Origin of the sequence: Natronospira bacteriovora, from assembly GCF_030848495.1 — a bacterium.
GTDB lineage: Bacteria > Pseudomonadota > Gammaproteobacteria > Natronospirales > Natronospiraceae > Natronospira > Natronospira bacteriovora.
Genome location: NZ_JAVDDT010000005.1, coordinates 173,015 through 227,003, shown reverse-complemented (window position 1 = coordinate 227,003; position 53,989 = coordinate 173,015). Strand labels below are relative to the sequence as shown.

General features: G+C 63.0%; 39 protein-coding genes (1 of these 39 only partly in view). 16 read left to right on the top strand and 23 right to left on the bottom strand.

What is annotated here, in order from left to right; genetic code table 11:
* Positions 1 to 623 precede the first annotated feature (623 nt).
* Positions 624 to 2,951: a hypothetical protein gene (locus RBH19_RS09480; RefSeq protein WP_306728603.1), complete on the top strand. Its 2,328-nt coding sequence runs from the start codon at positions 624 to 626 to the stop codon at positions 2,949 to 2,951.
* Between the two features lie 657 nt (positions 2,952 to 3,608).
* Here the strand turns inward: RBH19_RS09480 and RBH19_RS09475 are convergent.
* Both RBH19_RS09475 and RBH19_RS09470 read right to left on the bottom strand, forming a co-directional pair.
* On the bottom strand, positions 3,609 to 4,991 hold the full coding sequence (locus tag RBH19_RS09475) for an AmpG family muropeptide MFS transporter (RefSeq protein ID WP_306728602.1): 1,383 nt from the start codon (positions 4,989 to 4,991) through the stop codon (positions 3,609 to 3,611).
* 20 nt (positions 4,992 to 5,011) lie between these two features.
* Positions 5,012 to 5,809, bottom strand: a complete 798-nt coding sequence (locus RBH19_RS09470; protein WP_306728601.1) for an exodeoxyribonuclease III — start codon at positions 5,807 to 5,809, stop codon at positions 5,012 to 5,014.
* Positions 5,810 to 6,105: 296 nt separating this feature from the next.
* Between RBH19_RS09470 and pyrE the strand changes: the two genes are divergently transcribed.
* Together pyrE and RBH19_RS09460 are read left to right on the top strand one after the other, a co-directional pair.
* Positions 6,106 to 6,750, top strand: a complete 645-nt coding sequence (pyrE, locus tag RBH19_RS09465) for an orotate phosphoribosyltransferase (RefSeq protein WP_306728600.1) — start codon at positions 6,106 to 6,108, stop codon at positions 6,748 to 6,750.
* A 74-nt stretch (positions 6,751 to 6,824) separates the two neighbouring features.
* Complete coding sequence (locus tag RBH19_RS09460; protein WP_306728599.1) at positions 6,825 to 7,442, top strand: DUF4124 domain-containing protein; 618 nt, start codon at positions 6,825 to 6,827, stop codon at positions 7,440 to 7,442.
* A gap of 521 nt (positions 7,443 to 7,963) precedes the next feature.
* On the opposite strand, the gene dut is transcribed toward RBH19_RS09460, so the two are convergent.
* The 9 genes from dut to RBH19_RS09415 form a co-directional block, all read right to left on the bottom strand.
* Positions 7,964 to 8,419: a dUTP diphosphatase gene (gene dut, locus RBH19_RS09455; RefSeq protein ID WP_306728598.1), complete on the bottom strand. Its 456-nt coding sequence runs from the start codon at positions 8,417 to 8,419 to the stop codon at positions 7,964 to 7,966.
* 677 nt (positions 8,420 to 9,096) lie between these two features.
* The gene (gene coaBC, locus RBH19_RS09450; RefSeq protein ID WP_306728597.1) at positions 9,097 to 10,293 is read right to left on the bottom strand and encodes a bifunctional phosphopantothenoylcysteine decarboxylase/phosphopantothenate--cysteine ligase CoaBC; all 1,197 of its coding nucleotides are present in this window, start codon (positions 10,291 to 10,293) and stop codon (positions 9,097 to 9,099) included.
* A 631-nt stretch (positions 10,294 to 10,924) separates the two neighbouring features.
* Complete coding sequence (locus RBH19_RS09445) at positions 10,925 to 12,856, bottom strand: M48 family metallopeptidase (protein WP_306728596.1); 1,932 nt, start codon at positions 12,854 to 12,856, stop codon at positions 10,925 to 10,927.
* Positions 12,857 to 13,591: 735 nt separating this feature from the next.
* Entirely contained in the window at positions 13,592 to 14,179 is a 588-nt protein-coding gene (locus RBH19_RS09440; protein WP_306728595.1) for a LemA family protein, read from the bottom strand.
* Between the two features lie 736 nt (positions 14,180 to 14,915).
* Positions 14,916 to 15,950, bottom strand: coding sequence for an efflux RND transporter periplasmic adaptor subunit (locus tag RBH19_RS09435; protein ID WP_306728594.1), 1,035 nt, complete (start codon positions 15,948 to 15,950; stop codon positions 14,916 to 14,918).
* Positions 15,947 to 19,003: an efflux RND transporter permease subunit gene (locus RBH19_RS09430; protein ID WP_306728593.1), complete on the bottom strand. Its 3,057-nt coding sequence runs from the start codon at positions 19,001 to 19,003 to the stop codon at positions 15,947 to 15,949. Before RBH19_RS09430 ends, RBH19_RS09435 begins: the two co-directional genes overlap by 4 nt.
* A 603-nt stretch (positions 19,004 to 19,606) precedes the next feature.
* Complete coding sequence (locus RBH19_RS09425) at positions 19,607 to 20,800, bottom strand: efflux RND transporter periplasmic adaptor subunit (protein WP_306728592.1); 1,194 nt, start codon at positions 20,798 to 20,800, stop codon at positions 19,607 to 19,609.
* Positions 20,801 to 20,805: 5 nt separating this feature from the next.
* A complete protein-coding gene (locus RBH19_RS09420; RefSeq protein WP_306728591.1) occupies positions 20,806 to 23,169 on the bottom strand; it encodes an ABC transporter permease in 2,364 nt (787 codons plus the stop codon).
* Positions 23,166 to 23,894 (bottom strand): ABC transporter ATP-binding protein, encoded by a 729-nt coding sequence (locus tag RBH19_RS09415; protein WP_306728590.1) that lies wholly within the window; start codon positions 23,892 to 23,894, stop codon positions 23,166 to 23,168. Before RBH19_RS09415 ends, RBH19_RS09420 begins: the two co-directional genes overlap by 4 nt.
* Before the next feature lie 324 nt (positions 23,895 to 24,218).
* Here RBH19_RS09415 and radC point away from each other — a divergent pair, with 324 nt between their 5' ends.
* The 3 genes from radC to RBH19_RS09400 all read left to right on the top strand — a co-directional run bounded on the left by radC (position 24,219) and on the right by RBH19_RS09400 (position 27,227).
* Positions 24,219 to 24,893: a RadC family protein gene (gene radC, locus RBH19_RS09410; RefSeq protein WP_306728589.1), complete on the top strand. Its 675-nt coding sequence runs from the start codon at positions 24,219 to 24,221 to the stop codon at positions 24,891 to 24,893.
* 179 nt (positions 24,894 to 25,072) lie between these two features.
* A complete protein-coding gene (locus RBH19_RS09405) occupies positions 25,073 to 25,573 on the top strand; it encodes an REP-associated tyrosine transposase (protein WP_306728588.1) in 501 nt (166 codons plus the stop codon).
* A gap of 247 nt (positions 25,574 to 25,820) precedes the next feature.
* On the top strand, positions 25,821 to 27,227 hold the full coding sequence (locus tag RBH19_RS09400) for a YfcC family protein (RefSeq protein ID WP_306728587.1): 1,407 nt from the start codon (positions 25,821 to 25,823) through the stop codon (positions 27,225 to 27,227).
* A gap of 287 nt (positions 27,228 to 27,514) precedes the next feature.
* Here RBH19_RS09400 and RBH19_RS09395 read toward each other — a convergent pair whose 3' ends face one another.
* Entirely contained in the window at positions 27,515 to 28,951 is a 1,437-nt protein-coding gene (locus RBH19_RS09395) for an MFS transporter (protein WP_306728586.1), read from the bottom strand.
* Between the two features lie 149 nt (positions 28,952 to 29,100).
* Between RBH19_RS09395 and RBH19_RS09390 the strand changes: the two genes are divergently transcribed.
* Positions 29,101 to 29,604 carry a hypothetical protein gene (locus tag RBH19_RS09390; protein WP_306728585.1) on the top strand — a complete coding sequence of 168 codons (504 nt, stop codon included), beginning with the start codon at positions 29,101 to 29,103 and terminating at the stop codon, positions 29,602 to 29,604.
* 22 nt (positions 29,605 to 29,626) lie between these two features.
* The gene (locus RBH19_RS09385) at positions 29,627 to 32,254 is read left to right on the top strand and encodes a zinc-dependent metalloprotease family protein (RefSeq protein ID WP_306728584.1); all 2,628 of its coding nucleotides are present in this window, start codon (positions 29,627 to 29,629) and stop codon (positions 32,252 to 32,254) included.
* Between the two features lie 36 nt (positions 32,255 to 32,290).
* Here the strand turns inward: RBH19_RS09385 and RBH19_RS09380 are convergent, their stop codons facing one another.
* Complete coding sequence (locus tag RBH19_RS09380) at positions 32,291 to 33,751, bottom strand: serine hydrolase domain-containing protein (protein ID WP_306728583.1); 1,461 nt, start codon at positions 33,749 to 33,751, stop codon at positions 32,291 to 32,293.
* 194 nt (positions 33,752 to 33,945) lie between these two features.
* Here RBH19_RS09380 and RBH19_RS09375 point away from each other — a divergent pair, with 194 nt between their 5' ends.
* From RBH19_RS09375 to RBH19_RS09365, 3 genes are all read left to right on the top strand, one after another.
* Positions 33,946 to 34,158: a hypothetical protein gene (locus tag RBH19_RS09375; RefSeq protein ID WP_306728582.1), complete on the top strand. Its 213-nt coding sequence runs from the start codon at positions 33,946 to 33,948 to the stop codon at positions 34,156 to 34,158.
* A gap of 201 nt (positions 34,159 to 34,359) precedes the next feature.
* Positions 34,360 to 37,254: an ATP-binding protein gene (locus RBH19_RS09370; RefSeq protein ID WP_306728581.1), complete on the top strand. Its 2,895-nt coding sequence runs from the start codon at positions 34,360 to 34,362 to the stop codon at positions 37,252 to 37,254.
* A complete protein-coding gene (locus tag RBH19_RS09365; RefSeq protein WP_306728580.1) occupies positions 37,251 to 38,051 on the top strand; it encodes an SAM-dependent methyltransferase in 801 nt (266 codons plus the stop codon). Before RBH19_RS09370 ends, RBH19_RS09365 begins: the two co-directional genes overlap by 4 nt.
* Positions 38,052 to 38,057: 6 nt before the next feature.
* On the opposite strand, the gene RBH19_RS09360 is transcribed toward RBH19_RS09365, so the two are convergent.
* Positions 38,058 to 39,284 (bottom strand): LytR C-terminal domain-containing protein, encoded by a 1,227-nt coding sequence (locus RBH19_RS09360; protein WP_306728579.1) that lies wholly within the window; start codon positions 39,282 to 39,284, stop codon positions 38,058 to 38,060.
* Positions 39,285 to 39,494: 210 nt separating this feature from the next.
* Between RBH19_RS09360 and RBH19_RS09355 the strand changes: the two genes are divergently transcribed.
* Positions 39,495 to 40,040 carry a hypothetical protein gene (locus RBH19_RS09355; protein ID WP_306728578.1) on the top strand — a complete coding sequence of 182 codons (546 nt, stop codon included), beginning with the start codon at positions 39,495 to 39,497 and terminating at the stop codon, positions 40,038 to 40,040.
* A gap of 48 nt (positions 40,041 to 40,088) precedes the next feature.
* Here RBH19_RS09355 and RBH19_RS09350 read toward each other — a convergent pair whose 3' ends face one another.
* The 7 genes from RBH19_RS09350 to RBH19_RS09320 all read right to left on the bottom strand — a co-directional run bounded on the left by RBH19_RS09350 (position 40,089) and on the right by RBH19_RS09320 (position 46,252).
* Positions 40,089 to 41,039: a PDZ domain-containing protein gene (locus RBH19_RS09350; RefSeq protein WP_306728577.1), complete on the bottom strand. Its 951-nt coding sequence runs from the start codon at positions 41,037 to 41,039 to the stop codon at positions 40,089 to 40,091.
* 16 nt (positions 41,040 to 41,055) lie between these two features.
* The gene (locus tag RBH19_RS09345; protein WP_306728576.1) at positions 41,056 to 41,670 is read right to left on the bottom strand and encodes a hypothetical protein; all 615 of its coding nucleotides are present in this window, start codon (positions 41,668 to 41,670) and stop codon (positions 41,056 to 41,058) included.
* Entirely contained in the window at positions 41,646 to 42,206 is a 561-nt protein-coding gene (locus RBH19_RS09340) for an RNA polymerase sigma factor (protein ID WP_306728575.1), read from the bottom strand. The genes RBH19_RS09345 and RBH19_RS09340 overlap by 25 nt, the downstream gene beginning before the upstream one ends.
* Before the next feature lie 448 nt (positions 42,207 to 42,654).
* Complete coding sequence (locus RBH19_RS09335) at positions 42,655 to 42,858, bottom strand: SlyX family protein (RefSeq protein WP_306728574.1); 204 nt, start codon at positions 42,856 to 42,858, stop codon at positions 42,655 to 42,657.
* A gap of 77 nt (positions 42,859 to 42,935) precedes the next feature.
* On the bottom strand, positions 42,936 to 44,333 hold the full coding sequence (locus RBH19_RS09330) for a globin-coupled sensor protein (RefSeq protein ID WP_306728573.1): 1,398 nt from the start codon (positions 44,331 to 44,333) through the stop codon (positions 42,936 to 42,938).
* Between the two features lie 156 nt (positions 44,334 to 44,489).
* A complete protein-coding gene (locus RBH19_RS09325; protein WP_306728572.1) occupies positions 44,490 to 45,158 on the bottom strand; it encodes a response regulator in 669 nt (222 codons plus the stop codon).
* The gene (locus tag RBH19_RS09320; RefSeq protein WP_306728571.1) at positions 45,155 to 46,252 is read right to left on the bottom strand and encodes a PAS domain-containing sensor histidine kinase; all 1,098 of its coding nucleotides are present in this window, start codon (positions 46,250 to 46,252) and stop codon (positions 45,155 to 45,157) included. Before RBH19_RS09320 ends, RBH19_RS09325 begins: the two co-directional genes overlap by 4 nt.
* A 367-nt stretch (positions 46,253 to 46,619) precedes the next feature.
* On the opposite strand from RBH19_RS09320, the gene murB reads away from it, so the two are divergent.
* Together murB and RBH19_RS09310 are read left to right on the top strand one after the other, a co-directional pair.
* Positions 46,620 to 47,681 carry a UDP-N-acetylmuramate dehydrogenase gene (gene murB, locus RBH19_RS09315; RefSeq protein ID WP_306728570.1) on the top strand — a complete coding sequence of 354 codons (1,062 nt, stop codon included), beginning with the start codon at positions 46,620 to 46,622 and terminating at the stop codon, positions 47,679 to 47,681.
* Positions 47,682 to 47,760: 79 nt separating this feature from the next.
* A complete protein-coding gene (locus RBH19_RS09310; RefSeq protein ID WP_306728569.1) occupies positions 47,761 to 48,192 on the top strand; it encodes a DUF3617 domain-containing protein in 432 nt (143 codons plus the stop codon).
* A gap of 15 nt (positions 48,193 to 48,207) precedes the next feature.
* On the opposite strand, the gene RBH19_RS09305 is transcribed toward RBH19_RS09310, so the two are convergent.
* Positions 48,208 to 49,767, bottom strand: coding sequence for a protein adenylyltransferase SelO (locus tag RBH19_RS09305; protein ID WP_445353973.1), 1,560 nt, complete (start codon positions 49,765 to 49,767; stop codon positions 48,208 to 48,210).
* Between the two features lie 113 nt (positions 49,768 to 49,880).
* Here RBH19_RS09305 and RBH19_RS09300 point away from each other — a divergent pair, with 113 nt between their 5' ends.
* The gene (locus RBH19_RS09300; protein ID WP_306728567.1) at positions 49,881 to 51,902 is read left to right on the top strand and encodes an alpha/beta fold hydrolase; all 2,022 of its coding nucleotides are present in this window, start codon (positions 49,881 to 49,883) and stop codon (positions 51,900 to 51,902) included.
* 562 nt (positions 51,903 to 52,464) lie between these two features.
* On the top strand, positions 52,465 to 53,079 hold the full coding sequence (locus RBH19_RS09295) for an energy transducer TonB (RefSeq protein WP_306728566.1): 615 nt from the start codon (positions 52,465 to 52,467) through the stop codon (positions 53,077 to 53,079).
* Positions 53,080 to 53,308: 229 nt separating this feature from the next.
* Here the strand turns inward: RBH19_RS09295 and RBH19_RS09290 are convergent, their stop codons facing one another.
* A protein-coding gene (locus tag RBH19_RS09290; RefSeq protein ID WP_306728607.1) for a lytic murein transglycosylase crosses the window boundary here: on the bottom strand, positions 53,309 to 53,989 show its 3' portion. 558 nt of this gene lie beyond the right edge of the window; 681 of the gene's 1,239 nt are visible here — the last part of the coding sequence; its start codon lies beyond the right edge, outside the window — the gene reads right to left on this strand; its stop codon occupies positions 53,309 to 53,311.

Sequence of the window (53,989 nt, the reverse complement as noted above, 5' to 3'; positions counted from 1 at the left end):
ATACTCCCAGCGCCCCGACACCTTCTAACGCCCGCACTCAGCACTCAGCACTCAGCACTCAGCACTCAGCACTCAGCACTCAGCACTCAGCACTCAGCACTCAGCACTTCCCTCCCCCCCCATGGGGCCCCCCATTTGGTGGATTGTTGCTTCCAGGGTTTTAAGTGAAATTGAACCTGCCGAATGAAGGAAAATTTGTTCGTGGCTTTAGGCGGGTTTATCGGAAGATCCAGCGTTTTTCCGTCGCTCCCCATGGCCACGAGTAACGCTTGCGAGATTCGGAGCCCTGGGTTATCCCCCTTTTAGCGCAGGGTTCCGATGCGAAGCCCCCGAGACATACCTCGGGGGCTTTTTTGTGTCATCCCGCCGGTAAGGGGCGCCGTAATTGGGATTCCTTCCGCCCATTGCGCAACTCGACCCGCGCCTTCCGGAAGACGCCGAGATCCCATCGCTACCATCCACCACCCAATCAGGCTCGGCATTGGGAAGGAAAAACCAGCCAGCCATCCCGTGGGGGGCCCCATATGGGCGGTTGCGGCCCATGTGGTGATCTTCGAGACTGCTGGTGTATTCCTCCCTTTTCCAAAAGGGTGGACTCAATGAGAGCGTAAAGGGAGTAGAGCATGAACATGATCAGGGAGAAACGCACTTACCTCACGGTACTGGCGGGTTCGTTGGCACTGGGGCTTTCAGGCTGTCTCAGCTCTTCCAGCGACAGCGATTCGGACACCACGCCGGAACCGGATGTTTTCACCGTCGCCGGTGATCTGAGCGGTCTTGGGCCGGGAAGTCTGACACTCAGCTTCAACGGCGAGGCAATCGTCCTTGACGAAGACGGCAGTTTCACCGTCGCCGACGGCGTTGAGGAAGGGACGGACTTTGAGTTCGAAGTGTCCGAAGCGCCTGCGGATCCTTATCAGGCTTGTGACGTGAGCCCTGCCAGCGGCGTGGTGAACGACGATGTGAACGTCACTGTGACCTGCCTGACACCGGTGAAGGTATCGGGTCGCCTGTCGTTGCCGGACCCGGAAGACACCACCGTCACGTTGCACGCGGGCGATGAAAGTTTTAATGCCAACGCGGATGCGGATGGCGAATTCGTGCTGGAAGCCGACCTGGCCGATGCCTGGGGCTTCCTGCGGGTGGAAACGGCTGAGGGTGAAATCCATTTCCTCTCCGAGATCGGCACCCTGCCCGGCCTGCTGGATAATCGTGACATCCCGGTCGAGGATGACCGCAATCAGCTGGGTGAATCCGTCACCGGTCGCGTGAATCTCAACGCCCTGAATACGGCCATCTCGGGTCAGCTGTCCTGGTTCAACGACCACCAGGCCTTCGTGGAGCATGAAGAGCTGGTGGACGCCGGTCGTCGCCTTCTGTCCCAGGAAGCGGCCAATGTGGGTGGCGCCTTGCGCATGGTGGCGTATGGTGAAATTGACCTGCCCGAGTGGGCGGACAACACCCTGGATGTTGCCGTGATGCTGCCGGAGGCCCTGGAATGGCTTCAGGAAATCCGGGAGGCCGAAGAAGGGGCCTCGTCGAGCATGATCGCGTCGACGGACAAGGTGACAACGAACAAGCAGCTGGATATTCACAGCGAGCCGGGCATGCAGGCTGGTGAGCCCAAGGGCATCAAGAGCGGCAGCGGTGGCCTTGATGACAGCACGGCGTCTGCCATGGGTGAAGCCACGGTGTCGGATGGCGGCTTTACGGCTGTCCCCGAATTTCTGTTCACTTCCGGTGGGCACAGCTGGGGTCGTGGCGTGTACGCCTCCAAGCTGGATTTCCTCGCCTCGGAAGTTTGGATGCGTGAAACCAACGGCTGGACCACCAACGGGATCTATTCCCTTTCCGGGGGCGACCTGGTAATGGATTTCGCCGGATCCGATCCCATACACGTGTCCACCTACGGTTGCGAGGACGAGAACGGCGACATGCAGGTCTGTGAAATGCTGACCTACTATGAGGATGCGCGCATCGAACGCATCATGGATGGCCTGGCGGGCGATCTGGTGCGCCGCTTCGCCACCACTCGCCGCGAGTTCCCTGATGATCCGAACCGGAGCACGGAAACCGGTACCAGCGAGATCTTCGTCAGCCTCATGACTCGTGATGACAACATCGAGCTGGACGTGGACCAGGTGCCTGGCACCCTGGCCATGTCCCTGCCGCCGGAACGGTACTGGGACTCCGAGGCCACCCTCAATCCTCCGCGTCAGGTCTCCGATCTTTTGAGTCTGGCAACCGGCGGTACCGGAAGCATGCAGCTGTACGGTGATGACCTGGTCTGGGACGTGCGCAGTGATGGCCAGCTGGAAATCCGGCCCAGTGGTGCGTCCGAGCGGTTCGAGGGTTGGTTGATCGAGGGCAGCGCCGATGGTGAGGGCGTGATGATCGTGGAAAGCCGTCACGATGAGTCCGCCATGATCACGGCCGATATCGTGATGCGCAAGGACCCGAATCTGTTCATGAACCTGAGCGATATCGAGGGTCAATGGGAACTGTGGAAAGGGCAGGACCTGCACTTCGATTCCGCCTGGATTCTGGATTACAACCGGAGTAACGACCCGGACATTGCCCATCTGGGCAATGTGGTCACTTCGGATACGCCTGAAACATCATGGGCGGTCAACAACCCCTGGTCCATCGCATTCGCTGGCGACGCCGCCAACCCGGTGATCCGCCTGGCAAGCTGCCTCGAGAATACGCCTGACGGTATGCAGCGCCTGCCGATTCCTTTCCTGGATGATCCGAACAACGCCCCGGCGGACTGTGACCTGTTTGTCCGCACGCGGGAATGGCAGATCATTCGTGAGGAAGATGGGCGTCTCTACATGACCGAACAGCAGCGTTGGGTGTTGTTCCCGGATGGAAATGGCGACTGGGGTGAGTGGGAAACCATCCATGACACCATCCGTTACTACGAGTACGTGGGTGACGCCGAGTATTGATCGCCATTGGATGTAAGGAAGGATCGAGCCCCCGGCCACACGGCCGGGGGTTTTTTCATTGTCCCGCCGATCAGGCGGGACCGCTCCCGTAAGGGAGCTCTTGCTTTGTCGTAGCTTCGTGGTTTCGAGATGGATGTGGTGCATCCGAAGACACCACGCTGGCCGGCGTCTGGCTGTCTGTGGAAACCTCTCGCTTGCGCTTCCCTCGGCGCGTAGCGCTGCTACGCACCTCAGTCCAGCGCGGCGCGAGAGGCTCCCACAGCCACCCAGCCACTCGGCCTCCCACCTGATCTGCGGGACTTGGGCCCTTTTCAATCGGCCGTAGCGCTGCTACGCCTTTCAGCCCAGCCCGGCGCGAGAAACCACCTGCACCACCCAGCCATTCGGATTCCCCCCGGGTCTGAGGGCCTGGATCAGGCGGGGCGATGAATCGTGAACCGGAGGGCGGGCCGTGCTGGCTGTTGTGGGAGAGGCTTTAGCCTCGATGGGTGCTTTCGGATGGCAATGATCGAGGCTGAAGCCTCTCCCACAGCAGGTGCCACGGTTCCGTCTAACGCCGTCTTACGATTCACTCGGAAAAGCCGATTACGACTACGACTACGATTACGCTCACGACCGACGCGGCCCACTCAGCACTCAGCACTCAGCACTAAAAACCTACCCTGACATCCCTGGCCGGTTGATGCGGTCCGGGTTGGCGTAGCGTGCCAGGACGAAGGCCAGAACGATGGCGGGTGTGCCGATGCCGGCGGTGATGATGAAGAACCATACCCAGTCCACGGCTTCGGCCAGGACGCCGGTGAAGCCGGCCAGAAACTGCCCCGGCAGGGTCATGAGGGAACTGAACAGGGCGTACTGGGTGGCAGTGTAGGCCGTGTTGGTGAGGCTGGACAGGTAAGCAATGAACACGCCGATGGCCAGGCCACCGGTGATGTTGTCGGCGATGATGGCGATCACCAGGCCATAGGTCTCCGGGCCGATGGTGGCCAGCCAGGCAAAGGTCAGGTTGGTGGCCGGGGCCATGAAAGCGGTGAAGATGAGCATGCGGGTGACGCCGAAGCGGGCTACAAGAACCCCGGCCATGGCGGCGCCGGTGAGGGTCATGGCCAGACCAAAGGCCCCGGTGATGTTGCCGATCTGACTTAGGCTGAAGCCGAGGTCCCGGTAGAAAGGCTGGGCCATGACCCCCATGAAGATATCGCTGATGCGGAAGGTGGCCACGAAAATCAGAATAACCAGGGCCATGGCACCGAAGCGTTTCATGAAATCGGCGAAGGGGCAGATGACCGCGCCGATGAACCAGGCGAGGAAATCCCGCAGTGCCCCCTGGTGGCGGGTGGTGGCGAGATAGTCCGCCACCCGCTGCTCCATGGACAGGGTCATGCGGTCCACCACCACCTCCGGTTCCCGAATGATCAGGGTGGTGCTGATGCCCACGCCCATGAGCAGGGCCATGGCGCCGTAGGCAATGGTCCAGTTGGAAAAGCCGGCAATGTTCAGGGCCCCGGCAATGGCAATCAGCATGGCCACCCGGTAACCGCCCACATAGGTGGCCGCCATGGCCCCCTGGCGTTCCCGCTTCACCGCCTCCACCCGGTAGGCATCGATGGCGATGTCCTGAGTGGCGGAACCGAAGGCGGTCATGATGGCCAGACCGGCCACCAGCCAGAGATTCTCCGTGGGGTCGGTGATGGCCATGCCGAACAAGCCGATGGCAATGGTTACCTGGGCGGCCAGCATCCAGCTGCGCCGGCGCCCGAAGATCCTTGTCAGTACCGGCAGCTCCAGGCGATCCACCACCGGCGCCCACAGCACCTTGATGGAATGGGCCATCCCCACCCAGGACAGAAAACCAATGGCCGCCAGGTCCACCCCCAGATCCCGCAGCCAGGCGGTAAAGGTCGCCCCGACCAGCATCAGCGGCAGGCCGGCCGAGAAGCCGAGGAAGGCCATGCCCACCACCCTGGGATGGCCGTAGACCTTCAAAGCCTGGAAGAGATTGCGTTCGGTGCGGATCTCGTGCTGCTGGGTGTCAGCCATTGAATGTCCTGGGTGCGTGGCTAGTTGCGGGTCAAATCCCGGATGTCGGGATCGTACTCCAGAATCAGCGGGGCGTGGTCGGAGAAGTTTTCCGCCGTGTAGATTTCAGCGTCCTTGATCAATTCAGCCACCGGCGGGGTGACCACATGGTAATCAATGCGCCAGCCCACGTTCTTCTCCCGGGCCCGGCCGCGCTGTGACCACCAGGTGTATTGCTCGTCTTCCTGGTTGACCACACGAAAGCCGTCCACCCAGCCGGCGGGACCGAAGAGTTCATCCAGCCATTCCCGCTCCTCGGGCAGGAAGCCGGAATTCTTGAGATTGCCCTTCCAGTTCTTGATGTCCCTGGTGGTGTGGGCAATGTTCCAGTCGCCGCAGATGATGTACTCGCGCTTGCGCTTGCGCATCTTCTTCAACAGCGGCATGAAGCGATCCATGAAATCGAACTTTACCTGCTGGCGTTCCTCCTTGGCCGAGCCGGACTGCACATAGATGGAGGCCACGGAGAGCTTGCCGAAGGTGGCCTCGATGTAACGCCCCTCGGCGTCCACGTCCTCAAAGCCTTCCCCCAAACCGATCTGCACCTTGTCCGGTTTCTCCCGGCTGTAGATGGCCACACCGGAGTAGCCCTTCTTTTCGGCGTCGTGGAAATAGGCGTGGTAGCCCGGCGGCTGGAAAGGCTCGCCCTCCAACTGATGCACCTGGGCTTTCAGTTCCTGCACACAGACGATGTCGGGCTGGACCCGCTCCATCCAGTCGAAGAATCCCTTGCGGGCGGCGGCGCGGATGCCATTGGCGTTGAAGCTGACGATTTTCATGGGGGTTGATTCTGGGTTGGGTGGAGTCAAAGGGGGGGATGATAACTGGCTGGGCCCTCGGCTGCGAGGGCCAGGAGCAAGGAGCAAGGAAAAACCGGCTAAGGGGGGCTGTTGTGGGAGAGGCTTTAGCCTCGACTGGTGCCATCAGAAGGCACTTTTCGAGGCTAAAGCCTCTCCCACAGCAACCTGCAACTGTTTCGCCTTTTGCTCCTTGCTCCATGCTCCTGCCAGGCCCTCCCCGGCCTGATAAAATGCCCCCCAACCCAAAATCCACCCCAAAACGAACCGAATCCCCCATGTCCGACTACAAATCCGAATTCCTCCAGTTCGCCCATGACCGCGATGTACTGCGTTTCGGCGAATTCACCCTCAAATCCGGGCGGGTGAGCCCCTATTTCTTCAATGCCGGCCTGTTCAACACCGGCGCGGCGCTGCACCAGCTCGGGCAGTTCTACGCCCGGGCCGCGGTGGAATCCGGGATCGATTTCGACATGATCTTCGGCCCGGCCTACAAGGGCATCCCCCTGGCCACCGTCACCGCCGCGGCCCTGGCCGCCGAGCACGGGCGGGACGTGCCCTACTGCTTCAACCGCAAGGAAGCCAAGGCCCACGGCGAGGGCGGCAGCCTGGTGGGCGCGCCGCTGAAGGGCCGGGTACTTATCGTGGACGACGTGATTACTGCCGGCACGGCCATCCGCGAGGCGGTGGACATCATCCGCAGCGCCGGGGCCGCTCCGGTGGGCGTGGTGATCGCCCTGGATCGCCAGGAAACCGGCCCCTCCGGCGAATCGGCCATTCAGCAGGTGGAGGCCGAGTACGGCATGCAGGTGGCCTCCATCGTGACCCTGGATGACCTGATGAAATGGCTGCCGGAGACCGGCGAATGGGCCGCTCATCGGCAATCCGTACAGGCCTATCGGGAACGCTACGGAACCGCCTGAGAAGGCCTGTTGTCACTGCTACACTGGGGGCAGAAATTCCCACCTTTCCCTGTGATGTCAGGAGGCAGGCAACCATGTTTCGACGCAGCACGGCAATCCTAGTCATGGCCTGTCTGGCGGCGCCCGGCGCCGCCCTTGCCCAGCTCTACAGCTGGACGGACGAAGAAGGCAATGTGCATTACGGCGACAGCATTCCGCCGGAGTACCGCGATCAGGAGCAGCGGGTTCTGCGTGACGGCCTGGAAGTGGAGCGCATTGATCGGGCGCTGACCGAGGAAGAACGCGAAGCCATTCGCCGCCAGCAGGAAATGGAAGCGGAGGCCGAGCGGGCCGCCGCCCTGCAGGCGGAGCAGGATCAGCGCCTGCTGCGTTTGTACGGTTCGGTGGAGGAGATCGAGCGCCTGCGGGATGACCGCGTTGCCGGCCTGCAGTCACAGATCCGCCTCACCGCCAATAATCTGGAAGACCTGGAGCGCAATCTGGAGCGCGTCGAAGAGAGCATCGAGCGCTATGACGACCGTGAAGACGATGCCCCCGATCACCTGCTTCGCCGCTACGACGACCTGGCCCGCCAGATCAGCGACCATCAGCGTCACCTGATGGAGCGGGAAGACCAGATGGAACAGGTTCGCGCCCGCTTCAATGCCGAAATCGAACGCTTTACCGAGCTGCAGGAGGAGCGGCAGCGGTAAAAAAACCTTTGGCCGCGAAAAGAAAAAAGTTAGCCACAGATGGACACGGATAAACGCAGATGTGGGGTCGTGTTTGCTTAGAGGCCGTGCCGCTTCGGCACGGCCTTACTGATTGTGGGGATAGAAAAAGCGGATCACGAAATAAACACGAAATGGACACGAGATAAGGCCTGGCAGGACGGGTGCTGACAGCCCGCTGTGGGAGCGGCTTTCAGCCGCGATAACAATCAATCGGTTGGCAAGCCCGTCTGTTGAAACCCCCTGTAGGCGCGGATGAATCCGCGCCTACAGGTGACATTGGGAATTTGGCGTGCCAACCGGGTGATTGTTATCGCGGATAAATCCGCTCCCACGGTGCCAGTAGATGGGCCGTGCTATCCCCAGGCACGACCCCTCCGAAGCAGCACGGCCTTCCACCCAGCACGGCCCCACATCTGCGTCCATCCGTGTTCATCTGTGGCCAATATTCTTTCCGCCTTTATCTCGTCTCCATTTCGTGTCCATTTCGTGGTCCCAAAAACCTACCGCCGTCCGGAATGCCCGAAGCCCCCAGCCCCGCGCTGGCTTTCCTCGAAGTCTTCCACCACGTCGAAGCCGGCCTGGACCACGGGCACGAAGACCATCTGGGCGATGCGTTCGCCGGGTTCGATGGTGAAGGTAGTCTGCCCCCGGTTCCACACCGAGACAAAGACCTGGCCCTGGTAGTCGGAGTCGATCAGCCCGGTCAGGTTGCCGAGCACGATGCCGTGCTTGTGGCCCAGGCCCGAGCGGGGCAGCAGCACCGCGGCGAGATCGGCATCACCAATGTGAATCGCAAAGCCCGAGGGAATCAGCTCGGTCTGCCCGGGCTTGAGCTCGATGGGCCCGTCAATGCAGGCCCGCACATCCATGCCGGCCGAGCCTTCGGTGGCGTAGTGGGGCAGCTCGAATTCACTGCCCAGGCGCTTGTCGAGGATTTTCAACTGAATTCTGTGCATGGGTTCTCCGGGGAAAGCATTTAGCCGCGAAATGGACGCAAGATGAACGCGAAATATAAAGACAAAAAAATTTTTAGCCACAGATGAACACGGATGGACGCAGATGTGGGCCGTGCTTAGTGGGCCGCCGTGCCGCTTCGGTGGGGCCTTGCTTACTGATGGCTGAAATCAATTGGACCACGAAATGGACACAATATGGACGCAATATTAAAGGCTGGCGTGGCGGGTGCTGACGGCCCCCTGTGGGAGCGGCTTTCAGCCGCGATCAAGCCTTCTACGGCCAATTAACCATCGGTGACACGCGGCCTTTATCGAAGCCGACACAATCTCCCGCTCCGTATTCTCCGTGGATCCTCTGTGTTCCCTGTGTAAAAACAGACCGGCTCGGCTTCGGCACCTCACTTTCAGGGAACAGCCGGCGTGCCAGCCGAAAAATTGTAATCGCGGCTGAAAGCCGCTCCCACAGGGGCGCGGTCAGCACCCGCCCTGCCAGGCCTTATCTCGTGTCCATTTCGTGTTCATTTTGTGGTCAATATTCTTTCAAGCCATCTTCAGGCACGGCCCCTCCGGATCAGCACGGCGGCTCACCCAGCACGGCCCCACATCTGCGTTCATCCGTGTCCATCTGTGGCTAATAATCTTTTCAGGTTTTATCTCGTGTGCATTTCGTGGTCACGCTATTGAATCCTGTCGGCAATCACCGCCAGCAGTTTGCCGGCCAGTTCGCGTTTGCTGCCGGCGCCGAGGGGGGTGCTGCCTTTGGCATCGAGCAGGAGCAGTTCATTGTCGTCACGATCGAAGCCGCGATCGGCGCCGACCTGGTTGGCGGCGATGAGATCGAGCTGCTTCTTCTCGAGCTTCTTGCGGGCGTTGGCTTCCACGTCGTTGGTTTCGGCGGCGAAGCCCACGGTGAAGGGGCGGTCCTTTTTCATGGCTGCCACGCCGGCGAGGATGTCGGGGTTTTCCACCAGCTTCATGCCGGCCAGCTCATCGCCGCTGTCCTTCTTCAGTTTGCGCTCGGCGGTTTCGGCCGGGCGGTAGTCGGCCACGGCGGCGGCGGCGATGAAGACATCGGCGTTGGGGGCCAGCGTCATGACCGCTTCCTGCATCTGGCGGGCGGATTCCACGTCTACCCGCTCCACGCCGGGCGGGGTGGACAGACTCACCGGGCCACTCACCAGCAGCACCTTGGCCCCGGCGCGCGCGGCGGCCTCGGCAATGGCGAAGCCCATGCGCCCGGAAGAGCGGTTGCTGAGATAGCGCACCGGGTCCACTGCCTCGCGGGTGGGGCCGGCGGTGATGAGCACGGTCTTGCCGGCCAGCAGTCCCGGGCCGCCCCGGTCCAGCTCGGCAGCAATCTCGGTCGGTTCCACCAGCCGGCCGGTGCCGGATTCGTTCTCGGCCATGGCTCCGTCGGCCGGGCCGATGAAGGCCACACCACGCTCGCGCAGGGTGTTCACATTGGCCTGGGTGGCGGGGTGTCGCCACATCACCGGGTTCATGGCCGGGCAGAGGGTGATGGGGGCTTCCGTGGCGAGACAGATGGTGCTCAGCAGGTCATCGGCGCGCCCCTGGGTGAGGCGGGCGATGCAGTCGGCGGTGGCCGGGGCAATGACGATCCGGTCGGCCCAGCGGGCCAGCTCGATATGGCCCATGGTCATTTCCGCGTCCCGGTCCCAGAGGTGGGTACGCACCGGCCGATGGCTGACCGCCTCGAAGGTCAGGGGCGTGACAAAGGCCTGGGCCCCCTCGCTCATCACCACCTGCACGGTGGCGCCACGCTCACGCAGGCGCCGCACCAGATCGGGCGCCTTGTAGGCCGCGATCCCGCCGGTGACGCCGAGGAGTATGTTCTTGCCGTCCAGATGGGCCATGCCGTTTCCCGGTGTATTGATGTCTGGGACGAATTGTAGCCGCCGGGGGTGGGGGAACGCACCTGTCCCTAAAAAATCGTTGTCGTTGTCGTTGTCGTTGTCGTTGTCGTAATCGTAGTCGTAATCGGCTTTTCCGAGTGAATTGTGAATGGAAGTTCTGAGTTCTGAGTTCTGAGTGCTGAGTGCTGAGTGCTGAGTGCTGAGTGGCGGCGGTAGAGGGTGTCGGGGCGCTGGCGGTGCTGCGGCTTCGAAGGTGAGGTGTGAGGCGTAAGGCGTAAGGCGAAAACCCGAAGCCTTGCGGCTTCCGCGCTTTGCGCGTGTCAGGCCGGCCTGCGGCCGGCCGTTGGGCGCCAAAGGCGCCCCGCCTTTCACCTCACTCCTCACGCCTCACACCTCACGTTCGGAGTCGGCAAACGGGCGGTGGCACCAGCGCGGATAAGGGCACCGGTCGAGCGTTTATCGAGGCTAAAGCCTCTCCCACAGGCACGGCTCCGATCAGCGCCGACTTCCGATTCACGTTTTACGTTCACTCGGAAAAGCCGATTACGATTACGACTACGATTACGATTACGACCGGCACTGCCTACTCAGCACTCAGCACTCAGCACTCAGCACTCAGCACTCAGCACTCCTATTCCCCGCTTTCCTGCATCAACGGCAGGGGCACATGCAGACAGGCGCAGATCACTCGAAGCAACTCCGCTTCGGCGGCGACGGTTTCGCCGGCGTGCTGGACGACGGTGACCAGGGCGCGGGTGAGCAGGCCCTTGTCGCGCATGCGCAGCTTATCCAGGGTATCCAGAGCCGCGTCCAGGCGCTCGTGCCAGTTCTCGCGCAGGGCATGGGTTTCGCTGGGGGACAGGTTGAGGACTTTCATGCCGGCGCTCATGGCGGCCACGGCCTGCTCGCTGTCGGGGTGGCCGTGGTGGGCGAGGATGCGCAGGAGATCGTTGACTGCGGGTACCGCGTCACGGATCTGCTTGCGGCCGGAGGGCCGGGCCCGTTCCGGTTCGCGGGCATCCTCAATGTGTTTCTTCAGCAGGCGGCCGAGGGCGTATTCGAAGGCACTGACCTGGCCATCGGCGTGGATCAGGGCCTCACTCAGGGCGAGCAGCTGGTCCAGATCCCGGGCCGGGCGGTTGCGGATGGCGGGCCAGCACATCTCGAACAGGGGCAGGCGCTGTTCGGGGCCGAGATCCCTGCCGGCTTCCAGCAGGGTGCGGACCTGGCGCTCGCTTTCCGAGCCCAAATGCTCGGCGATCAGCTGCAGCTGGCGCTGGCGGATCGACTCGTCCTCGGAAAGCAGCAGGCCGCAGATGACTTCCATGGCCCATTCATTGGAGTGGGCGGCCCGTTCCAGCGGACGCGGGATGGCGGAGGCCAGCAGAACGGCGGCCAGGATCTGGCCGAGGCCGGGCTGGCCGATGCGCTCGATCAGATTATCCGGATCCAGCAGCCGGCCGGCGGCGCCCCGCGGACGATCCCGTTTTTCCTCTTCCTCGGCCATTTCCCGTTCGGCGTTCTTCGCCTGGCGGTGGCGCTCCATCTCCTCGCGCACTTCCCGCAGCTGTTCCGGGCGAAAGCTGGGGTCCACTGCCTGGATGCGCTCAATGATGGGCGGATGGGTGGACAGCATCTGACTGGCGAAGTTGCTGGCAAACAGCATGTGGCCGACTTCCTCGGTATCCGCCTTCAGGTAGGAGCCGGAGGTGGAGGCGGCGATCTTCTTCAGCGCCCCGCCAATGCCTTCGGGATGGCGGGTGAACTGCACCGCCGAGGCATCGGCCAGGTATTCCCGCTGGCGGGAGACGGCGGCCTTGATCCAGCGGCCGAAGAATACCCCCACATAGCCGATCAGCATGATGGCAAGCCCGAGAATCACGATGCCCCCGGCATTGCGGTTTCGCGCCCCGCGCGCCGAGTGCATGAGGATGCGCCCCACAATGGTCAGGGCCAGGATGCCGAAGAGGATGCCAATGAGGCGGATGTTGAGGCGCATGTCGCCATTGAGGATATGGGCGAACTCATGGGCCACCACGCCCTGCAGCTCGTCCCGGTTGAGGGTCTCCAGGGTGCCTCGGGTGACCGCCACGGCGGCGTCCGAAGTGGAGTAACCGGCGGCGAAGGCATTGATGCCCATCTCCTCTTCCAGCACGAAGATATGGGGCACCGGCACGCCGGAGGCAATGGCCATTTCCTCCACCACATTGCGCAGGCGTCGCTTGAGCGGATCGCGGGTGTCCGGCTCCACCAGGGTGCCCCCCAGTTCCCGCGCCACCACACTGCCACCGGCCCGCAGCTTCATGCTGCGCACCAGGCTGGCCATGCCGATCAGGGCACCGGTGAGGAAAGACACCGTGGCAATGACCCCGACATTGGCCATGAAGAAATCCGCCGACCAGAAATCCGGCTGCTGCAGATGCCCATCGGTGCTGCCGTAAGTGACCAGGCCGAGCACCAATACATTGATCGCCACAATGATGGCCAGCACAGCCAGGGTAAACAGCACCACCAGCTTGCGGGTCTGGTTACGGGCCTTGTCCTGATGTTCAAAGAAGTTCATGGCAGGGTTCCTGGTGAAAACATTGGGCCGCTAAATGGACGCTAAATGAAAAAAACGAAAATCTATTTTGAGCCACAGATGGACACAGATAAACGCAGATGTGGGCCGTGCCGGGTGAGCCGCCGTGCGGCTTCGGTTGGGCCGTGCTTACTGTGGGCTGAAAGAATTGGACCACGAAATGGACACAAAATGGACACGAGATGAAAGTGTTGAAAACATTTGGCCGCGAAATGGACGCAAAATTGAAGGCTGGCACGGCGGGTGCTGATAGCCCGCTGTGGGAGCGGCTTTCAGCCGCGATCGAGCCTTCTAACGCCAACCCGCCTGCAGCGACACGCGGGCTTCATCGGAGCCCCCACAAACATCCCGCTCCGCGTTCTCCGTGGATCCTCTGTGTTCTCTGTGCCACCACCCCCCGGCGTGGTCCCCGCACCGAACCATCAGCAAACAGCCGGCGTGCCAACCGAGGGATTGAAATCGCGGCAGGAATGCCGCTCCCACAGGGGGGGGCGGTCAGCACCCGCCTTGCCAGGCCTTATCTCGTGTCTATTTCGTGTTCATTTCGTGGTCAATATCTTCCAAGCCATCCGCAGGCACGGCCCCTCCGAAGCCGCACGGCGGCTCACCCGGCACGGCCCACATCTGCGTTTATCTGTGTCCATCTGTGGCCAATAATCTTTTGTCTTTTAATTTCGCGTCCATCTTGCGTCCATTTCGCGGCGCTTTTTTCCGGACTTAACTGAAATTCACCTTCACCGCTTCGCGCTTGGCCGGGTCTTCGATGTCGAGCAGTTCGGCGTACTTGAAGTTGAACATGCCGGCGACAATGTTGTTGGGGAAGGCTTCGCGCTTGTTGTTGTACTGCATGACAGCGTCGTTGAAATGCTGGCGGGCATAGGCCACCCGGTTTTCGGTGCTGACCAGTTCCTCGGAGAGTTGCTTCATGTTCTCGTTGGCTTTCAGGTCCGGGTAGTTTTCGGACAGGGCGAACAGGCGGCCCAAGGCACCGGACAGGCCCTGCTCGGCCTGGCCCAGCTGCTTCATGGCATTGGGATCGGTGGGGTCGGCCTTGGCCTGCTTGAGCTTTTCCACCGCCTGGGTGCGTGCCCTGGTCACCGCTTCCAGGGTTTCCCGTTCATGCTTCATGTAGCGGTCAGCCACATTGACCAGGTTCGGGATCAGGTCATGGCGACGGGTGAGCTGTACGTCAATCTGGGCAAAGGCGTTCTTGTAGCGGTTGCGTGCCACGATGAGTGCGTTGTAAGTGACGATGGCAAACAGCACCACCAGCACGACAATGCCGATAATGATCCAGGTTTCCACGGTGTTTCCCCTCGGTATTCGGAGTTGTAGTCCGACTCAGTTTAGAAGGGGGCGGGGGTGGTTCACAAGGAAAAGATTTGGGACCACGAGATGGACACGAAATGGACACGAGATGAAAACAAAAAAAATATTAGCCACAGATGGACACAGATGGACGCAGATGTGGGCCGTGCCGGGTGAGCGGCCGTGCGGCTTCGGAGGGGCCGTGCTCACTGAGGGCTGAAAAAATGGACCACGAAATGGACACGAAACTGAGGATGGCACGGCGGGTACTGACGCCCCCCTGTGGGAGCGGCTTTCAGCCGCGATTGCAATTACTCGGTTGGCACGCCGGCTGTTTCCTGATGGTTCAGTGCCGGGATTGCGCCGGGGGTTGTTACACGGAGAACACAGAGGATCCACGGAGGACACGGAGCGGGGAATTGTTTCGGCTTCGATAAAGGCCGCGTGTCGCTGATGGTTTATTGGCCGTCGATGGCTTGATCGCGGCTGAAAGCCGCTCCCACAGCGTTTAGAGAGCAGCGTGCCAAGGGATGGATTGTCATCGCGGATAAATCCGCTCCCACGCTGCCTATAGCCACCCCACTGCCCGCATCAGGCACGGCCCCTCCGAAGCCGCACGGCGGCTCACCCGGCACGGCCCACATCTGCGTCCATCTGTGTCCATCTGTGGCCAATAATGTTTTTCGGTTTTATCTCGTGTGCATTTCGTGTCCATTGCGTGGTCCCAATCCCCTCACTGCACCATCACGGGCTGGCCGTCGCGGAGGCGTTCGGCGCCGCGGATGACGACGCGTTGGCCGGCTTCCAGGGGGCCGCGGGCTTCGATGCGGTCGCCGGCGCCGGTGCCGGTGGTGATGCGCAGGCGGCGGACGGTGTTGTCTTCATTGACCACGAAGACGAAGATGCCGTCGCTTCGCAGTACCAGGGCATCCCGGGGAACAGAGAGCACTTTCCGGGCTTCGGCGGTGGGGATGTCCACACGTACGGTCTGGCCCACCGGCAGGGGGTCGCTGAAATCCAGGCGCATTTCGAAGACGTGACGGTTTTCCGAACCCACCGTCACCAGGGCGCGCAGGGTGGCTTCATGGCCGTGGTTGCCGCTGCTGAAGCTCAGGGTGTTGCCGGCCTGCTGGTAGGCGAAAAAGGACAGCGGGGCGCGGGCAACGATTTCCAGGTCATCCGGATTGAGCAGGCGCAGGATGGGGGTGCCCATGGCCACCCGTTCACCGGCCTGGGCACGGCGCTCGGCCACCACGCCGGGGAAGGGGGCGCGGATGCGGGTGCGTTCCAGCTGGTGGCGCACCTGGGCCAGGCGGCTTTCCGCCACCGCCTTTTCATTGGCGGCGGTGTCGCGTTCGGAGCGAGTGCGGTCCACCTCGGTGAAGGACACCATGTCGCGCTCGGCGAGGCGTTCCAGCCGGCGCTGCTCCGCCTCGAGAAAGCGCAGGCGGGACTGGGCACGGCTGACTTCCGAGACCAGTTCCTGCTCGCGCAGGCGCAGGGCGGTGTCCTCGATCTCGGCCAGCACGGCATCGCGCTCCACCCGCGTGCCCACATCGGCAATTCTCAGCAGGCGTCCCTCCACTTCGGTGGACAGCACGGCGTCGGAGCGGGAAATCACGGTGCCGGAGACCTGCATCATGGGGGCCATGACCGAGCGCTCAACGGTGCCGGTCTGCACGGGTGCAGCGGGCGGTTGCTGGGCCGCGGCGCTGCCCAGGGTGATGACGGCCAGCAGGCCGAGCAACAGGTTCATGCCTTGTTTCATGCGGTGCGAACCTCCTCCCGCAGCCGCAGCAGGCTGGGCAGCAGGATCAGGGTGAACAGGGTGCTGACGGCCATGCCGCCAACGATGACCGCCGCCAGGCCGCGATAGACCTCGGTGCCGGCTCCGGGCATCAGCAGCAGGGGCAGCATGCCGAAGAGACTGGTGGTGGTGCTCATGAGGATGGGGCGCAGGCGCTGGCGCACGGCGGTCTCCACCGCCTCGCGCCGGCCGAGGCCGTCGCGCTCGCCTTCCCGGGCCCGGTGGACCAGCAGGATGGCGTTGTTGACCACCAGACCCAGCAGGATGATGAAGCCGATCATGGTCAGCATGTCCATGGCCTGGCCGGTGGCCAGGCCCGCCAGGCGCAGGCCGATGATGCCGCCCACCGTGGCCATGGGCAGGGTCAGGAGTACCAGCACCGAATCCCGGAAGGAGCGGAACAGGGCCGAGATCAGCAGGTAGAGGATCACCACCGCGAGCAGGAAGCTTCCGGACAGATTGCGCAGGGTCTCGCCCAGGGCTTCGGCGGTGCCGCGATAGGTGATCACGCCATCGGCCGGCAGGGCGGCCCGGATCTGCGGGCTGACCTGTTCCGAGATGATGTCCAGCGCGGTCTCCAGGGGCATGTCCGAGGGCGGAGTGACCAGCAGGCTGAGGGTGCGGCGGCGATCCACCCGGCGGATCTGGTTGGGGCCGGCGGTCTGCTCGAGGCGGGCCAGTTCACCCAGGGTCTTGATGTCGCCCCGGGGCGTGGCCAGGGGCGTGCTCATGAGTTCTTCCGGGGTGGTCCAGCCTTCCCGGCGCAGCACGATGTCCAGGCGGCGGTCGCCGTCGAAGTAGTCACCGAGAAAGGTGCCATCACCCAGGGCGCGCAGGGCGGTGGCCACCTGGTTGCGGGTCCAGCCGGCCTCGGCGATGCGACGATCGTCCGGGATCAGGCGCAGTTCCGGCTCGGCCAGTTCCAGGCCGGGCAGGGGCCGGACATTGGCGCCGGGCAGGGCCCGGTTGAGGGCCATGAAGCCCACCTGGCCGGCCGCCAGCAGTTCCTCGAAATCGGCTGCCTGCAGATCCACCTGGATGCTGCGTCCGCCCCGGCCGATGAACAGCGGCGCCCGGTTGGCGCCACCGAAGGTGTCGGGAATGCCGCGCACCGCATAACCGTTGACGAAGCCCAGCAGTTCCCCGAAACGCTTCGGGTCTTCGGCCACGGCGCCGAAGAAGATGCCACCACCGAAGAAGCCCATGAACATGTCTTCGATGCGCGGGCCGTCTTCGCCGTTGTCACCGCTTTCCAGCAGCAGGGGGCGCATGCGTTCGTTGATGGGGGTGACGATCTCGGCCTCGGCCGTTTCCACCCCGAGGCCGGGCGGCGTGACCAGGAAGCCGAAGAGGAAATTGCGCTGGCCTTCCGGCAGGTAATCCGCCGGTGGAATGAGCAGGGCGCCGATGAGGACGGGGATCACCGTCAGGCCGCCGATCCAGGCCCAGCGCCGGCGCTGGCCGTCGGTGGCCTGCATGATGACGCCGGTGCCGCGATCCCACCAGTCGGCGTGGCGATCCTTCAGTTCCCGTTCCCCCAGCAGGCGCCAGGCGGCGGTGGGCAGCACGGTGATGGCCACCAGCAGGGAACAGATGATGGCCGCCGAGATCACCACCGCCAGGTCGGCGAACAGTTGGCCGGCCTCGTCCTGCAGGAAGATCACCGGCAGGAAGATGGCCACGGTGGTGGCGGTGGAGGCCAGCAGGGCACCCCAGACCTGACCGGTGCCGCGAAGGGCCGCAGTAAAGATGTCCTCGCCCGCCTCCCGTCGTCGCACGATGTTCTCCAGCACCACGATGGCGGCATCCAGCACCATGCCCACGGCAAAGGCCAGGCCGGCTAGGGAGATCACGTTGAGGGTGCGGTTGGCGCCGTCCAGCACCAGAAAGGAGAACAGCAGGCAGAGGGGAATGGCCAGGGCCACCATCATGGTGGCGCGGAAGCGGCGGAAGAACCACCACAGCACGGCAATCGCCAGCAGCATGCCGAGGATCAGGTTGGTGGCCACCATGCGGATGGACTGGGTGATGTAGATGGTGTCGTCGTAGAGCTGCTTGATCTCCAGCCCGGCCGGGTTGATGTGGGTCCGCTCCAGCTCGGCCACCACCGCCTTGAGCTCGCTCATCACCTCCAGCACGTTGACGCCGGGTTCCGGCACCACGTTCATGGCGATGGTGGGCTCGGCGTTGTGGGTGATCAGGGCGCGGCGGTCGCGCATGACCCGCTCCACCGTGGCCACGTCACCCAGATAGACCGGGTTGCCTTCCCGCCAGTCCAGTACCAGGTTCTGCATGTCGGCCACTTCATAGCGTCCGGCGAAACGCAGGGTGTAGCTGCGCCGGCCCATTTCCCGGAAGCCGCCGGAGACGTCATTGTTGTCGCCCAGCTGCTGGCCGATGCGGGACAGGTCCACGCCGATGTTGGCGGCCATGAAGGGGTCGAAGCTGATGCGGATCTCGTAGGGCCGGCCGCCGCGGGGCGTGGCTGAGGAAATCCCCGGAATGCGTTCGATGCGTTCCTTTACCACCTGGTCGACGAAGTCCTGGAATTCGGCGATGTTGCGTTGATTGCCGGGGGCGCGCCGGATGGAGAACCAGGCGATGGTCTTGGCGAAATCCTCGTCACCCACGCGGATGGTGGGTTCGGAGGCATCGACGGGATAGCGCTGCACCTGGTTGAGGCGGTTGATGACCTCGATCAGCACCCGGTTGATGTCGGTGCCTACCTTGAATTCCAGGCTGATGGAGCCGCTGCCCTGGCCGGCCGTGGCCACCATGCGTTCCAGCCCCGGCACGTCCCGCAGCAGGGCTTCCTGGGGTTCGAGGATCTCGGATTCCACCTCGGCCGGCGCCGCCGCCCGCCAGGCCGTGGACACGGTAATGGACGGGCGCTCGATGTCCGGCGTCATCTGAATGGGCAGACGCGACAGGCTGATCAACCCGAAGATCACCAGCAGAATGCACCCCACCGCCACCGCGACGGGGTTGCTCAGGGCGATACGTGTAAGCGACAAGTTCCTTCCCCCCCGACCGGCCTCAATGCCGTGATGCTCAGGGGGTGAATTGTAGAACAATGGGGGGTTCTAGGGGGCTTTTGGGACCACGAAATGGACATGAGATGGACACTAAATTGAGGATGGCACGGCGGGTACTGACGCCCCCTGTGGGAGCGGCTTTCAGCCGCGATTTCGATTGCTCGGTTGGCACGCCGGCTGTTTCCTGATGGTTCAGTGCCGGGATTGCGCCGGGGGTTGTTACACGGAGAACACAGAGGATCCACGGAGGACACGGAGCGGGGAATTGTTTCGGCTTCGATAAAGGCCGCGTGTCGCTGATGGTTCATTGGCCGTCGATGGCTTGATCGCGGCTGAAAGCCGCTCCCACAGCGTTTAGAGAGCAGCGTGCCAACCGAGTGATTGTCATCGCGGATAAATCCGCTCCCACGCTGCCTATAGCCACCCCACCACCCGCATCAGGCACGGCCCCTCCGAATCAGCACGGCGTCTCCCCCGGCACGGCCCAACATCCGTGTTTATCTGTGTCCATCTGTGGCCAATAATGTTTTTCGGTTTTATCTCGTGTGCATTTCGTGTCCATTTCGTGGTCCCAATCGCCCTTCAATCCACCTGCACCCGGCGGCCGTCTTCGATGCGGTCGCCGGGGTGGGTGATGAGGGTTTCGCCGCCGTCGAGGCCGTCGGTGATCTGGGTGCGCAGGCCGCTGCGGCGGCCGGTCTCCACGGCGCGCAGCTGGGCGCGGCCGTTGTGGACGACAAAGACATGCCACTGGTCCGCCTGGCGGAAGAGGGCGCTGGTGGGGATGTGGATCACGTCGTCGCCTTCCCAGAGAATGAAGCGGGCTTCGACGCGGAAGCCGTCGCCCAGGGGCCGCCAGTCCTCGCGCGGGCTGCTGAGGCGGACGATGACCGGCACCCGCTGTTCGTCCACGCCCAGGGCGGAGACCCGCATGAAGCCGCCGGGCTCGACCCGGCGCACTTCGCCTTCCAGAGTGGTGTTGCCACCCCAGCGATCAATCTCCACCCGCATGCCCGGGCGCACGCGCACGGCGTCCATGGACAGCAGATCCACACGGATTTCCAGGTCAGCCAGATCGCCGATCTCCATGATCTCCTCGCCGGCCATGACCGGGCCTTCGCAGCATCGGTGGCGGCGGGTGATGGTGCCGCTGATGGGCGCGCGCACGGCCAGCGTGGGTTGCTCGGTGCGGGCTCGTTCGCCATCGGCAATTTCCAGATTGGCGCGGGCCGCTTCCAGCTCGAAGCGGGCGACTTCCACCGCATGCCGGGCGCCGCGCTCGGCGGCGCGGCTGGCGTCCCGTTCGGTGCGGGCGCGGTCGAGTTGTTCCACCGAGACCAGTTCGCGCTCGCGCAGGGCCTGGATGCGTTCGAATTCGGCCTGGGCCTGGCGGTGGCGGGTCTCGCGGGTCTCCAGTTCGGCCTGTGTGGCTTCCAGCCGCGAGCGGGCCGCCGATACCGCCTCCCGGGCCTGTTCCCGGGCGCGCGGATCCAGTGCCGGAGCCGGCAGGGCTTCCAGCTCGAACAGGGGATCGCCGGCGTCCACCTCATCCCCCGGTTCCAGTTCCACCCGGCGCAGATAGCCGTTGATGGGTGAAGACACCGTGTAGGGGGCACGCAGGCGGGTGCGCCCCTCGTCCTCCACCCAGGCCTCGAAATGCCCCTGCTCCACCTGGGCCACCGAAACCGGCACCGGGCTGGGCATCAGCACCAGGACCAGCAGGGCCAGGAGGATCAGCCCGGAGAGGATGAGGATGATCTTCTTTTTCAGGCTCATGGTTTCTACTCGACGGTTTTCAGGGCGGTCACCATGTCCAGACGGTGCAGGCGCCGGGCGATCATCAGCAAGGACAGAATCGAGGCCACGATCACCCCCAGGGCGGCGAAGGCATAGGTCCGGGGCGTAATGATGAAGGGAATGCGGAACATGTCCATGGTCATCGCCTCGCTCAGGGACCAGGCAAGACCGGTCCCCACCAGCCAGCCCACGGGAATGGCGATCAGCGTGAGCAGGGCGATCTCGCCGATCAGGATCCAGGCCACTTCTCCGCGGGTGAAACCCAGCACCCGCAGGGTGGCCAGTTCCCTTTCCCGCTCGGCGAAGGCAATGCGGGCGTTGTTGTAGACCACGGCGAAGGCGATGGAGCCGCCCAGCACCAGCAGCACCCCCATCATGATCAGTACCGTGTCCTCAATGTAGTCGCGGATCTGGCTTTCGGCATCACCGACCAGGCCGATGCCGGCCACCCGGGGCAGATCCCAGAGGCTGTCGTAGAGGGCTTCGCGCTGGGCGTCATCGGTCAACAGCCAGGCACCGGACACGGCCGGGCCCTCGCGCATCAGGCGGTTGAGGGCACGGCGCTCCATGTAGGCGCTTACCCCGAGCGGTTCCGAGACCACGCCCGCCAGTTCCACGGACAGGGTACGGCGGTGACCTTCCATGACTTCCACCGTGAGCCAGTCACCGGGACGAACGCGCAGGTGGTCGGCCATGTAGTCGGTCAGTACCAGGCCGTCCGGTGGCAGGGTGAGCGGACGGTGTTCGGCGTCGATCAGGCCGCGCAGGGCGGGGGCCGCGTCCATGCCCTGGATGCCGGTGCGATAGTCCCGGCGGCCGTTCACCAGGCGCACGGGGACATTGCGAAAACCCTCGGCGGCCAGCACGCCCGGGTGATGGCGCAGCTCGGCCAGGGCCCGTTCCGGTGTGGGGTCGGTGAAATGGAGAATGACATCGGACTTCATCACCAGGCGGTACTGGGTGTCGATGAGATGATCCAGGGCGTTGAACTGGAAGCTGCCCACCAGCAGCAGGGAGGCGGACAGGCCGATGCCCAGGGTGGAGAGGCTGGCCTTGTAGCGGTGGCGGGCCAGGTTGCGCAGGATGATGCGGCTGCTTTGATCCAGTAGTTGGCCGAGTCGGGAGCGTTCAATCCAGCCTTGCTTGAACACCTCCGGCGCCGGCGGGCGCATGGCCTCGGCCGGGGCCAGGGACACCGCCCGCTTGACCGCCCGGAAGGTGCCCAGCATGGCCGCGCCCCCGGCCACCGCCACCCCCAGCACGATGATGCGCGGCTGCACGCGAAAGCTCATTTCCGGGAAACGGAAATACTCCTGATAGACCTCGGCCAGGGCATCAGCCGCCCAGGCGCCGAAGGCCACGCCGAAGACCGAGCCCAGCAGGACGATGACGCCGGTAAGCAGGCCGTAGTGAACAGCCATGTCGCGGTTGGAATAGCCGAAGGCCTTGAGCACGGCCACGGTCTGGCGCTGGGTACGGATGATCCGTCCCATGAGAATGCTGAGCAGGAAGGCCGAGACGCCCAGGAAGATGGTGGGCAGGATCACCGCCATGACCCGCAACTGGTCGATCTCCTCGCTCAGGAAACGATGGGACATCTGCTCGTCGCGGTCGTGGGCACCGATGCCGCCGTAGGGGGCGAGAATGGCATCCACCGCATCAATGACCGGGGCCGGCTCGGCGCCGGCCTGCAGGGTCAGGACCAGGTTGTTGAAGGCACCGTCCATGTCGAAGGCGTTGGCGATGGCGCGGCGGTTCATCCAGAGCACGGCGAAGCGCTCGTAATCCGGCAGCAGGTCCGCCGGGCCGATCTGATAGACCCACTCCGGTGACAGCACCACACCGCTGACGGTGAGCGATTGCTGGCGGCCGTTGATGATGGCGGTGAGCTGGTCACCGGCACGCAGGTCATGGGCTTCGGCAAAGGGCTCGCTGACCGCCACCTCGTCACTTCGGCCGGACGTCGGCAGGCTGCCTTCTCGGATATGCAGACGGTTGATGGTGGGCTGGCGTCCGTCCGGAATGGAGATCAACTGGCCCCGCACCGGGTCGGCAAAGGCGGGCACTTCAAGGCGAACCGGTGCCTGAACCCGTGTCTCCACCCGGTTGACGCCGGGAACGGTGCGTACCCGTTCGGCTACCCCTTCCGGAGCCCGTGTGAGATTCGCGAACACCTCAGCGAAATGATAGTCCTGGTAGAAACGCTGCTGGCTGAGCTGAATGGCGTCGAGATTGGTCACCGCCAGCACCAGGGTCATGACCCCGGCGCCCAGCACCACCGCAATGGCCGCCACCTGTCCCTTGAGATGGCTCAGGTCCCGCAGCAGCTTGCGGTGGATGGTCTTCACCAGTGCAGCTCCCGGGGCGCCTTGCGAGAGTCGTTCACATGCACGTTGGCGACCCGGCCGTCACTCAGCTGGATCACCCGGTCGGCCATTTCGCCGATCACCTGATTGTGGGTGATCACGGCGGTGGTGGTGTTGAGTTCCCGGTTGATGTGCTCGATGGCTTCCAGCACCCGGATGCCGGTCTTCGAATCCAGCGCCCCGGTGGGTTCGTCACACAGCAGTACCGCCGGGCGCTTGGCGATGGCCCGGGCAATGGCCACCCGCTGCTGTTCGCCGCCGGAGAGCTGGGAAGGGAAGTGATCCATGCGCTCTTTCAGGCCCACCAGTTCCAGGGCCTCCTCCGGGCGCATGGGGTTCTTGCTGATCTCGGTGACGATGGCCACATTCTCAAGGGCCGTGAGACTGGAGATGAGGTTGTAGAACTGAAAGACAAAGCCCACGTGGTCGCGGCGGAAGGTGGTCAGCACTTTCTCACCGGCGCGAACCAGGTTCTGTTTACCGTAGCGAACCTCGCCATCGGTGGCACTGTCGAGCCCGCCGAGAATGTTGAGAAGGGTGGACTTGCCTGAGCCCGAGGCGCCGAGCATCACCGTCAGTTCGCCGGCAAAGAGCTCCATGTCCACCCCGCGCAGGGCGTGAATCTCCACCTCGCCCATGCGATAGACCTTGGTCAGGCCCCGGGTGGAAAAGACCACCTCCTTGTTGGCTTTCTCGGCTGCCTGCATGAAAACGCCCCCGCGTTCCGTGGTGATTCAATTTATCAGTTTTGGCGGGTCGGGATTTGATTTGGGTCAAGGGCGAGGAGCAAGGAGCAAGGAGCAAGGAGCAAGGAGCAAGGAGCAAGGAGGGCTGGGGCAATCTGCTGTGGGAGAGGCTTTAGCCTCGACAGGTGCTTTCGGATGGCAACAATCGAGGCTAAAGCCTCTCCCACACTGTCGCTATCCCGGACAATCCCTGTCGGAATTTTTTGATACGCCCCGTCCCGCCATTGCCTTGATCCCGCCCCCCGAATAAAACAGGCAAAAACAACCACAAAAGGGGGAACACCAATGGCCATCACCGCCTGGCCCGTGGCTGAACGGCCGCGGGAGAAACTGCTTGCCCGCGGGCCCGAGGCCCTGTCCGATGCCGAACTTCTGGCGATCTTTTTGCGCACCGGCGTGCCCGGCATGACGGCGGTGGATCTCGCCCGGGATCTGCTGGCCCAGTTTGGCAGTCTGCGCGCCCTGCTCAATGCTTCAAAGGAGGAATTCTGTGCCGGTCGCGGCATGGGCGAGGCCAAGTACGCGCAGCTGCAGGCGGTGGTGGAAATGGCCCGCCGACACCTGCATGAAGAACTGGAACGGGGCGAGGTGCTGTCCGACCCCGGCCGGGTGCGCCGCTTTCTCACTGTCCGCCTGCGGGATCTGCCTCATGAAGTCTTCGCCTGCATCTTCCTCGACAACCGTCACCGGGTGATCCGCTTCGAGGAGCTGTTTCGCGGCACCATCGATGGCGCTGCGGTCCCGCCCCGGGAAGTGGTCAAGGCGGCACTCGCCCACAACGCCGCCGCGGTCATCCTCGCCCATAACCACCCCTCCGGCATCGCCGAACCCTCCCGTTCCGATCGCAACATCACCGACCGCCTGCGGGACGCCCTCGGCCTGGTGGACATCCGCGTGCTGGATCATTTCGTGGTGGGGGATGGCGAGGTGGTGTCGTTCGCGGAACGGGGGTGGGTTTGAGGGGGGGCAATGGCGGCTCTACAGGCACCGTTTTCGTGGGCCTGCTACTGGCTGTGGGAGCGGCTTTAGCCGCGATTGTTGCCATCCGAAAGCACCTATCGAGGCTAAAGCCTCTCCCACATTGATGTGGTCCACCGCTTTGGCATTGCATCGCATTGGGTGAATTCAGGAAAGGTCGTATGCCAGAAAGAAACTATGGAGGTAGCCGCCTGCTGCGTTTGGGGCGATCCTCATTGGCAGGCCATGTCTATATGCTGACGGCGTGCACGGAAAATAGGAGGCCGATATTCAGGGATCTGTTCTCCGCCCGACTACTCGTCAGGGAATTTCAGCGGGCCGAGGTTGACGGGCTGGTCAGAAGTATCGCCTACGTTGTCATGCCTGATCATTTCCACTGGATGGTTCGTCTTGGATCCGTGAGTGACTTGTCTTCTTTAGTCCAACAGGTGAAGGGGCGGTCAGCATTTGGCATCAACCGTATGAAAGGAATATCCAGACGAGTTTGGCAGGACGGATTTCATGATCGTGCTGTCCGCAGAGGGCAGGATCTTCGGGCGCTTGCCAGGTACATTGTCGCCAATCCCTTGAGAGCGGGGCTTGTTGAGGATATTGGTGATTGGCCACATTGGGATGCGGTATGGGTGGAAGGCGGGGGTGATGACAGCCCCCTGGAGCCATAATCTGTTGTGGGAGCGGCTTTAGCCGCGATTGTTGCTATCCGAAAGCACCTATCGAGGCTAAAGCCTCTCCCACAACACCTTGGGCATTATTGTTCCGGTCCCAATGACGTCGGAGCCAGAGATGACGCCGTGCCGGCGGTGCCAATAGCGAGGTTCCGGGCGATTTGGCCCGTGAATGGCCCCACCCACACACGCCCCCAAATCTTCCGCTACAATGCCCGGCATTCGATTTTCCGGGGAGTGACTCATGGGTTTTCGACTTCGTGTTCCGCATACGCTGACGCTGCTGTCAGTCATGATCATGATTGCGCTGGTGATGACCTGGGTGGTGCCCCAGGGTTCTTTCGAGCGCGAGACGGTGGTGACCGAGGAGGGAACCCAGCTTGAGGTGGTGGTGCCGGGGACCTTCGAGCTGGCCGCCGAGCGGGAGATTCTCACGCCCTGGGACATGTTCGTGGCCGTGCCCCGGGCCATGGCCGCGGCTCAGGACATCATCTTCTTTGTGCTCATCATTGGCGGTGTGCTGGCGGTGGTGCGGGCCACGGGCACGGTGGACGCCCTGATCGGTCGGCTGCTGGAACGCTTCGGCGACAAGCCAGGCACGCTCATTTTCATGGTGATCTTCTTCTTCTCCCTGGCCTCGGGGAGTATCGGCACGGCCGGGGAGTACATACCCTTCGTGCTTATCCTGGTGGCCCTGTGCCGGGCCATGAAGCTGGATGCCATGACCGCCGTGGCGGTGACCATCTGTGGCTATGGCATTGGCTACGGGGTGGCCATCTTCAATCCCTTCACGGTGGTGATTGCCCAGTCCATCGCGGAAGTGCCCATTTATTCGGCGGCCTGGTTCCGGGCGGCCATCCTGATTCCCTTCGTGCTGATCGGCGTGCATCACGTCTATCGCTACGCCATGCAGGTGCATGCCGATCCGGAGCGCTCCCTGGTCAAGGGTCTGGAAGTGCCGGATCAGGGCGAACCGCCGGCGGAGTACCCCCAGCTCAACATGCGCCATCGCCTGATCCTGGTGCTGTTCCTGGCCACCATCGCTTTGACCGTCTGGGGTATCGCCACCCAGGGCTGGTGGTTGTCCGAAATGGGGGCGGCCTTCCTGGTGTTCGGTGTGGCCTCCGCTGCCGTCGGGCGGCTGGGCGCGGATGATGCCGCCGCCCGCTTCATTCAGGGGGCCATGGAGCTGGTGACCACCGCTCTGCTGGTGGGCTTTGCCCGCTGTATTGCGCTGATCATGGAAGACGGCCAGATCCTGGATTCCATCGTGCACGGTCTGTCCCAGCCACTCAGCCATCTCTGGCCCCAGTTCTCGGCGGTGGGCATGCTCATCATCCAGAGCATTCTCAACCTGTTCATTCCTTCCGGCTCCGGCCAGGCCTTCGTGACCATGCCCCTGATGGCCCCGGTGGGTGATCTGGTGGGCGTGAGTCGCCAGGTCGCGGTGCTGGCGTATCAGTTCGGTGACGGCTTCGCCAACATGATCGTGCCCACCAATGCCGTGCTCATGGGCATTCTGGGGATTGCCGGGGTGTCTTACGGCGCCTGGTTCCGCTTCTGCCTGCCTCTGTTCCTGAAGCTGCTGGCCGCCGCGGCGGTGGTGCTGGTGGTTGCCGTGACCTTTGGGGAGATGTTGCCGGGGTTTTGAATTCGGAGTGCTGAGTGCTGAGTGCTGAGTGGGGCGTTAGAAGGTGCCGGGGTACTCGGAGTTATTGGCCTTGAGAGTGAGGCGTAAGGCGTAAGGTGTGAGGTGAAAGGCAGAGCGCCTACGACGCCCAACGGCCGGCCTTATTGGCGCGCAGCGCGGAAGCCGAAGGCTTCTGGTTTTCACCTCACGCCTTACGCCTCACTCGTCATCAAAAGAGCGGCGTGCCAAGCCGGCAAATTGTGATCGCGGATAAATCCGCTCCTACGGTGCCAATAGGCACCGCCCACTCAGCACTCCTCCGCCTTCATCCTCCGCGACATGCGAACAAAGCCCAACGCCCCCAGCAGCACCAGCAGCAGCGGCAGCAGCAACACCCAGCGACTGTAGTCGGGCGCGAAGGTGACGGCCAGCTGATACAGCCCCACGCCGAACAGGGGGGCGATGAGGCCGCGCAGGCCGGTGAGGCTGACGTGTACGCCCATGTATTGCGAGGCCTTTGCCACCGGGGCGAAGTCGTGGTGGCCGACGTTCCAGCCCAGAATGCCGCCGGCCATGGCGGCGCCGTACAGGGCCGAGCCGATCCACATCAGGGGCATCCAGCCGGTAATGGCGGCCAGGGACACCACGGAAAAGGCCACCACGAAGCCCCAGCTCTGCCGTGCCCGGTAATGCACCACGTGGCGTGAATCCAGCATGCGGGCCCAGAGCGGTACGCAGAAGGGCATCACCAGCAGGGGGATGGAGCCGGTGATCATCATCTGCTGGAACTGGGAGTATTGCAGCTGTTCGGCCAGGATCAGGATCAAGGGCGCCTTGAGCATGAGATTGCCGCTGCCGAAAATCATCATCAGGCTCATGTAATGGCGAAAACGCCCGTCCTCGCGCAGGATGCCCAGGGAGGAGAAGGGATTCATCATCTTCTCTCGGGCGGCCAGTTCGTCCCGGAGCAACTGGCCGTGTCGGCGTACCCGCAGGCGACCGTAGCCCAGCGCCCCCACCAGCCCGATCAGGGCCAGCACCGGCAGGATGATACGGAAGGCATTCTCGTTCTGGTCCATGGACAGGCCCAGCACGATGCCCACCCCGCCCATGATCAGAGCGGCGAAGGTGACCAGGCGCCCGGTCATGTAGGCCAGCAGTTCCCTGGGATAATTGGCCCGCCAGACGGTGGAGCGAATGGTGGTCACACCGGACCAGCAGACCCGGGCGGCAATCACGCCGATGGTCATGAGAACCAGCCCCAGGGGATTGATGGGGGCGGCGGCGATCAGCAGCAGACACAGGACGCAGGCCACCTGGGCGAAGAGCAGAAAGCGGATCTTGTCCCGGCCCTGACTGCCCCAGGCCCACAGGAAGCTGAAGATGTTGGCCAGCTGTGGCGCCCCGGTGACCAGGGCCACGGCAATGCTGAGCCAGAAGTTGGAGACTTCACCGGCAAAGGCGTTCTTGACGATCACCCCGGCCACGCCTCCTTCCACGGCGCCCAGGGCAAAGGCCAACAGGGCCCAGGAGCGGATTTCCCGCGGATAGTGGGCGCGTGCCATCCAGGGCAGCTGGCGGCGACCGTAAAGGTTTCTCAGGCGTTTGCTGGTGGCTCCCAAGACAGGCTCCTGCAACTGGGACAGGTGACGAATGAGCCGATCCGGGCAGGAGGTGGAGAATCCGGGATGGCCGGTATCCGCCGTGGACCATGCGGCCGTGGTGGGTGCCCGAGCGAGCCGCATGCGGTTCGGCTCCCCTGAATTCTACCGGATTTGCCGACGAATTTCCCTGAACCGCTTCACAGCATGGGGAGTCCAAATCGGTAAAATAGGGCAGAATCGGGCCATGACCGCCTATTCAGCACACGCCGTGACCATTCCGGGAGGGATGCATGCGTTTGACCCACATTGGTGTATGCGTAATCGCTTTCCTCATTGCCGCCTGCAGCGGGGGTTCTCTGCAGGGTGCCCAGTCGGCGGCGGTCATACAGATTCTCGAACCCATTGATGCCCCCGGGGAGCGCGGCCCTTACGATCTGGGCTGGCACGTGGAATTGCAGCTGGATCGCATGAGCGACGTTCGGCCAGGGGATTACATCGAGCCTTTCATGGCCGGTGAGGCGTCGCTGCGGCTGGATGCCGTGTTGCAGGAACACGAGCGGGGGGCACCGGAGGTCTGGCGCGGCCGTCTGCATGATGACGATGGGCAGCGGGGCAGTTTCACCATTACCCGTCAGGGCAGTCTGATCATGGGGCGCCTTCGTGCCGGTCAGCATGTTTATTCCCTGGAAGGGGATGAGGAAGCGCGGGTCGGTCTGTACCGGATTGACCCGGACAAGCTTCCACCGCCCGGTCCGCCGATGGTGCCGGATGAAAACGAGAACGACAATCAGTGAAGAAAAGGTGAGGAAAGCGACGATGATGCGCGTATTGATGTTTCTGGCCCTTGTGGCTTGTGCCTCCGGACTGGCAGCCCAGGGTCAGCCGCTGCTGTTCCAGTTTGACGATAGCCAGACGGCGGCATTGGCCGAGCACCAGACGGCCCCCCAGCCCCTGGCCGACCAGCAGGCTACGGCGTTTGATGTGACGGCGTTGCTGGGTGGTGGCCTGCTCAATCTGCCCGATGGGCAGCTTTACCGTCTTGAAGCGATGGAAGTCCGCGACGACGGTGATGGCACCTTGGTCTGGCGCGGGCACCTTTATGACGGTGAACGCCGGCAGGGAAGCGCCACCTTCACCATTAGCGGGCAGCGGGCTGCCGGTCTGTTTGCCGTTGGCCCGCGCCGTTTCGAGTTGGTTTCCCTGAGTCCGGGCCTCCATCTGTTGCAGGAGCGTGATCCGCGACACGAGCCCCCGGCCCATCACCCGTCGGGCCCTCTGCGCCCGAAAGGCGTGGACGGCGAGCGGTCCCTGCATGAGGTCATGCAGAAGCCTCTGGGAATGGAGGCTGAAGAAAAATCGGATGGACAGGATCCGGTTATTGATGTGCTGGTGCTCTATACCCCGGATGCCGTCTCCTATTATTCCGGTGTTGGTGGCGGCGAACCGTCCCTGCGGTTGGCGATCCGCAACGCCCTGGAAGCCACCAATACGGCCTACATCAACAGTGAATCCACTCACCGGGTGCGCCTGGTCGCCCAGCAGCTGTTCAATTTCAACGAAACCGATGACATGCGCGACGATCTGCGCACCCTCACCAACAGCGGTGCCGCGCAGAATCTACGGGATGCATACGCCGCGGATCTGGTCGCGTTGATCGGTGACCATTCCGACACGGGGGTGTGCGGCATGGCCTGGATCAAGACAGGGCTTGGCGGAAGCTGGAGCGATTCCGGTTATTCCGTTACCCGCGCCTTCTGTCTTGGCAATCAGACCTTCGCCCATGAACTGGGGCACAACATGGGGCTCGCCCATGACCCCTCCAATACGGATCTGGAACCCCATCAGCTGATCCAGGAGTGGGCCTACGGTCACCGTGTTCCCGGTGAATTCCGGACCATCATGGCCTATGGAACGGGTTGCAGCAGTTGCCCGCAGATCGATCATTTCTCCAACCCGGACGTGCTTACGGAAAATGGCATTGCCACGGGTCTTGTTGACGAGCGGGACAATGTCCGCGTCATGGCCTACACCGCCGAGGATATTGCCGCTTACCGTGAGCCTGTGGCCACCCTTGGTGAAGCGCTCAATGCCAGCGGCCTGGACTGGCGCACGGGCGGAGGTGCCACCTGGCTGGCCCAGGAGGTGGTGACCCGTGACGATGCGCCGGTTCCCGCAAGTGGCCCGCTGTTTGGCGGGGAAAGCAGCTGGATCGAAACCAGCCTGCCCGAACCCAGCCAGGTAAGTTTTGACTGGATGACCAATCTCGATGGGGATTTCGACGTGGCACTTGAACTGCACGTCGATGGTGTTCTGGTGGACTCCTATTTTGGTCCGGCGGGTGAATGGTCCGGTACGGAACTCTCCGCCGAAGGCTTTTCACCGACCCTGCGCTGGTCGGTCCGGGCCCCCGAGGGCAGCGGTTTCGACAACATCGGTCGTGCCTATCTGGCCAATGTGAGCCTGGTGGATGGCGATGCCTTTACCGGTGTGCTCTACAACAGCCTCGGTCAGGGTGTGGAGGATGTCACGGTGGTGGTCGAGCCCCAGGCCGGTGGTGAGTACAGCGGCAGTTCCAATCGTGATGGCCAGTTCGGTTTCTCGGTTCCCACGGCCACCGTCCAGGCGGGGGACGTGATCGCCTTCCAGGGCCCCGGCGTAGTCACGGAGGAACGACCGGCCGAGGAATGCCTCGGTGGTGGCGGTGCCTGTGATCAGTTGATTTCCGGGGTGGACCGTCAGATTTCCGGTACGGTCTCCGGTCTGTTTGCCGGTGAAAGCGTCTCCCTGCTTCTGTTTTACCGTGTCGGCGATGACGATCCCGTGGTTGCCGAGAACATCGAGGTTACGGCCAATGCCCAGGGTGTGGCCCCTTTCAGTTTCGACGCTGACAGCGTGGTTCGTTACTGGCGAATCCAGGCCGACGTGAACGGTTACACCAATCGTCGCCTGACGCCGGCTGATGGCTTTGTCGTTCGTGAAGGCAACCTGGATGACGTCAGCCTCGTGCTGGAAGCTCAGGCGCCGCGGATTCTTAACGCCGCGACTGGAAACGTGGGTGAGGATTTCTTCGAGGCAACGGCGGATATCGAGACCCAGGGTCGGGATCAGACCATTCGACTGGAATACGGGCAGGATTCTTTCGGAAGTGTGGTGACGCAGAACATCAGCGGCAACCCTGACGAGGCGGTTCCCGTCAGTTTCAACGTGAGTGGTCTGTCCTGTGGCAGCGGCTATCAGTGGCGCATGGTGGCCACCAGCGATCACGGCGCGGAGCGCACCAGTGCCACCCGCAATGCGCAAACATCGGCCTGCCCGAGTGGCAGCGGTGGCGGCTCATCTTCCGGCTGTTCGCTCGCCGGCCCGGACAGCCGCCTGGATCCGCTCCTGCCCCTGCTGATGATTCTGGCCCTGGCGGGCCTGATGGCCCGCCGTCGCCTGGCCTGATTCCGGGCCGGATGATCCATGGAGTGATGCTGGCGCTCACCAGAGCGCCAGCATCACCACCAGGGCCAGCAGCAGAATCACATCGAAGGCGAATCCCAGGCTGTTCATGGCCCGTCCCTCACGGGGCAGGGCAGGCAGCTGGCGCAGCAGGGGCAGCATGGCAGCGGCCAGGGCGAGGCAGAGCACGGCCGACAGCCAGAACAGGGCCATGGGCCAGAGCTGCCAGGGTGCGTTGAGCCAGACCACGCCCAGAATGAAGGCGGCACTCATGCCGCTGCCGATGCCATTGAGCCAGCCTTTGGGGTGCTTGGCCGTCCCCTTCAATGTCTCCCGCAATTCCACCCGCCGGCCAAAGAGCGTGATTGGCGCCAGCGCCAGCATGACCAGGAAGAAGCCCTGCCACAGCAGGCTGACATCGGGGTGCGGCAGGGCCTGCTCACCCTCAAGCAGGGCCCAGGCGGCCGGATCCATGGAGTGGCTGGCGTTGGCCAGCATGATCAGGCCCCGTTCCGATTCCGGCATCCAGGCGAGAAAGCTACTGTAGCCCCCGGTGCGGCCGTTGTGCCAGTAGACGGTTTCGCCGTTTCTTTCACGGATGATCCAGCCAAGCCCCATGACGGGTTCACCGTCTTCGTTCCGCAGGGCCACCGACAGGCTGCGCTGCATGGCCGGGTGCTCGGCGGCGATCACGGCGTCGAGGAAGCGTTCCATGTCAGCCAGGCTGGAGACCAGGCCGCCGGTGGGGTTGTAGGCATCCAGCCGCCAGTTCGAGGCGGCCAGCCCGTTCTCGCGATGAGGCCTTTGCAGGCGCGGATCGCCCAGGGCGTCCCGGGTGAAACGGGTGTCCTTCATGCCCAGGGGCTGGAGCAGGCGTTCCTCAATCAGCTGTTCATAGGGCTGGCCCGCCGCCTCGGCCAGCAATTGACCCAGCAGGGCCATGCCCAGGTTGGAGTACTGCATCCGCCCCCGGTTTTCCAGCTCATCCGACGACAGGGCAGCGACCGCATCCAGGATTTCCTCGCGGGTGCTGCCGGCATAGGGGTCGCCCATTTGCAGCAGCAGGCGCCGCAGCATGGGGCCCTGGGTCGGCAGGCGAGGCAGGCCGGAGGAATGGGTGGCCAGCTCGAGCAGGGTGATGCTGCCCACCTCCGTGTCCAGCACCCGTCCCTGGGGCATCAGCTCGGCAATGGTGGTGTCTTCCGAGACCATGCCGTCCTCGATCAGCTCAGCCAGCAACAGGCCGGTGAACAGCTTGGTGATGGAGCCAATCTCGAACAGGTGATCGGCCACCTCGGTGTCGTTCGTCGGCTTGCCCGTCACGCGCCGTTCGCCGTCTTCCCGCTGAAGGACCGCGAGCGAAGGCGCCGCAGAATAGGCGGCAATTGACTCGCCAGCGTCAGGGTGCTGAGCCGTGGCGGGCGCGAAAGCCAGTTTGATCAGGAGCAATAACAGCAGAAGCCTGCCCGATTTCAATGGTTGCCCAATCTCTCGATACATCAATCAATGCTCCAAATTGAGTAGGCCCACGACCCGGTTTTGGTCTGGACGGCCCATTGGCTGCAAAGTGGATAATGGTACTCATTCCCTCTGGGAATGTGCTAGCTTCGATAGGATCACCACTCGGCCACTCTGTGTCGATTCGAGGGGAAAGTGGCGAAAACAGGATGAACACACAATAAGGAGGTTATTTGATGGCCGGTTTGAATGAATTGCTCAAGGCATTGGGCGCAAGTGCCGAACTGGAAGCACGCTACGGGCACGATCCGGAAGCTGTCATGGAACAATTCGGCTTGAGCGAGGACGAAAAGGCTGCGCTGCGATCTGGTGACATGGAGCGCATCAAGGCCTTGTCAGGCTGTTCCGAGTTGTCATCCAGCAATACCACCTTCAAGTCCTACGACTGAGGTTGCCGGCCATTCGAGAGCCGGGTCTTGATCATGCGCCCAACCCGTCAGTACATCCGGGAATTCTGGGGTTCAACCACATCGACTGCATCCTTGGCGGAAGCCGGTCGGCGAGGTGCTCTACTGCTTGCCCTGATGATCATTTCATTTCCGCTTCTGGCAGATAGCCCGTTGGAGCAGGAAGTTGACCGGATTATTCAGGTGAGCCAGACCGCGCCCTGGCAGGAATCCCAGGCAAGGCTTGATGCCATCCGTCATCGAATGCACGAACTGCCGCCAAGGCGCCAACATGAACTGCGCCTGGTCGAGGCGCGTAATCGGATGCTTGCGGGTGCTCTCCGAAGTGCGCGCCGGGACCTCGACGAGTTACTGGCGCAGGATCTGCCGACAGATCTTCGCGTAAGAACCCTGTCATTGGCGGCGAATGCTGCTGAATCAACTCATGATTTTGACTCTGCCTATCGCCTGTTACTCGATGCATTGGAGTTATTGCCGAGCGTGGACGAGCCGCAGGCGCACAGTCAGGTCTTTTCCCGTGCCTATGCCTTGTTCTTGCGAGCGGGGGACCATGACCGTGCTCTGGACTATGCGCGCCGTTCCCTGGCGGCCTCCGAGGAAAGCGGTGATGTACGGCGCCTATGCTATGACTTGATCCACCTGAGCAATTCTTTGCGCGTTCATCCCGAATATGGCATTGGGTATGCGCGTGATTACCTGAGGCAGGCCCGTGAACAGTGCGTGGCCGCGGCAGACCCGGTATTGATTGCCGTGACCGAGAATATGTATGGCCAGTACCTGCTGGATGCAGGTGACCTTCCTGAGGCTATCGCGCAACTTGAATATGCCGTTGAGCGAATGCGGCTGAGCAGCTTCCATGTCGGTGCCCTGGAGGCACGCTATTTTTTGCTGCAGGCCTATGTCCAGGCAGGGCGTTTTGAGTCTGCCAGGCAGGTGGCCGATGGGCTGGTGGACGCGTTCATGGAATACGATCGCTTGAGTGATGTCATTGCGGTCAAACAGGAATTGCTTGCCATCGCAGAAACCGAAGATGACTTTGAGCGAGCTTATGAGTATCAGCTCGCTATCGATCAGTTGCAGGAGGAGCAGCTCAATCGGCAGGAAGGTGCGGCGGGTCTGGCCTATCGGCGAGTCAGTTTCGATACGCGTCTGGCGAACTATGATCGCCTGGTGGCTGAAGGGAGACTGGCACGTGAGCGCTGGCTCCGTAATGCGTCGGCTGGCGGTGGCTTCTTGCTCATCTTTCTGGGTTTTGCCATGTTTCAGCGCTACCGAAACTGGGCACAGTTGAATGCCAGAGTTGAGCAGCGCAATCAGGAACTGGCCGGACTGGGCGAGATTGCCCGAAGCATCAACATCCACTCCACGGCCGAAGGTGTCTACCGCGTGCTGTTGGAGGGAGGCATGCGCTTGTTCGGCCCGGTCTACCGTAGTGAAATCCTGACACGTGACTGGCGTCGACGAGAGTTTCGCTGGGTTGCGATTCACGGTTCAAACGAGGACGTCTTGCCGCTCCGTGGTGTGCCAGCGGACGAGTTGTTGACTCGCTATGTCCAACAGGCCAGGGAGCTGGCACCGGGGATCCATTTGCAACAGGGCCCCGCCCTTCGGCCGGGTTTCCCTGCTCGAGTGGCGCGGTCAACGCCACGATTCACGGGCATGGCATCAGAGCAGCAGCTGGTTCTCACGTTGGCCCAGGACGTGACCGTCGAGGGTGTGCTGGTTCTGGCCATTCCGGGAAACGTGGATGCGGCTGAAGCAATCGACCTGGATCGCATGGGCCGCCTGCGTGCCCATGCACTGGTGGCACTGGCCCGGGCTCATCAGCTTGAAGAGTTGTCCCAGGAGCGTGTCCGCGCCGAGCAGGCATTGAAGGATATGGAGCAGGCCCGGACCGGCCTGGAAGAGGCCATTGCCGAGTCGCTCAAGGCAGCCGAGGCCAAGGGGAATTTCCTGGCCCAGGTTTCTCATGAACTGCGCACACCACTGAACGCGATTAATGGTTTCAGTCAGAAGCTGCTGAAACGGCTGCCGGCAAGCAATTCGCCAAAAATTCATCGCTATTCAAGCCAGATCGATACAGCCAGCCGACATCTGCTGTCTCTGATTGACGAGCTTCTGGATGTTAGTCGTCTGGAATCCGGACGGATGCCCGTCAGTATCGAGTCGGTCGAATTGTTGCCGTTGATTGAGGAAGTGGCCGGGATGGTGCAGCCACAGTACGAACGAGCCGGTAATCGTCTTCTGCTCGAGATGGATCAGGCGCCATCACGGGTTCAGACCGATGCCCTGAAATTGCGCCAGATACTGCTTAACCTCGTTTCCAATGCCTGTCGCTTCACTGACGATGGCTGCGTACGACTGTGTATCCGTGAGGAAAGGGTGGCTGGCGAGGATTCATCGAGATTGCTCATTCGTGTTGAGGATGACGGCGTGGGAATTGCCGCCGATGAGCAGGAAAGGATTTTCGAACCCTTCAGTCAGTCCAATCGTGAGCTGGATCGTCGAGTGGGTGGTGTAGGCCTTGGTCTGGCGGTGACCCGAAACCTGTGTGCCTTGCTGGGTGGTGAGATTTCCGTCAGCAGCCAGCCGGGTGAAGGCGCGACGTTTTCGATTGACTTGCCCATGCAGCCGACTCGTTCTGGGTTTTCTTCGGCAATCCCGGAGGTGATCGGCGACAAGATCCAGCGATCGGATGGTCAGCCCCTTCGCGTTTTCATGGTGGAAGACAACCGTATCAACCGGGAGCTGATGAGCGAGTTTCTCACAATGGAGGGGATGGTCGTTGCCTCGGCCGAGACCGCCGAGGCCGGACTGGACGCCATTCCTGACTGGCAGCCCGACGTGATCCTGATGGACATGCATCTGCCGGGTATGCAGGGGGATGAAGCGGTGCGCAAACTGAAGCAATCCCCCGCGACGAGTGCCATTCCGGTGATTGCGGTTTCTGCCTTTGCCGGTGATGCCATGCGCATGCGTGCACTGGAGGCCGGTTGCGCCTTCTATGAAACCAAGCCCGTGGACTTTTCCATCCTCCTGAATCGTATCGTCAGCCTTGCTGGCAAGGGGCAGGCATGAGCGCCGCTTCAACGCAGGGTTCACTGGTGTTTATCGGCAGCGGCATTACGCTCGGGCGCCATCTCATTACCCGTGCGATGTCGGAGATGGAATGCGCTGAAGTGGTCTTTTCCATGACCGATGGCTGGGCCCATGAATGGTTGTCCCGGCGTCACCCCGATGTGCGGCCACTGCAGGATTTCTACGCGCCCGACAAGGATCGCCGTCAGACCTACCGGGAAATGGACGCCGCCATCATGGCCGAGGTGCGGGCGGGCAAGCGGGTGTGTGCGGTGTTCTATGGTCACCCGGGTGTGTTTGCCGACGTGCCGCATGAAGTCATCCGCAAGGCCCGGGCCGAGGGTTACCCGGCCCGCATGGAGCCCGGCATTTCCGCAGAGGCCTGTCTCTATGCCGATCTGGGCATGGATCCTGGCCGGCGGGGTGTGCAGTCCTTCGAGGCGACCCAGTTTCTGGTCTATCAGCGCCAGCTGGACCCGACGGCCTTGCTGATTCTCTGGCAGGTGGCGCTGGCCGGGGATCTCGGTTGTACGAAGTTCGACGCCGAGGCCGGTCGCCTGCGGGTGCTGCGGGACAAATTGCTCAACTGGTACGCGCCCGAGCATGAGGTGATTCTGTATGAGGCTGCGCAATTGCCAATTGCCGAGCACCGGGCGGACCGCCTGGCACTGGCAGCCCTGCCGGAGGCCAGCTACAAGGAGTACACCACCCTGGTGATGCCACCTGCCCTGGAACTCGAAGCGGATGAGAGTGCCCTGGCCGCCCTGGGCTATTCCCGCCAGGATCTGGCGAGTTAGGGGATCTCAATCAGAGCTTCCCTGATCCCCCGGAGCGGGGCCGCCGAGCTGATCCAGGCCGATCAGCAGCCGCACGTCGGCGCGCTCGTCCAGTTCATCGGCCCGGGTGACGATCTGGATGCCCGGCAGGGAGTGACCGAGGGAGACGGCGCGTTCGGCCATGCCATCCCGGTAGCGGATATGGCTGCGCCACGGAGGCTGTTCCACCATTTCTTCATGCAGGGCCACCACGCGATGCCCGCGTGACTCCAGCATCATGGCCACCTGCACGCCGAGGCGGCGAACGCCGGAGCGATTCAGCAGTTCGATGTTGAGCCCGTCCGCCTGCCGTTCCAGTTCGGCAATGCGAGCCTCCCGGTCGCTGAGCAGTAATTCATAGCCGCCCATCGCCCCTTCCAGTGCCTCGATGCGCTGCCGGTTCTCGCGGATGTCGTCCCGGCCGGCATCAATGGATTGCTGAAGGCTGGCCGGGCTGGGTGGGGTCGCGGGCTGATGGCTGATCTGCAGCGAAGCACGGCGCCTCGGGGCCAGGCCATTGCCGGGCAGGTCCACGCCGGCGGTCAGATCCAGCGCCCAGCGTGGATTGAATCGCCAGCGCACACCGGGGCTGACACCCAGTGCCAGGCGATCCTGGAGATCGTCATCACTGAACGAGAGACCTGAATCGACCGCCAGTAGAAGGCTGACGGAATCATTGAGTGACTGGTTCAGCATGGCGCCACCGCGCAGGCCGGTGACCGAGCGCCATCCCGGTTGATCGGTGGCCGCCACATCCCAGCGGCCAAGGCGGGCGTGAACATGAAGATGATTGTCTTCGTTCTGGCGGATGCGGCTGGCGACGCCGATGGCCCCTTCGTGGTGGCCACTGCCGACGCCGCGCGCCTGTTCGGCTGTCAGCAGGCTGCCCTCCAGGAAGAAAGTGCTTTGCCGGTAGCCGGTGTCGGCGAAGGGAACGGCGAGATTGATTCTGAAATCCCGCAGGCCGGCCTGATCACCCAGGTGGAGATAGCGGGGTGTGATGGCCAGGGTCTGGCGGGTGGGCAGGGAAAAGGCCACCCCCGTTTCCAGCAGGAAGCCGTCACCGATTCCCGTGCCGTAATCGAACCATCGCAGCTCAAGCCGTTGACTGACGGTGTCGTCGGCCCCGGCCAGCCCGATGGCAGGGATGGCATGCGCGGTTGCCGAGGCCGCCGAAAACAGGATGAGACAGAGCAGAGTTCGTTGGAGTGACATGTCTTCCATCGGGCGGCTGGCGAATCAGGATGGTTCAGTCTCTGCAACGGCCACTGTCGGGAAAACTTGAGCCGGGGAGGGGCTCCATTCGGGGGGTACGCCCCGTCAGGCCGCTGTTCTAGGATGCGCGGAGGTGTCCATTGAATCCGCCGCGCTCCATGACGACGGCGGCGGTCAATGGCTGGAAGTGATGAATCAAGAGGGGGAGGAATGAGCGATACGCTCCTGCAATCGCTGTTGCTGGCCGCGGTCATTATCCTGGTTGCCGGTTTTCTGATCTGGCGGGTCATGCGCTGGATGAAGGGCAGTGTCCGCATTGAACTGGATCGGGGTGCCTTCATGGCGGGTGAGACCATTCGTGGGCAGTGTCGGATCACTGCCCGCCAGCTGATCGAGTCGGAGAAGCTGGTGGTGGCCCTGGTGGGCGAAGAAGTGACCGAGACTCGGCGTCCGGCGGGTGGTCGACGCAACGGGCATCGTGTCCGCCGGCGCCGCCGGGAAATCTACCGTGACGAAACCATGCCTCTTGCCGAGCGGCACATCGCCGCCGGCAGCGAGGAGAGCATTCCCTTCGAGATGCCGGTGCCGGATTCGATACCGGGACGGAGCAAGGCCGAAGGCTGGATGGCCCTCGGCCTGCAGACCGGTGCCGAATGGCTGAGCGGTCGCCGGACGTATCTGAGCTGGAAGCTGGTGGCCCGATTGCAGTGCCGTGGCCTGAATCTGGGCACCAGCCGTCACATCAGTCTGCGTTGATCAGAGCTTCCCACGATGATCAGTCGCCGGGTCATCAGTTCGGGGGCATCAGTGCTCGAACAGCGCCGGTGGCAGAAAGGCCAGGGGACGGTCACTGCCCGTAATGCGCAGGGTCTGTGACTGGCCCTGACGGAATAGCGTCAATATGACTTCTTCGTCGGCATCGAGCCCGCGGATGGCGCGAATCATGTCTCGCGGCGTTTGGACCGTTTCATCATTCACAGCCTGGATGACGTCGCCCGCCTGCAGCGCTAGCTCGCTGTCGGCCGGTACCTCGAGCACCAGCACCCCCGAGTCCGTCCCGAAATAGTCTGCCAGGCCCGGATTCATGCCCATCAGGCGAACCCGCATCCAGGGATTGTCCCCCAGACGGCGAAGATGCTGAAGCTGCTGCTCCACCTGGCGGCCGATTTCCCGGCCCTCCAGGCCGGTCAGCCCGGGAACGCCTTCCATGTGCCGATGAATTACGGGCCCCCGCGGCGGACCGGCATGGTCCAGCTCCACTTCCAGTTCCAGGCGGTTGCCGTTGCGCATGACTTCCAGTACCAGCGGCGACTGCGATTGATGGGCGCGCACCGACTGGGCCAGTATCCGACTGGCCTGCCGCTCCTGACCCAGGGGGCGGTTATTGACGGCCGTAATGATATCGCCGACCTGCAGGCCGGCTTCGGCAGCCGCGCTCTCTTCCACCACACCGTCCACGCGCACGCCGGACGGCTCATCCGACGCACTGATGCGGATGCCCAGCCGTGGACCACGCACCACGCGCATGGCCTGCACCACCGGTTCACGAATGTCGTCCTCGTGCAGCATGGCGCTCAGCCGGGCCAGACGACGGGCCGCCTCCTGCATGTCATGGCGTGCTTCTTCCATCTCTTGCTGCAGTGCTTCCCGGCGTTCTTCGGAGAGCGGCGAAGTGCCGGCCTGAGCTGCCTGACATGGCTCGCTCATCAACAGGTACATCAGGGTGAACAGGAAAATCATCAGGGCTTTCATCATCATGACCTCCAGTGAATCAAAGGATGGCCGCATCGGCGAAGAGAAGACTGTCGTTCTCCGATGCTTCCAGTATCAGGGCGGCTTCCAGCAGGTGGACTTTTTCCTGCCAGAGCCGATGGCGCTCCTTGGGCTCCCGGCTGTCAGCCAGCCGGGTGTCGAGACGATCAAGGCGCTGATCCAGCGCATCGATGGTGCTGGCCGCATCCAGGCTGAGAGGAACCTGACCACTGCCCATCAGGCGCCGCACATCCCGCAGCTCCATGGCTTCTGCCTGCAGTGCTTCGGCGGCCAGGCTGTGATGCAGGCCGTTGCCGGCCCGGTCACCGGGTGGCGTGTGCTCGAGTACTGTAACCATCAGCAATCCGGCCAGGCTGGCGGCCAGCGCCAGGGGCAGAATTGGCGGGCGCCGGCTGCCACTGTCCGGTGCCGGGCGCTTCATCCCGGCGCGGATGGCCTCCCAGGCCGCGTCGGGTGCCGCCAGCGCCGGCAGGGCGCGCAAGGCGGCCTGCTGTTCGGATAAGGCGGCCATGGCCGAGCGGCATTCCTCGCAGTCACTGACGTGACGGCTCACGGCTGTGTCCACCGGCTCCCCGTCGTTCATTGCCATCAGCTCGCGCGTTGTTGCGTGCATTGCCTCACCTCCTCGGCCAGCAGCGTCCGCAGCCGTTCATGGGCGCGGGCCAGGCGGGACTTGGAATAACTCACCGACTGCCCGCACAGCTCGGCGATCTCGGCATGGCTGTAGCCTTCCACTTCCTTCAGCCACATCACCATGCGGTCTTCCGTGTCCAGACGATCCAGCAGCCGCCCCAGGTCATGGCCTTCATCGGTCCTTTCCCGGGCTCCGGTTTCGTCGACTGAGTCCAGCGGTTCACGCCGAGACTCCCAGTGATTCCTCAAATGCATCAGGCAGCGGTTGACCACAATCCGCCGCAACCACATCCCGAACGGCGCTTCTCCCCGCCACTCCGACAGCTTCCCGAAGGCCTGCAGGAAACTGTCCTGCAATGCATCCTCCGCCGCCGACGCCTCACCCAGCATGCGCCGGGCCAGGGTAAACACCGGCGCGGAATAGCTACGGTACAGACGCTCGCAGGCAGCCATGTCACCCCCGGCGGCGGCCCGGACGGTGTCATCGTCAATGGCTTGGCGAAATCCCTGTGTCATGGTTCTGCTTTCCGCGGCGTCCTCTATTGGATGCGCGGGACGGGGAAAAGGTCGCAGGGGAGGGGGGAATTAGTGCTGAGTTCTGAGTTCTGAGTGCTGAGTGGGTGCTGATCGGAGGGGCTGGGGGCGATCGGAGGGGGTGGGCTTTCGGCTGGCACCGGGCTTGAATCGTTAATCGGACGGTGGCTTTAGAGGTGTCGGGTGGCTTGGAGTGTTGCGGCTTCGAACGTGAGGCGTAAGGCGTAAGGTGTGAGGCGGCAACCCGGGCACTTACGGCGCCCAACGGCTGGCCACAGGCCGGCCTTGTTCGCGCGCAGCGCGGAAGCCGAAGGCTTCGGCCTTTCACCTCACGCCTTACGCCTCACCAGCCCCTCGAAGCCCCACACCCCAAAGAACCCCATCCCCTCCGGCCAGCACTCACTCAGCACTCAGCACTCAGCACTCAGCACTAATAATGCGGCGGCACTTCTTCTTCCGAAGCACCCGATCCCTTGTCCTGAAGGACGCGAATTCGCTCGGCCAGTTCTCGCTGATGTTCCTTCAGGGCATCGATTTCCTGTTGCTGACGGTAAAGGGTGTCGCTCATCTCCGTCAGGCTGTGTTCCTGGAAGGCGAGTTTCTCTTCCAGTCGATTGAGACGATCTTCGCTCATGCTGCATGACTCCCGAAGCGGCGGCTTGGGCCTCCCGCTGATCAAGGGCGTCATTATGGCATGCGCCGGGCAGCTTCTCAGTAGGGGCTGGCCGCCGTGGCGGGCGAGTTGTGGGTATCTTCCACGGACTGACCCTTGAGGGCCTGTCTGAGTTCGCGGGTATTTTCGCGCAGTTGCTCGGCGATGCTGAATATCTCATCGGCCCCCTGGGCATTGGACTGGGCGGCGCGATCAATCTCCTGGGAGGCGGAGGTGAACTCGGCAATGCTGGTGGTCTGGCGCCCCAGGTCTTCGGCGATGGCCTGGATGCGCTCGGCCACGTCCAGCACGAAGCTGTCACCCTTGGTGATGGCGCCGGTGGCCCGTTGCACCAGACGCTTGATGTTCTCCGAGGACTCCTTGGTCTTCACCGAAAGGGCTCGGACTTCATTTGCCACCACGGCGAACCCCCTGCCGTTGTGGCCGGCGCGGGCCGCTTCCACCGAGGCGTTCAGGGCCAGGAGATTGGTCTGAAAGGCAATCTCGTTGATCAGATCAACGATCTCCGCGATTTCCCTGGACGCCGAGCCGATATCCCGCATGGCGGCGGTCAGGGAAAGGGTTTCCTCGGTAGTCAGCTCGACGGTGTCACCATTGCTGTCCTTGCGACCAATGGTGATGCAGGCCGTTTCCCGAACCCGCTCATCATTCTGGGTAACCGACTGGCGGATATGCATCAGGGTGGCGTTCATCTGCTGGATGGAGGCGGCTTCCTGCTGGGCCGAACTGGACAGGGTTTCCGCCTTGGCGCGCAGGCTGTCCATGGCGCCGCTGAGTTCTTCGCAGCAGCTGGTGACCTTCTCCAGCAGTTCACGGAGATACATTTTCACGCCATTCACATGGTCGGAAAGATCTTCCTTGTTGTTGCGCACGGTGATGATTCGTTCCACATCACCCAGTTCCCCGAGCAGGTCCACCAGGAAACCGTCGGAGACCGCCTGCATGTCCAGCAACATGATGCGGAACAGGGCGCGTCGGGCACGATTCCGGAAGAAGGGACGAAAAAAGTAGTCTCGTCGCAGCTGATCTTCCAGCAGTTGCATGTAGAGGGCGTAACTGCCCATGTACCATTTCTGGGGAAGGCCGATCTGGTTGTGGAGCTGGCCAATTCGCAGCCGCCTTTCGAAGTACTTCAGGTCAATGCCGCGTTCACCGGCCAGCCCCCATTGCAGCATGTATTCGGTCTGGGCCGATTCAAGGTGTTCTCTCAGGCGGGCCAGGGGAATATTGTTGCGTTCGGCATATTCGTTGAAGAAGCCGAGACTGGATTCATGCTCGAACTGGAAGTCATAGAACTTTCGGGCAATCCGACTGGCCCTTTTCTTCAGCCAGGGTTGGAGGCGGCGTATGGTGTTCAGTTCCGCTTGCCCCAGATTCATGAAACTCAGGCGCAGGGAAAGGTTCGTCTCATTGATCCTCAGCTTCTCACACAGCATGTTTCCGTCCTTTCCATGACAGGCTTTCCCCGTTGCCGGGGGTAGAGGCGCCTCTGAACAGAGGTGCCTTGAGTGAAAGTGAATGTCTATCGCTGAATGTTTGCCGTAATCGGCTGCCTGTCCATGGTGATCTTCACCATTCGGCGGGGAGGGGAGTCAGCTGTGGGGAAGTTCCAGGCGTGTGGCCAGGCGCGACAGCTCAGTCAGTGAGCTCACGCCGAGTTTCCGCATCATGTTTCGACGGTGATTACCCACGGTATTGGTGCTGATGTTGAATCGCCTGGCGAGGCCATTGGCGCACAGGCCTTCGGCCATGGCGCCGAGAATCTCCAGCTCCCGGGTGGTGAGCCGGTCCAGCGTGAGGGGGGTAAGCGCACCATCGTCGCGACTCTGCTGAAGGCGCCGTTCGGAGTCGGGGTCGAGGAAGCGTTCACCACGTTGAACAGCATGCAGTCCCGTTCGCAGCGCCTCCAGACTGGCCCGCTTGTTGATGTAGGCGCGGGCACCCAGTTCAAGTGCTCGAGCAATGATGCCCGCATCACTGTGGCGGCTGAAGGCAACGATGCCGGGCAAGTGGCCTTTCCTCTGTTGCCATTCGCTGATCAGTGACAGGCCGTCCCGATCCGGCAGGGAAAGATCCACGACGGCGAGATCCGGATTCTGCCGACACAGCGCCATGTCCGCTTCGGCGGCATTGGCGCACTCCAGCACCCGAAAGTCGTGCTCCAGGGCCTGGCGGACACCCATGCGCACCACCGAGTGATCGTCCACCAGCATGACCAGCGGTTTCCCGGTTGCCGAAGGGATTTCCGGGGCAGCACTCATGACAGTTCATCCTCGATCGGGAAACGGGCGCTCAGGCGAAACCCGCCCCAGGGTGAGGTGCCGGTGCTCAGCTCCCCCCCGAGTGCCGTGCACCATTCCCGTATCTGTTCCAGGCCGACGCCGCTGAGGCGGTTGTTGGTTGGGGGCGTGATTCCCTGTCCGTCGTCGTCGATGTGCATCATCAGCTGCCAGCCCTGTCCATCGGCCGCTTCCAGGCCCAGGTGGACAGCGATTCTGGTGGCGGCCGGTCTGGCGTGGCGCATGATGTTGGTCAGGGATTCCTGGATGATTCGGTAGGCAATGGTCTTTGCCGGGTCGCGGATTCCGGCAATCTGTGGATCGATTCGCGTGTCCACCGACATGCCGGATTCCCGGATTCCGAGACGGCGAATGCAGTCGTCCACGGCCTGGGGCAGGTTCAGATTGTCGAGCAAGGGCGGGCGGGTTCGATTGATGAGATGGTCCACCGTGTCGTGAACACGGCGGGTTGCGTCTTCGATCCGCTTGAACAGGGATTCCAGTTCATCCGAGTGTTGCGGCATGCGCTTTCGGGCCAACTCCAGGTTGACCGCAATGCTGACCGCCTCCTGCGCCAGATCGTTGTGGATCAGCTTGGCCAGGGTTCGCCGATAGTCGTTTTCCCGCTTGATCAGCTGCCGCCCGTTGCGACGGTTTTCCTCAAGCAGGCGGCGGAGCTGTTCATTGCTGTCACGACGCTCACGGGGATCCACGACCACGGCCGTGGCAACGGCCGATTCACCGTGGCCGGTGGAATAAATGGTGACCAGCACGGGAAATTCCTCGCCACCGGCGTTCCTTGCCCGCACGGGACGACGCGGTGCCATGGCGCGATCCTGGGGCCCCCGGTCAAGGAAATGACGCACGAGCTGGCGATGATGGGGTGCGACGGAACCGGGCAGCAGGCGTTCCAGGGCAGTGCCGAGCATCTGGTCACGCCGATAGCCGAACATGCGCTCCGCGCTGCGGTTGAAGGCCACGATCCGCTGGCCGGCATCAATGGTGACCACGGCTTCATGGGCGATTTCGACGATATGTTCAAGATGGCCGGTATCCTGCGAATACGGGGCGATCATGCGATTCCTGTTCCCATCGGCTGACGACAGCGGCATCCCCCGCTGTGCCCAGGCCGGGCAAGATTCAATTCACCCCCTCCCCGTGGGGGCCAGTGTAATGATGCACCCTCTGGCTTTGATCCGTGATCGGTGCTCGATCCCGCCCTGCAATCATCCAAGGCGACCGGACGCGATCAAATGGTGAAATTCACCATCATCAAACTCAGGGGTGATTGGCATCAATATACCCTCTGAGTCCATTGCCAGGGTATGGGTTCCGGCACCCGCGAATTCGCTTTCCCTTGCCCCGGTGTCGGCCAGCGGTGGTAATGGGTCCCGGGCTGGGGCATCATCCGGGCCGGTTTCCCCGGGAATGGGCAGGGTTCGAATGTCTGATCACACCGCAATGCAGGCGTTGCTTTCGTCAGAAATGGGCGAGACGCTGCGAGGTGATGCGGATCTGACCGCATGCAATACCTTTGCTGTGCCGGCCCGGGCGGCCTGGCTGGCCCAGGTGGAGGATCCGGCGCACCTGCCTGAGCTGATGGCCGCGGCCGGTGAGGCGGGGCTGCCGCGCCTGGTGCTGGGGGGCGGCAGCAACGTGCTGTTCACCGGGGATTATCCGGGCCTGGTGCTGCTGATGGCCAATCGCGGCATCACGGTGGAGCCCGGTGAGTCGGGGCACGATCGCGTGCGCGTGGCGGCCGGCGAGAACTGGGATGCCTTTGTGCGCTGGTCCCTGGCGCAGGGTTATTGCGGGCTGGAGAACCTGATTCTGATTCCCGGTTCGGTGGGGGCGGCACCGATCCAGAACATCGGGGCCTACGGGGTCGAGGTGGCGGCCTTCATTGATCATGTCCGTGTCTGGGATCGGGAAACGGGGGCCTTCCGCGAACTGTCCGCCCCGGACTGCCGCTTTGCCTACCGGGATTCCCTGTTCAAGCAGGAGCGGGATCGCTATGTGGTGGTGGAGGTCAGCTTCCGCCTGCCGAAGGCGGGTCTGCCCCGGCTGGATTACCGTGGCATCCGTGAGATGCTGGCCGAGCGTGGCATCCAGGAACCGTCGGCCGCTGACGTGGCGGCGGTGGTGGAGGCATTGCGCCGCAGCAAGCTGCCGGATCCGTCACAGACCGGCAATGCCGGAAGTTTCTTCAAGAACCCCGTCGTGCCCCTGGCCCGGGCCGAGGCCTTGCGCCGTCAGCATCCCGACCTGCCGCTTTTCGAGCTGCCGGAAGGCCAGTGCAAGCTGTCCGCCGCCTGGCTGATCGAGCGCGCCGGCCTCAAGGGCTGGCGCCAGGGGGCCGCCGGGGTGTCGGAGCGCCATGCCCTGGTTCTGGTCAACCACGGCGGTGCCAGTGGCGCAGAGGTGTGGGCGGTGGCGCGGACGGTCATGGACACCGTGGCGGATCGCTTCGGCGTTCAGCTGGAGCCGGAGCCACTGGTTCTCTGACCCCCCGTCCGGGGGGAGGTATCGTCCGGCGGCTCGGGCTAGACTGTCCGGGTGATCAATTACGCCCTGGAGTGATGAAATGATGATGCGTCGATGCCTTCTCGCCAGCCTGCTGGCCCTTCCCCTGACCCTGCTGGCCGATACGCCCAACGTGGAGCCCGGTCTGTGGGAGCACACCAGTGTGACCCGGATCAGCGGGGCGCCGATGGAGATTCCGGAGCAGGAGTACACCCAGCAGGAGTGCCTGACCCAGGAAGAGCTGGATGAGCCGGATTTCTTCATCCAGGAAGGTGATGGCTGCGATTTCTATGATCAGGAAATCTCCAGCAGCGGCATGAGCTACACCATGATCTGCAGTGATCATGAAATCGGTACCAGTGTTCGCATGGATGCCTCCCTGAGTTTCTTCGGCGATAGAATGGAAGGCGTCATGGAGGGTGAGATGGATTCCCCCATGGGGCAGCTGACCATGATCGTTGAAATGAGCGGCGAGCGCATCGGCGACTGCTGAGCCGCGCTGTCTGCCTCAGGAGCTGCAGGACAGCATGGAGCAGCCCGCCCGGTGCCGGGCCCATTCCGGTCGCCGGGCGGCATGGGCTTCATGCTGCGGCTGTTCCTCGCAGGGCCGCTGCAGGACCGTCATCAGTGTTTCTAGCGGGCCCGTGTCGCCGGCCTCGGCGGCATCAATGGCCTGCTGGGCCAGATAGTTTCTGAACACGTACTTGGGGTTGGCGGCGAGCATTTTCTCCCGCCGCAAGGCTTCCGGCAGGGAATCACTGCTGACCCGCTTCCCATAGCGCTCGAGCCATTCCTTCACCCGGCGCCCTTCCTTTTCCCGCAGATCCTCCCGATAGAAGGCCTCCCGCACCGTTTCCGTTGACGGGGCCGCGAGGTCCAGTTCCACCAGCTTGCGGAAGAACAGGGTCATGTCCAGCTGGGCCGCTTCCAGGGTGGTGAACAGGTCCTGAACCAGTGGCTCGTCGTTGTCCTGTATGCGCTCGATGCCCAGCTTGTCGGCGTACATGGCCCGGAAATGGCGGGCGTAGTCCCGGTCATAGGCGGCCAGGCCGTCGTCAAAGACCTGCTGATCCCGGATCAGCGGCGACAGGGCGCGGGCCAGGCATTGCAGGTTCCAGTGGGCGATCTCGGGCTGGCGGCCGAAACAGTAGCGCCGGCCCTGGGCATCGGTGGTGTTGGGGGTCCACAGGGGATCGAAATCCTCCAGCCAGCCGTAGGGGCCATAGTCGATGGTCAGGCCGAGGATGGACATGTTGTCCGAATTCATCACCCCGTGAACGAAGCCGACCCGCATCCAGTGGGCCACCATGAGGGCGGTGCGTTCGCAGACCGTGTGAAAGAGTTTCGCGTAACGATCCGGATCATCGACGGCGATGTCCGGGAAATCCCGGTCGATGGTGAAGTCGGTGAAGCGGCGCAGCAGTTCGGTTTCGCCCCGGGCCATGAGCATCTCGAAATGACCGAAGCGGGTGAAGGAGGGCGACACCCGGCAGACCACGGCTCCCGGCTCCGCTTCGGGATGGCCGTCATAGAACATGTCGCGGACGACGTCCTCGCCAGTGAGGCAGAGTGTCAGGGCGCGGGTGGTGGGAATGCCCAGGTGATGCATGGCCTCGCTGCAGACAAACTCGCGCAGGGAAGAGCGCAGCACGGCCCGGCCATCGGCCATGCGGGAATAGGGGGTGGGGCCGGCGCCCTTGAGCTGCAGCTCCCAGCGCTCGCCCGCCGGGTTGATGGCTTCGCCCAGTGAAATGGCCCGTCCGTCACCCAGTTGGCCGGCCCAGTGGCCGAACTGATGCCCGCCATAACAGGTGGCGAAGGGCAGCATGCCATGCAGCAGGCGGTTACCGCTCATGGCCGCCACGAAGGCCGGGTCGCGAATGTCTTCCTCGCTCAGGCCCAGCGTGTCCGCCATGGGGCGGGAAAAGGAGAGCAGGCGGGGCTGGCGCACCGGCGTGGGGGGCACTCGCGACCAGCAGATACCCTGCACGGCCCGCGGGCGGTTCTCGCCCTCGGTTTCACCGGGCAGTTCGTGGACGAAGCGATTGTCGAAATGCAGTAACGGCATGGTGCGATTGCCTGGTTGGCCGGGGGTCGGTGTGACCGGGTTTGGCAGCAGGAGCATCGTGGGCTATCTTCATCCATTCTCCCGATGACAGATCAAAACACAAGGACTCGAACATGTTTCGCCATGCCATGAGAAAGGGGCTGCTGTTTGCTGCGCTGTTGCTGCCGATGCATGCGGTCACGGCCGAGCCGATGGATTATGAATGGTTGCGTTCAGTGGATCGGGATGTGCTGGATTGCCCCTTCCGCGGACAGATCGATTTCGAGCATGGCGAGATCGAGTGCGGTCTGATTGAAGTGCCCGAGAACCGGGAGGTGCCGGCCAGCCGCAGTATCGAGCTGCATTATGTGCGCATCGCCGCCAAGCCCGAGAACGAGGATGATGTGCGTGAAGATCCGGTCATCTACCTGACCGGTGGCCCCGGCGTGCAGGTGGCCGGTTATGTGTCGCGCCTGCGTGATCATTCCATCCTCAAGCGCCGGGATCTCTACATCCTGGAGCAGCGGGGCATTGGCAGTTCCGGTGATTTCTGCCCCTTCTTCAATGACCGTAACCCGGCCGTGCGAACACGCGACAGCTTTGAAGGCGCCGCCCGCGGCTTTCAGGAAAGCGCACGCGCCTGTTTCGAGAAGGCCGCTGCCCGGGGTGTGGATATCCGTGGCTACAACACCATCGAAAATGCCCGCGACGTGCGTGCCCTGCGCATGGCCCTGGGCTACGAGCGATGGAATGTCTGGGGCATTTCCTATGGCTCGGTGCTGGGCCAGGCCCTGATCAAGGAAGACCCGGCGGGCATTCGCGCCATGGTGCTGGATGCCATCGTGCCGCTGGACCTGCATGAGCTCATGCGCATCAGTCACTGGTTTGCACGGGATCTGGAGAAACTGCACGAGGCCTGTGCCGACCAGCGGCGCTGTGCCCGCGCCCATGCCGACCTGGAAGAACGCTATCTGGCGGCCATCGATCGCCTGCGGGAGCAGCCGATGGAAGTTTCGGTGCCCGAGAGCGTTCGCTTCCCGGACGGCAAGGCCTGGTTCTTCCAGGACCTTGTGGCCGGCATGCCCTTCAGTCTGCTGTACGAACAATCCAATCATCCGGCCCTGCCGGCCATCATGGCTCGGCTCAGTCGGGCCGTTGAAGAACGTGATGAGGATTTCTTCCGAGCCATGGCCGTGGCGGACACCAGTGGTGGTTTCCGCTCCAGCATGGGCATGGGGCTCGCCGTACGCTGTCTGGACGGCTACATCGATGAGCAGGCCCGGCTCTTCCCCGGCGACCTGGAGCGCTACCCGACACTGACTTCGGCCTTCGGTCACCCCGATGTGGTGGCCGACGGGCCGGCCCTGTGCCGTGAAGTGGGGCTGACGCCCCGGCCACGGGAGCAGTACGAACAGCCGCGCACCGACCTGCCCATCGTGGTGGCCAATGGTGCCTGGGATCCGATCACCCCGCCGCCCCTGGCCCGCTACATCATGGATGGCCTGGCGAACGGGCGCTATGTGGAATTCCCCCACGCTGGCCACGGCCCCACCCGCTCGGTGGACTGCGCCGGGGATTTCATGAACGATTTCTTCGATGACCCCACGGCGGCTCTGGACGAGGAATGTGTGGAAAGTGGCGAGGAAGCCGCGCGCTTCCTCGAGCGCATCTACGAGACCCGCGCCCCGCTCAAGGGTGTGCTGCTGATGGAAACCCGGCCCGAGGCCGTGCCCATGCAGGCCGCCTGGGCCGGCGGCTCGATTCTGTTGAGCGGCGCCGGTTTGCTGGTCATGGGCATTGCCTTCATCGGCGGGCGCATCAACCGCCAGCCCCTGCCGGATCGCCGCGGCGGCAGCCGCCGCCTGGTCTTCCTGTCCACCGTGCTCATTCTCGCCTGGCTGATCGGCATGGCGCTGGCCGCCTGGCGCACCGGCGAGCTGAGCGAGGCCCTGTTCCTGGCCGGTTTCCTGCCCTGGGCCGGCTGGGTCGCCTGGTTGGCGCCCCTGGCCCTGCTCACCGCCATCGCCGCTGCTGTTCAGGTGGCACGGCATTATGTGCGCTTCCACCTTGCCCAGCTGATCGGTCTTGGACTGGTGTTGCTCGGGGTGGTGAGTCTGAGCCTGTTCGGACTGGCGTGGGATCTGTGGCCGTTGTGACGAGGGAATGGTGAAAGGCTGGACCACGAAATGGACACGAAATAAAACCGTTAAAACATTTAGCCGCGAGATGGACGCTAAATGGACGCGAAATGAAAAGACAGAAGATTATTGGCCACAGATGAACGCAGATAAACGCAGATGTTTGGCTGTGCGTGGGGGGGCGCCGTGCTGATTCGGAGGGGCCGTGCCTGCGGAGGGTGTGAGGGATTGGACCACGAAATAGACACGAGACAAAAGACAAAAGATTATTGGCCACAGATGAACACGGATGGACACAGATTGGTCTCTGGCACGGCGGGCGCTTATTGCCCGCTGTGGGAGCGGCTTTCAGCCGCGATTGGGGTCGCGGATGAATCCGCAAATAGTCGGTCTTGTACCATCTAACGCCATCCAACCACCCACGACACGAGCCCCAGCCTTGCAGTTGCCGGTCACTCGACTAGGCTCAAATTGAAGGGGTCGAAAAAATTCAGGGCAGAGTTTCCATAAAGGCCCCTGCAATGTGTATTCGGGGAGCCTGCCTCACAACCGCTGTCGTCATGATGGCAAAGGGGGCTGGATGCGATTGTTTACCGCCTTGTTGCTGGCCGTGCTGGTCTCGGTCAGTCTGTTCATCTTCATGCATGGTCTCATTGCCACCGATGAAGAACCCGCCGTGGAGGTGGTGCAGAAGCGCGTGGATGTCTTCCATCGCCAGCATCGGGAGGAACGCGTGGAGCCACGTCCGCGGGTGATGCCCGAACCGCCGGAGGAGCTGCAGCCGCCAATGCCTGAAACCGTCTCGGTGACGCCAACGGAGACGACACGCTTCGAGATCGAGACCCCGGACATGCCGGATCTCAGCACCATCAGCAATGGCGTATCCATCGGAACCCCGTCCGGTCGTGGCGTAAATGGGGGTGATGGTGATGCCATTCCCGTCGTCCGGGTGGAGCCTCAATGGCCGCGTGAAGCCCTGATTCAGGGTATTGAGGGCTGGGTACGGCTGGAATTTACCATCCGCAGCGATGGCTCGGTGGGCAATATTCGCGTCATCGAATCCACCCCGGCCCGCCTGTTTGACCAGGCCGCCGTCCGCGCTCTCCAGCGCTGGCGCTTCCGCCCGAGAATGGTGGATGGCCGGCCGGTGGAGCGGCAGGCCACACAGGTGATCGAGTTCAGTCTGTCAGAATGAAAAAAACGGCCGCCGAAAGGCGGCCGTTGTGACGAGGGAATCGTGAAACGGCAAAGGCAAAACATTTAGCCGCGAGATGCACGCGAAATGGACACAGATTGGTCTCTAGCACGGCGGGCGCTTATTGCCCGCTGTGGGAGCGGCTTTCAGCCGCGATTGCGATCTATTGGCTGGCACGCCCGCCTTTTGAAACCCCCTGTAGGTGCCGGCAATCGCCGGCCGGGGTCAATCAGCTGTCGTTGATATCGACGCCGAGGCGTTTGAGTACATCCGGACCCGGGAAGCCGTCCGGAACCAGGTCCCGGTCGCGCTGGAACCGGGCCAGGGCGCGGCGGGTATTGGGGCCGAGGATGCCGTCCACGGCTCCGCTGTCGAAACCGCGCTCATTGAGGGCGCTCTGCAGGGTCTTGACCTGATCCCGGCTGAGCCGGGGAGCGTCTTGCGGGGGCGGGTTGTGCAGGCCACTGCCACCGGCGATGCGATCTGCCAGGTGCCCGACGGACAGGGCGTAATACTCGGACCGGTTCCAGCGCATGATGACCTTGAAATTGCCGTACACCAGGAAGGCGGGGCCCTGGTGACCGGCAGGAATGAGCAGGGCGGCATCGATATCCGCATCACCCGGCGGGTAGCCGTCCGGGCGGCGAATCCCCATGCGGCTCCATTCCGCCAGCGGGCGGGCGTTTTCGCGCCCGGCCAGGCTGTAATCGAAGCTGTCGGGCAGCACCACTTCCCGGCCCCAGCGCCAGCCGGTTTCCCAGCCGATGCCCTGGAGGAAGTTGGCCGCCGATGCCATGGCGTCGGGCAGGCTGCCCCAGAGGTCGCGACGACCGCTGCCATCGTGATCCACGGCGTAGCGCAGGAAGACCGAGGGCATGAACTGCACATGGCCCATGGCCCCGGCCCAGGA

Excerpts from the sequence above, each read along its gene's own strand:
- RBH19_RS09480 (WP_306728603.1), top strand. The coding sequence starts at position 624 with ATGAACATGATCAGGGAGAAACGCACTTACCTCACGGTACTGGCGGGT.
- RBH19_RS09475 (WP_306728602.1), bottom strand. The coding sequence starts at position 4,991 with ATGGCTGACACCCAGCAGCACGAGATCCGCACCGAACGCAATCTCTTC.
- RBH19_RS09470 (WP_306728601.1), bottom strand. The coding sequence starts at position 5,809 with ATGAAAATCGTCAGCTTCAACGCCAATGGCATCCGCGCCGCCGCCCGC.
- pyrE (WP_306728600.1), top strand. The coding sequence starts at position 6,106 with ATGTCCGACTACAAATCCGAATTCCTCCAGTTCGCCCATGACCGCGAT.
- RBH19_RS09460 (WP_306728599.1), top strand. The coding sequence starts at position 6,825 with ATGTTTCGACGCAGCACGGCAATCCTAGTCATGGCCTGTCTGGCGGCG.
- dut (WP_306728598.1), bottom strand. The coding sequence starts at position 8,419 with ATGCACAGAATTCAGTTGAAAATCCTCGACAAGCGCCTGGGCAGTGAA.
- coaBC (WP_306728597.1), bottom strand. The coding sequence starts at position 10,293 with ATGGCCCATCTGGACGGCAAGAACATACTCCTCGGCGTCACCGGCGGG.
- RBH19_RS09445 (WP_306728596.1), bottom strand. The coding sequence starts at position 12,856 with ATGAACTTCTTTGAACATCAGGACAAGGCCCGTAACCAGACCCGCAAG.
- RBH19_RS09435 (WP_306728594.1), bottom strand. The coding sequence starts at position 15,950 with ATGAAACAAGGCATGAACCTGTTGCTCGGCCTGCTGGCCGTCATCACC.
- RBH19_RS09425 (WP_306728592.1), bottom strand. The coding sequence starts at position 20,800 with ATGAGCCTGAAAAAGAAGATCATCCTCATCCTCTCCGGGCTGATCCTC.
- RBH19_RS09415 (WP_306728590.1), bottom strand. The coding sequence starts at position 23,894 with ATGCAGGCAGCCGAGAAAGCCAACAAGGAGGTGGTCTTTTCCACCCGG.
- radC (WP_306728589.1), top strand. The coding sequence starts at position 24,219 with ATGGCCATCACCGCCTGGCCCGTGGCTGAACGGCCGCGGGAGAAACTG.
- RBH19_RS09405 (WP_306728588.1), top strand. The coding sequence starts at position 25,073 with ATGCCAGAAAGAAACTATGGAGGTAGCCGCCTGCTGCGTTTGGGGCGA.
- RBH19_RS09400 (WP_306728587.1), top strand. The coding sequence starts at position 25,821 with ATGGGTTTTCGACTTCGTGTTCCGCATACGCTGACGCTGCTGTCAGTC.
- RBH19_RS09395 (WP_306728586.1), bottom strand. The coding sequence starts at position 28,951 with ATGCGGCTCGCTCGGGCACCCACCACGGCCGCATGGTCCACGGCGGAT.
- RBH19_RS09390 (WP_306728585.1), top strand. The coding sequence starts at position 29,101 with ATGCGTTTGACCCACATTGGTGTATGCGTAATCGCTTTCCTCATTGCC.
- RBH19_RS09385 (WP_306728584.1), top strand. The coding sequence starts at position 29,627 with ATGATGCGCGTATTGATGTTTCTGGCCCTTGTGGCTTGTGCCTCCGGA.
- RBH19_RS09380 (WP_306728583.1), bottom strand. The coding sequence starts at position 33,751 with ATGTATCGAGAGATTGGGCAACCATTGAAATCGGGCAGGCTTCTGCTG.
- RBH19_RS09375 (WP_306728582.1), top strand. The coding sequence starts at position 33,946 with ATGGCCGGTTTGAATGAATTGCTCAAGGCATTGGGCGCAAGTGCCGAA.
- RBH19_RS09365 (WP_306728580.1), top strand. The coding sequence starts at position 37,251 with ATGAGCGCCGCTTCAACGCAGGGTTCACTGGTGTTTATCGGCAGCGGC.
- RBH19_RS09360 (WP_306728579.1), bottom strand. The coding sequence starts at position 39,284 with ATGTCACTCCAACGAACTCTGCTCTGTCTCATCCTGTTTTCGGCGGCC.
- RBH19_RS09355 (WP_306728578.1), top strand. The coding sequence starts at position 39,495 with ATGAGCGATACGCTCCTGCAATCGCTGTTGCTGGCCGCGGTCATTATC.
- RBH19_RS09350 (WP_306728577.1), bottom strand. The coding sequence starts at position 41,039 with ATGATGAAAGCCCTGATGATTTTCCTGTTCACCCTGATGTACCTGTTG.
- RBH19_RS09345 (WP_306728576.1), bottom strand. The coding sequence starts at position 41,670 with ATGCACGCAACAACGCGCGAGCTGATGGCAATGAACGACGGGGAGCCG.
- RBH19_RS09340 (WP_306728575.1), bottom strand. The coding sequence starts at position 42,206 with ATGACACAGGGATTTCGCCAAGCCATTGACGATGACACCGTCCGGGCC.
- RBH19_RS09335 (WP_306728574.1), bottom strand. The coding sequence starts at position 42,858 with ATGAGCGAAGATCGTCTCAATCGACTGGAAGAGAAACTCGCCTTCCAG.
- RBH19_RS09330 (WP_306728573.1), bottom strand. The coding sequence starts at position 44,333 with ATGCTGTGTGAGAAGCTGAGGATCAATGAGACGAACCTTTCCCTGCGC.
- RBH19_RS09325 (WP_306728572.1), bottom strand. The coding sequence starts at position 45,158 with ATGAGTGCTGCCCCGGAAATCCCTTCGGCAACCGGGAAACCGCTGGTC.
- RBH19_RS09320 (WP_306728571.1), bottom strand. The coding sequence starts at position 46,252 with ATGATCGCCCCGTATTCGCAGGATACCGGCCATCTTGAACATATCGTC.
- murB (WP_306728570.1), top strand. The coding sequence starts at position 46,620 with ATGTCTGATCACACCGCAATGCAGGCGTTGCTTTCGTCAGAAATGGGC.
- RBH19_RS09310 (WP_306728569.1), top strand. The coding sequence starts at position 47,761 with ATGATGATGCGTCGATGCCTTCTCGCCAGCCTGCTGGCCCTTCCCCTG.
- RBH19_RS09305 (WP_445353973.1), bottom strand. The coding sequence starts at position 49,767 with ATGCCGTTACTGCATTTCGACAATCGCTTCGTCCACGAACTGCCCGGT.
- RBH19_RS09300 (WP_306728567.1), top strand. The coding sequence starts at position 49,881 with ATGTTTCGCCATGCCATGAGAAAGGGGCTGCTGTTTGCTGCGCTGTTG.
- RBH19_RS09295 (WP_306728566.1), top strand. The coding sequence starts at position 52,465 with ATGCGATTGTTTACCGCCTTGTTGCTGGCCGTGCTGGTCTCGGTCAGT.